The 57,671-nt window shown below is 59.9% G+C and carries 50 protein-coding genes and 1 tRNA gene (2 of these 51 only partly in view); 39 read left to right on the top strand and 12 right to left on the bottom strand.

What is annotated here, in order from left to right:
- The 16 genes from AB5I78_RS00755 to AB5I78_RS00830 all read left to right on the top strand — a co-directional run.
- Positions 1-1,911, top strand: partial view of an FUSC family protein gene (locus AB5I78_RS00755; protein ID WP_145159627.1) — the 3' portion only. The gene continues 168 nt to the left of window position 1, outside the view; the window shows 1,911 of its 2,079 coding nt (coding positions 169-2,079); its start codon lies off the left edge, out of view; its stop codon occupies positions 1,909-1,911.
- Entirely contained in the window at positions 1,908-2,117 is a 210-nt protein-coding gene (locus AB5I78_RS00760) for a DUF1656 domain-containing protein (protein WP_016969155.1), read from the top strand. Before AB5I78_RS00755 ends, AB5I78_RS00760 begins: the two co-directional genes overlap by 4 nt.
- A complete protein-coding gene (locus tag AB5I78_RS00765; RefSeq protein WP_145159629.1) occupies positions 2,114-3,022 on the top strand; it encodes an efflux RND transporter periplasmic adaptor subunit in 909 nt (302 codons plus the stop codon). The genes AB5I78_RS00760 and AB5I78_RS00765 overlap by 4 nt, the downstream gene beginning before the upstream one ends.
- Positions 3,019-4,467: an efflux transporter outer membrane subunit gene (locus AB5I78_RS00770; protein WP_169367941.1), complete on the top strand. Its 1,449-nt coding sequence runs from the start codon at positions 3,019-3,021 to the stop codon at positions 4,465-4,467. Before AB5I78_RS00765 ends, AB5I78_RS00770 begins: the two co-directional genes overlap by 4 nt.
- 81 nt (positions 4,468-4,548) lie before the next feature.
- Positions 4,549-5,181, top strand: coding sequence for an NADH:ubiquinone oxidoreductase subunit N (locus tag AB5I78_RS00775; protein ID WP_119738334.1), 633 nt, complete (start codon positions 4,549-4,551; stop codon positions 5,179-5,181).
- A 148-nt stretch (positions 5,182-5,329) separates the two neighbouring features.
- The gene (locus AB5I78_RS00780) at positions 5,330-6,826 is read left to right on the top strand and encodes a YdgA family protein (RefSeq protein ID WP_145159633.1); all 1,497 of its coding nucleotides are present in this window, start codon (positions 5,330-5,332) and stop codon (positions 6,824-6,826) included.
- A 298-nt stretch (positions 6,827-7,124) separates the two neighbouring features.
- Positions 7,125-9,605 (top strand): poly-beta-1,6 N-acetyl-D-glucosamine export porin PgaA, encoded by a 2,481-nt coding sequence (pgaA, locus tag AB5I78_RS00785; protein WP_369301840.1) that lies wholly within the window; start codon positions 7,125-7,127, stop codon positions 9,603-9,605.
- Positions 9,606-9,617: 12 nt separating this feature from the next.
- On the top strand, positions 9,618-11,615 hold the full coding sequence (gene pgaB / locus AB5I78_RS00790) for a poly-beta-1,6-N-acetyl-D-glucosamine N-deacetylase PgaB (protein WP_369301839.1): 1,998 nt from the start codon (positions 9,618-9,620) through the stop codon (positions 11,613-11,615).
- A 2-nt stretch (positions 11,616-11,617) separates the two neighbouring features.
- On the top strand, positions 11,618-12,958 hold the full coding sequence (gene pgaC, locus AB5I78_RS00795; RefSeq protein ID WP_369301838.1) for a poly-beta-1,6-N-acetyl-D-glucosamine synthase: 1,341 nt from the start codon (positions 11,618-11,620) through the stop codon (positions 12,956-12,958).
- A 2-nt stretch (positions 12,959-12,960) separates the two neighbouring features.
- The gene (gene pgaD, locus AB5I78_RS00800; RefSeq protein WP_106577326.1) at positions 12,961-13,443 is read left to right on the top strand and encodes a poly-beta-1,6-N-acetyl-D-glucosamine biosynthesis protein PgaD; all 483 of its coding nucleotides are present in this window, start codon (positions 12,961-12,963) and stop codon (positions 13,441-13,443) included.
- A gap of 514 nt (positions 13,444-13,957) precedes the next feature.
- Positions 13,958-15,682 carry a ShlB/FhaC/HecB family hemolysin secretion/activation protein gene (locus AB5I78_RS00805; RefSeq protein WP_369301837.1) on the top strand — a complete coding sequence of 575 codons (1,725 nt, stop codon included), beginning with the start codon at positions 13,958-13,960 and terminating at the stop codon, positions 15,680-15,682.
- Positions 15,683-15,713: 31 nt separating this feature from the next.
- A complete protein-coding gene (locus AB5I78_RS00810; RefSeq protein ID WP_369301836.1) occupies positions 15,714-23,696 on the top strand; it encodes a DUF637 domain-containing protein in 7,983 nt (2,660 codons plus the stop codon).
- The gene (locus AB5I78_RS00815; RefSeq protein WP_369301835.1) at positions 23,693-24,172 is read left to right on the top strand and encodes a hypothetical protein; all 480 of its coding nucleotides are present in this window, start codon (positions 23,693-23,695) and stop codon (positions 24,170-24,172) included. Before AB5I78_RS00810 ends, AB5I78_RS00815 begins: the two co-directional genes overlap by 4 nt.
- Positions 24,173-24,824: 652 nt before the next feature.
- Complete coding sequence (locus AB5I78_RS00820) at positions 24,825-25,073, top strand: hypothetical protein (RefSeq protein ID WP_370004326.1); 249 nt, start codon at positions 24,825-24,827, stop codon at positions 25,071-25,073.
- Positions 25,074-25,475 carry a hypothetical protein gene (locus tag AB5I78_RS00825; RefSeq protein ID WP_369301833.1) on the top strand — a complete coding sequence of 134 codons (402 nt, stop codon included), beginning with the start codon at positions 25,074-25,076 and terminating at the stop codon, positions 25,473-25,475. It begins immediately after the preceding gene.
- A 535-nt stretch (positions 25,476-26,010) separates the two neighbouring features.
- Positions 26,011-26,667, top strand: coding sequence for a transposase (locus AB5I78_RS00830; RefSeq protein ID WP_369301832.1), 657 nt, complete (start codon positions 26,011-26,013; stop codon positions 26,665-26,667).
- Between the two features lie 73 nt (positions 26,668-26,740).
- Here AB5I78_RS00830 and AB5I78_RS00835 read toward each other — a convergent pair whose 3' ends face one another.
- Positions 26,741-27,394 carry a hypothetical protein gene (locus AB5I78_RS00835; RefSeq protein ID WP_369301831.1) on the bottom strand — a complete coding sequence of 218 codons (654 nt, stop codon included), beginning with the start codon at positions 27,392-27,394 and terminating at the stop codon, positions 26,741-26,743.
- 196 nt (positions 27,395-27,590) lie between these two features.
- Positions 27,591-27,848, bottom strand: a complete 258-nt coding sequence (locus tag AB5I78_RS00840; RefSeq protein ID WP_369301830.1) for a hypothetical protein — start codon at positions 27,846-27,848, stop codon at positions 27,591-27,593.
- 682 nt (positions 27,849-28,530) lie between these two features.
- Here AB5I78_RS00840 and AB5I78_RS00845 point away from each other — a divergent pair.
- From AB5I78_RS00845 to AB5I78_RS00865, 5 genes are all read left to right on the top strand, one after another.
- Positions 28,531-31,101, top strand: a complete 2,571-nt coding sequence (locus tag AB5I78_RS00845; protein ID WP_369301829.1) for an autotransporter domain-containing protein — start codon at positions 28,531-28,533, stop codon at positions 31,099-31,101.
- A 69-nt stretch (positions 31,102-31,170) separates the two neighbouring features.
- Positions 31,171-31,737 (top strand): hypothetical protein, encoded by a 567-nt coding sequence (locus AB5I78_RS00850; protein WP_370004327.1) that lies wholly within the window; start codon positions 31,171-31,173, stop codon positions 31,735-31,737.
- 146 nt (positions 31,738-31,883) lie between these two features.
- A complete protein-coding gene (locus tag AB5I78_RS00855) occupies positions 31,884-32,006 on the top strand; it encodes a hypothetical protein (protein ID WP_277933770.1) in 123 nt (40 codons plus the stop codon).
- A 146-nt stretch (positions 32,007-32,152) separates the two neighbouring features.
- Positions 32,153-32,275: a hypothetical protein gene (locus tag AB5I78_RS00860; protein ID WP_370004328.1), complete on the top strand. Its 123-nt coding sequence runs from the start codon at positions 32,153-32,155 to the stop codon at positions 32,273-32,275.
- Positions 32,276-32,421: 146 nt separating this feature from the next.
- A complete protein-coding gene (locus AB5I78_RS00865; protein ID WP_370004329.1) occupies positions 32,422-32,544 on the top strand; it encodes a hypothetical protein in 123 nt (40 codons plus the stop codon).
- Positions 32,545-32,693: 149 nt separating this feature from the next.
- Here the strand turns inward: AB5I78_RS00865 and AB5I78_RS00870 are convergent, their stop codons facing one another.
- Entirely contained in the window at positions 32,694-33,281 is a 588-nt protein-coding gene (locus AB5I78_RS00870) for a hypothetical protein (RefSeq protein ID WP_369301827.1), read from the bottom strand.
- A gap of 16 nt (positions 33,282-33,297) precedes the next feature.
- On the bottom strand, positions 33,298-33,909 hold the full coding sequence (locus AB5I78_RS00875) for a hypothetical protein (protein WP_369301826.1): 612 nt from the start codon (positions 33,907-33,909) through the stop codon (positions 33,298-33,300).
- A gap of 198 nt (positions 33,910-34,107) precedes the next feature.
- Between AB5I78_RS00875 and AB5I78_RS00880 the strand changes: the two genes are divergently transcribed.
- The 7 genes from AB5I78_RS00880 to AB5I78_RS00910 all read left to right on the top strand — a co-directional run bounded on the left by AB5I78_RS00880 (position 34,108) and on the right by AB5I78_RS00910 (position 39,263).
- Positions 34,108-34,272 carry a hypothetical protein gene (locus AB5I78_RS00880; RefSeq protein WP_369301825.1) on the top strand — a complete coding sequence of 55 codons (165 nt, stop codon included), beginning with the start codon at positions 34,108-34,110 and terminating at the stop codon, positions 34,270-34,272.
- 89 nt (positions 34,273-34,361) lie between these two features.
- Positions 34,362-35,042 (top strand): CsgG/HfaB family protein, encoded by a 681-nt coding sequence (locus AB5I78_RS00885; RefSeq protein ID WP_010214228.1) that lies wholly within the window; start codon positions 34,362-34,364, stop codon positions 35,040-35,042.
- Positions 35,043-35,071: 29 nt separating this feature from the next.
- Positions 35,072-35,434 carry a DUF4810 domain-containing protein gene (locus AB5I78_RS00890; protein WP_106577341.1) on the top strand — a complete coding sequence of 121 codons (363 nt, stop codon included), beginning with the start codon at positions 35,072-35,074 and terminating at the stop codon, positions 35,432-35,434.
- Positions 35,431-36,081 carry a DUF799 domain-containing protein gene (locus tag AB5I78_RS00895; protein WP_369301824.1) on the top strand — a complete coding sequence of 217 codons (651 nt, stop codon included), beginning with the start codon at positions 35,431-35,433 and terminating at the stop codon, positions 36,079-36,081. The genes AB5I78_RS00890 and AB5I78_RS00895 overlap by 4 nt, the downstream gene beginning before the upstream one ends.
- A 220-nt stretch (positions 36,082-36,301) precedes the next feature.
- Positions 36,302-37,948 carry a von Willebrand factor type A domain-containing protein gene (locus AB5I78_RS00900; protein WP_369301823.1) on the top strand — a complete coding sequence of 549 codons (1,647 nt, stop codon included), beginning with the start codon at positions 36,302-36,304 and terminating at the stop codon, positions 37,946-37,948.
- Between the two features lie 152 nt (positions 37,949-38,100).
- Positions 38,101-38,673: an RNA polymerase sigma factor gene (locus tag AB5I78_RS00905; protein ID WP_369301822.1), complete on the top strand. Its 573-nt coding sequence runs from the start codon at positions 38,101-38,103 to the stop codon at positions 38,671-38,673.
- Positions 38,670-39,263 carry a hypothetical protein gene (locus tag AB5I78_RS00910; RefSeq protein WP_369301821.1) on the top strand — a complete coding sequence of 198 codons (594 nt, stop codon included), beginning with the start codon at positions 38,670-38,672 and terminating at the stop codon, positions 39,261-39,263. The genes AB5I78_RS00905 and AB5I78_RS00910 overlap by 4 nt, the downstream gene beginning before the upstream one ends.
- 244 nt (positions 39,264-39,507) lie before the next feature.
- Here AB5I78_RS00910 and AB5I78_RS00915 read toward each other — a convergent pair whose 3' ends face one another.
- The 4 genes from AB5I78_RS00915 to AB5I78_RS00930 form a co-directional block, all read right to left on the bottom strand.
- Positions 39,508-39,729, bottom strand: coding sequence for a hypothetical protein (locus tag AB5I78_RS00915; RefSeq protein ID WP_369301820.1), 222 nt, complete (start codon positions 39,727-39,729; stop codon positions 39,508-39,510).
- A gap of 125 nt (positions 39,730-39,854) precedes the next feature.
- The gene (locus tag AB5I78_RS00920) at positions 39,855-40,694 is read right to left on the bottom strand and encodes a DUF4062 domain-containing protein (RefSeq protein WP_369301819.1); all 840 of its coding nucleotides are present in this window, start codon (positions 40,692-40,694) and stop codon (positions 39,855-39,857) included.
- Between the two features lie 113 nt (positions 40,695-40,807).
- Positions 40,808-41,008 (bottom strand): KTSC domain-containing protein, encoded by a 201-nt coding sequence (locus AB5I78_RS00925; protein WP_370004330.1) that lies wholly within the window; start codon positions 41,006-41,008, stop codon positions 40,808-40,810.
- Positions 41,009-41,586: 578 nt separating this feature from the next.
- Positions 41,587-41,663, bottom strand: a tRNA-Arg gene (locus AB5I78_RS00930).
- A 371-nt stretch (positions 41,664-42,034) separates the two neighbouring features.
- Here AB5I78_RS00930 and gabD point away from each other — a divergent pair.
- The 3 genes from gabD to AB5I78_RS00945 all read left to right on the top strand — a co-directional run bounded on the left by gabD (position 42,035) and on the right by AB5I78_RS00945 (position 46,277).
- Positions 42,035-43,477, top strand: coding sequence for an NADP-dependent succinate-semialdehyde dehydrogenase (gene gabD / locus AB5I78_RS00935; RefSeq protein WP_369301818.1), 1,443 nt, complete (start codon positions 42,035-42,037; stop codon positions 43,475-43,477).
- A gap of 180 nt (positions 43,478-43,657) precedes the next feature.
- Complete coding sequence (gene gabT / locus AB5I78_RS00940) at positions 43,658-44,935, top strand: 4-aminobutyrate--2-oxoglutarate transaminase (protein ID WP_369301817.1); 1,278 nt, start codon at positions 43,658-43,660, stop codon at positions 44,933-44,935.
- A gap of 139 nt (positions 44,936-45,074) precedes the next feature.
- Complete coding sequence (locus tag AB5I78_RS00945) at positions 45,075-46,277, top strand: HDOD domain-containing protein (RefSeq protein ID WP_369301816.1); 1,203 nt, start codon at positions 45,075-45,077, stop codon at positions 46,275-46,277.
- 52 nt (positions 46,278-46,329) lie between these two features.
- On the opposite strand, the gene AB5I78_RS00950 is transcribed toward AB5I78_RS00945, so the two are convergent.
- Together AB5I78_RS00950 and desA are read right to left on the bottom strand one after the other, a co-directional pair.
- Complete coding sequence (locus AB5I78_RS00950; RefSeq protein ID WP_145159695.1) at positions 46,330-47,331, bottom strand: sensor domain-containing diguanylate cyclase; 1,002 nt, start codon at positions 47,329-47,331, stop codon at positions 46,330-46,332.
- A gap of 421 nt (positions 47,332-47,752) precedes the next feature.
- Positions 47,753-48,937, bottom strand: a complete 1,185-nt coding sequence (gene desA, locus AB5I78_RS00955) for a delta-9 fatty acid desaturase DesA (RefSeq protein WP_369301815.1) — start codon at positions 48,935-48,937, stop codon at positions 47,753-47,755.
- 165 nt (positions 48,938-49,102) lie between these two features.
- Between desA and dibA the strand changes: the two genes are divergently transcribed.
- From dibA to AB5I78_RS00985, 6 genes are all read left to right on the top strand, one after another.
- Entirely contained in the window at positions 49,103-51,013 is a 1,911-nt protein-coding gene (dibA, locus tag AB5I78_RS00960; RefSeq protein ID WP_369301814.1) for a phosphodiesterase DibA, read from the top strand.
- Positions 51,014-51,316: 303 nt separating this feature from the next.
- Positions 51,317-51,499, top strand: coding sequence for a sulfur starvation response protein OscA (oscA, locus tag AB5I78_RS00965; RefSeq protein ID WP_003170956.1), 183 nt, complete (start codon positions 51,317-51,319; stop codon positions 51,497-51,499).
- Positions 51,500-51,573: 74 nt separating this feature from the next.
- Positions 51,574-52,584, top strand: a complete 1,011-nt coding sequence (locus AB5I78_RS00970) for a sulfate ABC transporter substrate-binding protein (protein ID WP_106577355.1) — start codon at positions 51,574-51,576, stop codon at positions 52,582-52,584.
- A gap of 198 nt (positions 52,585-52,782) precedes the next feature.
- Entirely contained in the window at positions 52,783-53,601 is an 819-nt protein-coding gene (cysT, locus tag AB5I78_RS00975) for a sulfate ABC transporter permease subunit CysT (protein WP_003218141.1), read from the top strand.
- Positions 53,602-53,614: 13 nt separating this feature from the next.
- Positions 53,615-54,487 (top strand): sulfate ABC transporter permease subunit CysW, encoded by an 873-nt coding sequence (gene cysW / locus AB5I78_RS00980; protein WP_003218139.1) that lies wholly within the window; start codon positions 53,615-53,617, stop codon positions 54,485-54,487.
- A gap of 3 nt (positions 54,488-54,490) precedes the next feature.
- Positions 54,491-55,471, top strand: coding sequence for a sulfate/molybdate ABC transporter ATP-binding protein (locus tag AB5I78_RS00985; RefSeq protein ID WP_145159703.1), 981 nt, complete (start codon positions 54,491-54,493; stop codon positions 55,469-55,471).
- 121 nt (positions 55,472-55,592) lie between these two features.
- Here the strand turns inward: AB5I78_RS00985 and AB5I78_RS00990 are convergent, their stop codons facing one another.
- Positions 55,593-56,120 carry a DUF962 domain-containing protein gene (locus AB5I78_RS00990; RefSeq protein ID WP_369301813.1) on the bottom strand — a complete coding sequence of 176 codons (528 nt, stop codon included), beginning with the start codon at positions 56,118-56,120 and terminating at the stop codon, positions 55,593-55,595.
- 83 nt (positions 56,121-56,203) lie between these two features.
- Between AB5I78_RS00990 and AB5I78_RS00995 the strand changes: the two genes are divergently transcribed.
- Positions 56,204-56,890: a Crp/Fnr family transcriptional regulator gene (locus AB5I78_RS00995; protein ID WP_369301812.1), complete on the top strand. Its 687-nt coding sequence runs from the start codon at positions 56,204-56,206 to the stop codon at positions 56,888-56,890.
- 38 nt (positions 56,891-56,928) lie between these two features.
- Positions 56,929-57,294 carry a response regulator gene (locus tag AB5I78_RS01000; RefSeq protein ID WP_119738264.1) on the top strand — a complete coding sequence of 122 codons (366 nt, stop codon included), beginning with the start codon at positions 56,929-56,931 and terminating at the stop codon, positions 57,292-57,294.
- A 230-nt stretch (positions 57,295-57,524) separates the two neighbouring features.
- Here the strand turns inward: AB5I78_RS01000 and AB5I78_RS01005 are convergent, their stop codons facing one another.
- Positions 57,525-57,671, bottom strand: partial view of an AraC family transcriptional regulator gene (locus tag AB5I78_RS01005; RefSeq protein ID WP_369301811.1) — the 3' portion only. The gene runs 858 nt beyond the window's last position; only the last 147 of its 1,005 coding nucleotides appear in the window; its start codon lies off the right edge, out of view; its stop codon occupies positions 57,525-57,527.

Here is a 57,671-nt window from a genome sequence, read left to right on the forward strand (position 1 = left end):
ACCAGTTCCAAGGCGTTGTACCGCGCCATCGGCACCTTCATGGGTGCAGCGGCGGCGGTGGTGTTTGTGCCGATGTTTGTGCAGGCGCCGTACGTGTTGGTGGTGGTGATTGCGTTGTGGACGGGCATTTTGCTGTTCCTGTCCATGCACCTGCGCACCGCGAATAACTACGCGCTGATGCTGGCCGGCTACACCTTGCCGCTGATCGCCTTGCCGGTGGTGGATAACCCGCTGGCGGTGTGGGATGTGGCCGAGGCGCGTACCGAGGAGATCTTTCTCGGCATCGCGGTCGCGGCGGTGGTGGGCGCGATGTTCTGGCCGCGGCGCCTGATGCCGGTGTTCGATGGCTCGGTAACCAAATGGTTTGCCGATGCTCAGGTCTACAGCCTGCGTTTTCTAGCGCGTAACGTGCAGCCAGAAGAGGTCAGCACCTTGCGCGGCGGCATGGTCGCCACCTTCAACACCCTGGAATTGATGATCGGCCAGCTGCCCCACGAAGGCGCGCGGCCGCAGACCGTTCGCAACACCAAGGAACTGCGCGGGCGCATGATTCACTTGCTGCCCGTAGTGGATGCCCTCGACGACGCCCTCTACGCCGTCGAACACCGCGCGCCGGAGTTTCTCGACCGGCTTACGCCGGTGCTGGAGGCAAGCCGGCAGTGGCTGGAAAGCACCGTTGAAACCGCCCCGCTGGAAAGCTGGCGCGTGCTGCGCGATCAGGTCGATGCCCTGCAGCCCCAAGGCGAAGCGCTGGACGACCGCCACACACTATTGTTCTCCAACGCCCTGTATCGCCTCGGCGAATGGATCGATCTGTGGCAAGACTGTCGCAGCCTGCAGGCCGCCATCCAGTGCGAAAGCCAGGACACCTGGCGCGCGGTGTACCGCCACTGGCGCCTGGGCCGGCTGACGCCATTTCTCGACCGTGGCTTGATGTTCTATTCGGCGTTTTCCACCGTTACCGCGATCATCGTCGCCTCGGTGCTGTGGATTCTGCTGGGCTGGACCGACGGCGGCAGCGCGGTGATTCTGGCGGCCGTGGCCTGCAGTTTTTTTGCCTCGATGGACGACCCGGCGCCGCAGATCTACCGGTTCTTTTTCTGGACCGCGATGTCGGTGCTGTTCGCCAGCCTTTATCTGTTTCTGGTGCTGCCTAACCTGCATGATTTTCCGATGCTGGTGCTGGCGTTTGCCGTGCCGTTTATCTGCATCGGCACGCTCACCGTGCAGCCGCGTTTCTACCTCGGCATGCTGCTGACGCTGGTCAATACCTCGTCGTTCATCAGCATCCAGGGCGCCTATGACGCGGACTTCCTGAACTTCGCCAACGTTAACCTGGCCGGTCCCGTGGGCTTGTTGTTCGCCTTTGTGTGGACGTTGATTGCACGGCCGTTCGGCGCCGAACTGGCAGCCAAGCGCCTGACCCGTTTCAGTTGGCGCGACATCGTCACCCTGACCGAACCTGCGACCCTCGCCGAACACCGGCACATGGCCGCGCAAATGCTTGACCGCCTGATGCAGCACCTGCCGCGCCTGGCCCTCACCGGCCAGGACACCGGCATCGCCCTGCGCGATTTGCGTGTGGCGCTGAACCTGCTCGACCTGCTGGCCTACTCGCCGCGTATCTACGGTGTGCCACGGGTACTGCTCAACCAGGTGGTGGAAGGCGTGGGCGGTTACTTCAAGGCCTGCCTGAAGGCGGGTGAACGCTTGCCCGCGCCGAGCGGTCTGCTGATGACCCTGGACCGCACGCGCCGCGCCCTCAACGGGCAAGGCCTGCAAGACGAAGACGACACCCGCCTGCATCTGCTGCACGCACTGGCCGGCTTGCGCCTGTCGTTGCTGCCTGGCGTGGAATTTATTGGCGGCACCGAAATGGAAGCGCCGCTGCCTGATGGAGCGCCTTTATGATCGGTGATCTGGATATCAGCGGGGTGTTCCTGCCCACGCTGCTGGTGCTGATGGGCATTACGTACGTGTTGTTTCTGGTGGTGCACGGGCTGTTGACGCGCATTCACTTCTATCGCCTGGTCTGGCACCGGGCATTGTTCAATGTGGGGCTCTACGCGCTGTTGCTGGGCGCGGTGGACTCACTCAGTCGATATCTGATGACATGAAAAAACCTTTTTTGACCATCGGCCGTGTTGTCCTGACGTTATTGATAGTGACCTTCGCTGTCGTCGTTGTGTGGCGCATGGTCATGTACTACATGTTTGCGCCCTGGACCCGTGACGGGCATATCCGTGCCGACATCGTGCAGATCGCCCCGGACGTGTCCGGGCTGATCCAGCAAGTCGACGTGCGCGACAACCAGTTGGTGACCAAGGGCCAGGTGCTGTTTGCCGTGGACCAGGACCGCTTCAAGCTGGCCCTGCGCCAGGCCCAGGCCGCCGTGGCCGACCGCCAGGAAACCCTGGCCCAGGCCAATCGCGAGTACAAGCGTAATCGCGGCCTGGGCAACCTGGTGCCAAGTGAGCAGCTGGAAGAAAGCCAGTCCCGCGTGGCCCGCGCCCAATCGGCCCTGGCCGAGGCGCAGGTGACGGTGGACGCCGCCCAGCTCAACCTCGACCGCTCGGTGATCCGCAGCCCCGTGGACGGCTACGTCAACGACCGTGCGCCGCGCAATCAGGAGTTCGTCACCGCCGGGCGCCCGGTGCTGTCGGTGGTCGACAGCAACTCCTTCCACATCGACGGTTACTTTGAAGAGACCAAGCTCGACGGCATTCACGTCGGCATGGCTGTGGATATTCGTGTGATCGGCGACAACGCGCGCTTGCGTGGCCATGTGCAAAGCATCGTCGCCGGTATCGAAGACCGTGACCGCACCAGTGGCTCCAACCTGCTGCCCAACGTCAACCCGGCGTTCAGCTGGGTGCGCCTGGCCCAGCGGATTCCGGTGCGCATTGCCTTTGATGATGTGCCGGCGGACTTTCGCATGATTGCCGGGCGCACAGCCACGGTGTCGATCATCGATGACAAGACCGCCGCCAAAGAACACGCGCAGCAGGGAGAAAAACCATGAAACCGGCGGCGTTGCTGGCCACGGCTGGCTTGGGTTTGCTGCTGTCGGCCTGCCAGGTGGTAGGCCCGGATTACCAATTGCCGGACAAGGCCGCTATCAACCGTGGCGACCTGCAAGGGCAGATCGCGGGCGAGGGCCACAACGTGGTGTCGGCGCCGGTGCCGGCGGATTGGTGGAAGCTCTACAAAGACCCGCGCCTGGATGAGCTGGTGCGCCAGGCCATGGCCTCCAACACCGACCTGCGGGTGGCCGCCGCCAACCTGCAACGCGCGCGTTTCCAGACCCAGGAGGCTGAGTCGGCAGGCGGCTGGAGTGCCGGCGCCAAGGCTGAGGCCCAACGTTTGCAGGAATCAGGTGAAGCGTTTTTGCTGACCGAGAAAGTCCCGGTCGGCAACATCGGCAGCGCCAGCATCAGCACCTCTTACCAGTTCGACCTGTTTGGCACCCTGCAGCGCGGCATCGAAAGCGCCCAGGCCACCACCGACGCCGCCCAGGCCGCCGCTGACATCGCGCGCATCACGCTGGTAGCGGATGTGGTGCGTTCCTACACTCAGGTGTGCGCGGCCAACGAAGAACTGGCGATCGCCAACGAATCCCTCGACCTGCAGGCCCAGAGCACCAAACTGACCCAGCGCCTGCGTGACGCCGGGCGTGGTGATGAAACCCAGGTGACGCGTTCGCAAACCCAATACAAATCGTTGCGCGCCGACATGCCGCGCTACGAAGCATTGCGCCAGGCGGGCTTGTTCCGGTTGTCGATGCTGCTGGCCAAGCCAGTAGACCAACTGCCAGCGGGCACCGGCACTTGCGCCGAGCTGCCGCACATCGCCCAGTTGCTGCCGGTGGGCGACGGCGCGACCCTGCTCAAACGTCGCCCCGATGTGCGCCAGGCCGAGCGCCAACTGGCCGCCGCCACCGCGCGTATCGGCGTGGCCACCGGCGCGTTGTACCCGGACATCAGTATCGGCGCCACCGTGGGCACGGTGGGGCTGCTCGATGACTTGGGCACGCCGGCCACCAATCGCTGGGGCTTTGGCCCGTTGATCAGCTGGTCGGTGCCGACCAACGGCGCGCGTGCGCGCATTCATGAAGCCGAAGCCGCGACCCAGGGCGCCCTGGCGCACTTCGACGGCGTGGTGCTCAATGCCATCCGCGAAACCCAGACCGGCCTTGCGCAATACACCGCGCAGTTGCAACGCCGCGATGCGTTGGCCGATGCCGGCCAGTCCGCCAAAGAAGCGTCGGAGCAGACGCACCGCTTCTTCCAGGCCGGGCGCGCCTCGTTCCTGGCCGACCTGCAAGCCACGCGCACCTACACCGATGTGCGCGCGCAGCTGGCGGCGGCGAACACCCAGGTTGCCATGAGCCAGATCGATCTGTTCCTGGCGCTGGGCGGTGGTTGGGAAAGCGGACGAACGCAAGCGTCTCAGGCCAGCAAACCCTGAGCTAAAAGCTATGCTTTGTCAGGTGAGTCGCCGTGGCGGCTCACCTGACACTGCTCGCGTTTGCTCATGGGGATTCCAATAATGAAAAACCCTTATGCTCCCGCTTTCTGGTGCGTGTGCTTCGCACTGGTGTTGTTATCGGCTGCCTATTTCTACGGCGTCATGCTTGCCCATCAAATCGACAAGGCCATGGTGTTTCTCGACAGCGCGTGCCTGGTGATTGGCACGTTGTCCATTGGCGTGGTGGCGTGGGCGTCGTATCAAAATCAACGGGTGAAGAAAAAACTGCTCGAACAAGGCAAGACCCGCGTGGCGATCTGGGACACCAAAGTTGCCTTGCGCCGCGTCGAAACCGTGTTCGACCGCTATTTCTGGGGCAGCTACTGGCAGCCCGGGCGGACTTTCCAGGAAGTCATGGGCGAACTCACCGGCACCCCGCTGGAAAAAAGCCTCGAAGCCCTGAAAAAACAGTGCGTCCTGCTCGACCAGCAGGTAGCCGACGGTAGGCATTGGCTGAATAACGCACGGGAATTGTCCGACGTGGCCAACGCCATGGCACGCGAGCGCTACCAGCTGGACTTCTGCAACCCCAAGGCCGACACCCCGGGAAACGCCGTCATACACCGCGAATTCGAGGTGTTGGTGTACACCTGGACCGCACGTTTGAAGAGTTTTGATCATCAACTCGATGAGATTGAATTGGAGTACTCGTGAACCAACGGTTGACCTGACCCCTCTGAAAAGCTGGGCCGTTCGCGGCCGCCAGTGCTAATCTTCCCCCGTTTTCGGCGGGTTTGAGCCAATCCCTCTTGGGGTTCAAGGAAGACAGCCCACTTCTCACAGGATTTGATCAGGTCACTTCATGAATAAGCCAGCAGTCGTTCTTTTGGGTTTCGTTGTCGCCGTCGGCGTCGTCAGTGCAGGCGGCGCCTGGTACACCGGTAAGCAACTGGAGCCGGTGCTGCAGACCGCGATCCAGAACGCCAACAAGGAACTGCAGACCTCCATGGCCGGCGTCGACGGCAGCGTGAACCTGGAGCTGGTGTCCCTGGACCGTGGCCTGTTCAGCAGCACCGCTCACTACCGCCTCAAGGGTCAAGGCAGCGTATTCGGCGAAGAAAACCCGAACCCTGAGCTGCTGTTTGTCGACCACATCGAACACGGCCCGTTGCCGTTCTCGCGCCTGGTTTCGCTGAAGTGGCTGCCGGTTATGGCCACCAGTCACTATGAGCTGGAGAAGAACGCCACCACCGAAAAATGGTTCGCCGCCAGCAAAGACGTGTCGCCGCTCAGAGGCGTGGCCAATATCGGCTACAACCGTTCGGTCGATGGCAACGTCGAACTGCTGCCTCTGGAACTCAAGGACGACAAGTCCTCGGTGAGCTTCTCCGGCGCCAACCTGGACTTCGACGGCACCGCCGAAGGCCAGAAGGTCAAGGCTGAAGGCTATATGAACAGCCTCAAGGTCGCGGTGATCGATGCCAACGGCGCGCCTTTTGAAGCCGAGCTGTCCGGCCTGACCGTGGCCAGCAACCTGGAAAAAACCACGTTTGGTTTCTACACCGGGCAAAACACCGTTGAGCTGACCGACACCAAAGTGACCTACGGCCCGCAGAAAGCCGTGCTGACCCTCAAGGGCTTCGAGCAGAAAGACACCAGCGAGACCAAGGACAACAACCTGGCCGGCCGCGTCGATTACAAAATCGACGAGATCGGTTACCAGGGCAAGCCTGTCGGTTCGGCCGCCATGGCCCTGAGCATGAAAAACGTCGACATCCCGGCCATGCTGGTACTGACCAAGCTTTATCAAGACAAGATGCAGCCGGTGCAAGCCGCCGCCGCTGCTGGTCAGCCTGTGCCTGAGCTGCAACTGACCGAAGCCGAGCAGACCCTGGCCGAGGCCAACGTCAATCAGGTGCTGGCTGCCAAGCCGCAAGTGGCGGTGGAAAACCTGTCGCTGAAAACTACGCACGGCGAAAGCAAATTCAACCTGGTGGTCGACCTGACCAAGCCGGCTTCCATGGAGCTGCCGCCAGTTGAACTGGGCAAGCAGGTCATCGCGCTGCTGGATGCCAACCTGACCCTGTCCAAGCCAATGATCGGTGACGTCGCTGCACTGCAAGCACAAGTGGGCGGCGTGACCGACCCTAAAGCCATCGAGCAGCAATCGCAGATGGCGGCCGAGATGGTCAGCGGCATGGCCGTCGGCACCCAGTTGGCTACCCTGGTGGGCACGGATGTGGTCTCCAAGCTGCATTACGCCAACAATGAAGTGACCTTCAACGGCCAGAAGATGACAGTTGAGCAATTCATCGGGTTTGTGATGGCCAAAGCCGGCGCGGTCAGTGGCGCGCAGTAAGATTTCTTACATCAGTAAGAAATAAATAATGGGGGAGCAGGGTTGCCTGGGGCAGCGGTCAAACAGTCGGCATACGGGCCGGCGGTGACCGGTCAGCCCAGGCAAGTCTGCTCCCCCATTGGCTTTTCTGTTGACGGGACAATTCTGAACAATTGTTCCGAATCGGACATATTCCTACATTCATAGGGGATAGTTCCTACAGGAAAGCTAGGCCGGGTCATCAGACGCCGGCACCCTGATGCAAACCGCTCAGGACCACCTATCGTTACAGCTTTCCGCGTGTAAGGAAGCTCACGATATGTTGCGAAACCTACCCATCAGTGCTTCAGGCCGGTTGCGACTGCTCATCGGGGCTGCCTTGTGCAGTCAATTGCTGATGCCCGACCTCGCCCTGGCCGATCCGGCCTACGACGCTTTGATTATTCAGGCGCGAAACGGCAACTTCACGCCGGCCCTTACCCAACTGCGCCAATTACCTGCCGAGCGCCAGACGCCAGGCCAGATCAGCGATCACATTGTGATTGCCGGCTGGGCCGGGCAAGACGCCGAAGTGCTGAAGGTGTACGAGGCGCAAGGCAAGAATCGCAACTTGACTACACAGGCGCTGGCCACGGTCGCCCGTACCTATCGCAATCAAAAGCAGTGGCCTCAGGCCCTGGCGGTTTATCAGCAGGCGCTGCTGCGTGAACCGAATAATATCGACCTGCAACTGGGCCAGGCCCTGACCCAGGCCGACGGTGGCCAAACCAACGAAGCTGTGCAACGCACCCGCGCATTGGTGGCCGCGCAACCCAATGACCCCAACCGCCGCATGGCCCTGGGCTACGCGCTGACCCGCGCGGGCTTGAACTACGACGCCCTGTTCGAGTTCGACCAGGCTTTTATCCGCGCGGGTGACAAACCCGAAGTGGTGCGCGAATACATCGTCGCCCTGCAAAAGGCCCGGCTGCCGGAGCCGGCCCTGCGCCTGTCGGCCAAGCACCCAGGCGTGCTCGATGTTGTGACCCAGCGCCGCCTGGAAGGCGACCTCGCCGCCGAACGTGTGCGCATGGCCGAGTACGCCACGCGCACCGAGAAAGAACGTTATGTGGTCGCTGATCGCGCCCTCAGCGACTACGACACACTGCTCGCCCGCTGGACCCCTGACCAGAGCGCCCATGACGACGTGGTGCGCTGGCACATCGACCGCCTGGGCGCCCTCAAGGCACGCGCGCGCACCGCCGAGGTCATCCGCGAGTACGAAACCCTCACTGGCGAAGGCGTGCAGTTGCCGACCTACGCTTTGCGCTGGGTGGCTGCGTCCTACCTCGACCAGCGCCAGCCGGAAAAAGCCGAGCCGCTGTACCGCCAGGCGCTGACGGCACCGGATGCTGATCCGGGTGACCACGTCGAAGACAGCACCGCATTGTTTTACGCCCTGCTCGAAAGCGACAAGGTGATGCAAGCGCGCGAAGTCGCCAATAACCTGGCCACCAACCAGAAACCTCGCGTTGAACTCAAGGGCTTGCCCATCGGCAACCCCAACGACAGCTGGATGGACGCGCAGCAACTGGCGGCCCAGGCCGGCACTTACGGCGGTGACCTGCCAGGCAGCGAAACCGGGCTGGAAGCCCTGGTGGCGAAAGCCCCTGGCAATGTCGGCCTGCGCCTGGCCCAGGCCGATATGTACCGCGCGCGTGATTGGCCGCGGCGCGCCGAAGGCTCGCTCAAGGAAGTTGAAACCCAGGCTCCGCGCGATATCGGCCTGGAAGTGTCCCAGGCCTACACCGCCATGGACCTGCAGGAATGGCGGCAGATGGACGCGCTGACCGATGACGTGCTGGCGCGCAACCCCGACAGCCGCCAGGTGCAGCGCCTCAGCCGCCTGCGCGACATACACGACATGGCCGAACTGCGCGTCGAAGCCTACACCGGTAAAAGCTACGGCGGTGGCGGTAACGATGATGTGGGCGCAGTGGCGGGCAGCCGCGACTGGGGCATCGAAAGCGTGCTTTACAGCCCGCCCATCGATGAAGACTGGCGCGTCTTCGCCGGCGCCGGCTACGCCACCGCAGACTTTACCGAAGGCACCGGCCAGCATCGTTTTCAGCGCGTCGGCGTCGAGCAGCGCACCCGCGACATGACCCTGGAAGCCGAGGTGTCCAACCACTCCTACGGTTATGGCTCCAAGCAAGGCGCGAGCGTGTCGATTGCCCGCGACATCAATGACAACTGGCAGTACGGCGGCAGCCTCGGTTACCTCCTGGCGACCACACCGCTGCGCGCATTGAATGCCGATGTCACAGCCAACGGCGGCAGTGGCTTTGTCCGCTGGCGCGAGAATGAAAGCCGCGAGTGGAAGCTGTCCCTGAGCCCGTCGCATTTCAGCGACGGCAACAACCGGCTCGAAGCGCTGCTCACCGGCCGCGAGGGCATCTACAGCTCGCCGCATGTGCAAGTGGACCTGGGCCTGGAAGTCGGCGCCAGCCGCAACACGAAGGACGACGTGGTGTATTTCAACCCGAAATCGGACTTCAGCGTGTTGCCCACCATGACGGTCAATCACGTGCTTTATCACCGCTATGAGACCCAGTGGAGTCAGCAGTTCCAGGTCGGTGCGGGTACCTATAGCCAGCGCGATTATTCCACCAGTGGGGTCGGCCTGATCGGCTACGGCCAACGTTTTCGCTGGAACGACGTGCTGGAAGCCGGCGCCAACCTGAGCCTGATCAGCCGCACCTATGACGGCGATCGCGAACGCGATCTGCGCCTGCTCGTCGACCTCACTTACCGTTTCTAAAAGAGCCTGAACATGACTGTCCTCAGCCGTTGTTTATTGGTCCTGGGTGTATTGCTGGCCGGCGCGTGCGCCCAGCAACCTGCGCCCTATACCCCACCCGCCGAGCGGCCGACACCTGCGCGTGAAGCGCCGTGGCCGAAAAACCATTTCCTGGGCATTGCCTACCACGACATCGAAGATCGCGACCCCGATCAGGCGGTGGTGGCGGTGCGCACTGAACGGTTGGTCGACCAACTGGCCTGGCTGCGCGAGAACGGCTACCGGCCGGTCAGTGTCGATCAGATCCTGGCAGCGCGCAGCGGTGGGCCGCAGTTGCCGCCCAAAGCCATCCTGCTCAGCTTCGACGACGGCTACTCCAGCTTCTATACCCGCGTGCTACCGATTTTGCGTGCCTATAACTGGCCGGCAATTCTGGCCCCGGTGGGCTATTGGATCGACACGCCGCTGAATAAACCGGTGGATTTTGCCGGCACACCGCGCGCGCGTTCCGACTTCCTGACATGGGAGCAGGTGCGCGAGATCTCCAAATCGGGCCTGGTCGAAATCGCCGCCCACACTGACGCCAGCCACACCGGCATCCTGGCCAACCCACAAGGTAACCAGGAGCCGGCCGCCGCAACGCGACGTTATGACGCCGCCACTGGCACCTATGAAACCGAGGCGCAGTTCCAGGCGCGGATGCGCGCCGACGTCACGGCCATTACCCACAAACTGCGCGCCGTCACCGGCAAGGCGCCGCGTGTATGGGTGTGGCCTTACGGCGCCGCCGACGGCACCTCGTTGGCGGTCGTCGGCGAACAGGGCTACCAGATGGCCCTGACCCTGGACGACGGCCTCGACGACCTCGCCAACCTCAAAAGCAGCCCACGCTTCCTGGTGGCCTCCGACCCGGACGGCGAGCACTACGCCAACGCGATTGTCGGTACTCAGGCGCGGACCTCGATGCGCGTGCTGCACGTGGACCTGGATAATGTCTACGACCCGGACCCGGCCCAAGAGGCACGCAACCTCGACCAGCTGGTGCAGCGCGTGGTCGACATGGGCGCCAGCACCGTGTTCCTGCAAGCCTTCGCCGACCCCAAGGGTGACGGCCTGGTGCATTCGCTGTACTTCCCCAACCGCCATCTGCCGGTGCGCCGCGACTTGTTCAACCGAGTCACCTGGCAACTGCGTACCCGTGGCCACGTGGCGATCTACGCGTGGATGCCAGTGCTGAGCTTTGCGCTCGACCCTTCGTTGCCGCGTGTCACGCGAATGGACCCGAAAACCGGCCAGGTCGGCCTCGACCCGGACCAGTACAAGCGCCTGTCGCCGTTTGATCCGGCCGTGCGCCAGCAGATCGGTGAGATCTATGAAGACCTGGCACGCAACACGGCCATCGACGGCGTGCTGTTCCACGACGACGCGGTCCTCTCTGATTTCGAAGACGCCAGCCCCGCAGCGCTCAAGGCTTACGCCGCCAACGGCCTGCCGGGCAGCATTGCCGCGCTGCGTGCCGACCCGGCCGTGATGCAGCGCTGGACGCGTTTCAAGAGCCGCTACCTGATCGACTTTACCCAGGAACTGGCCGCAAAAGTGCGCGCCATCCGCGGGCCGCAGGTGCAGACGGCGCGCAATATCTTCGCCGAGCCGATGCTCAACCCGGCGAGCGAAGCGTGGTTCGCGCAGAACCTCGATGACTTCCTCCAGACCTACGACTGGACCGCGCCGATGGCCATGCCGCTGATGGAGGGCGAGACGCTGAAGAACTCCAACGCCTGGCTGGAAAAACTCGTGGCCACCGTCAAGGCCCGTCCCGATGCCTTGCAGCGCACCGTGTTTGAACTGCAAGCCAAAGACTGGCGCACCAAAGACGCGCCCGATATCGACGGCGCGCAGATGGCTGAATGGATGGGTGTGCTCAAACGCCAGGGGGTCAGGAGTTTTGGCTACTACCCGGACAACTTCCTGGAAAATTCGCCGGACCTGAAGACGGTACGTCCGGCCCTGTCCAACCAATGGAACCCTTGACCATGTTCGACAGAATCCTGGCTTTATTCGTGTTGGCGCTGGTGTTGGGTGTGCCCCTTGGCCTGATCTTTCTGGTCACCGGGCAGTTCCTGATGGACTTCGTGTTTTTCTACCCGCTGTTCATGTCGGCCTTGTGGATCGCCGGCGGGCTGTACTTCTGGCTGCACTGGGAGCGTCACTGGCCGTGGAAGGAAGACACGCCGGCGCCGACCCTGGCCGGCAACCCGCTGATCTCGATCATCATTCCTTGCTACAACGAGGGTGATAACGCCGCCGACACCATTCATGCGGCGCTGGACCAGCTGTACCCGAACATCGAAGTGATCGCCGTCAACGATGGCTCCAAAGACAACACCGCCGCGGTGCTTGATGCACTGGCGCTGGAACACCCACGTCTGCGCGTGCTGCACCTGGCGCAGAACCAGGGCAAGGCTGTGGCCCTGCGCATGGGCGCGGTGGCTGCGCGCAGTGAGTACCTGGTGTGCATCGACGGCGATGCCTTGCTCGACAAAAATGCGGCGGCCTACATGGTCGCGCCGATGCTGGATAATCCGCGCCTCGGTGCCGTGACTGGCAACCCACGCATTCGTACGCGTTCGACCTTGATCGGCCGGGTGCAGGTGGGCGAGTTCTCTTCGATCATTGGCTTGATCAAGCGCACCCAGCGGGTGTTCGGCCGCATCTTCACGGTGTCGGGTGTGGTGGTGGCGTTTCGCAAGAAAGCGCTGGACCGCATCGACTACTGGAGCACCGACATGATCACCGAGGACATCGATGTCAGTTGGAAGCTGCAACTCGATCACTGGGCCATCTTCTACGAGCCGCGTGCCCTGTGCTGGATCCTGATGCCCGAAACCGTCGGTGGCCTGTGGAAACAACGCCTGCGCTGGGCCCAGGGCGGCGCCGAAGTGCTGTTCAAAAACATCCGTGGCATCTGGCAATGGCGCCATCGCTACCTGTGGCCGCTGTTGTTCGAGTACTGCTTGTCCACCGGTTGGGCCTTCACTTTCCTGCTCTCGGTGATCTTCTGGGGCCTGGGCAAATTCATGGTGCTGCCCCAGGCGATTGCCGTGGATTCGCTGGTGCCGCCGGCGTTTACCGGGCTGGTACTGGCGATGGTGTGCCTGCTGCAATTTGCGGTGAGCATCCTGATTGATCGGCGTTACGAAAAGGACCTGTGGCAAACCCTGTTCTGGACCGTGTGGTACCCGATGGTGTTCTGGCTGGTCAGTTTGCTGACCACATTGGTCAGCTTTCCCAAGGTGCTCTTCAACCAGCACCAGAAGCGCGCGCGCTGGGTCAGCCCGGACCGCGGTATTAAACCTAGCGAAGAGGAGGCGTGACGATGAAACTGGTCAGAACTCGCCAGAACACAGTGATGTGGATCATCGACGTGCTGCTCACCCTGCTGGCTTGGGCCGGGCTGGTCTGGCTGCTGGCACGCGGGATCGGCGCAATGCTGGAAACCCATGGCGGCCCGCGCATTGAGGCGCCGATTTTTGCGGCGCTCAACACCTTGCAGATCTACCTGTGGATCGCCTTGTTCAATGCGGTGATCCTGATCAGTTGGGCACGCTATCAACAGCGCCGCGGGCGCAAGTTTGCCCAGCGTCGCGCCGAAGCCAACGCGCTCAGCGATAAAAGCCTGAGTGAAAGTTTTAACTTGGGCGACGGCCACCTCGAGCAGTTTCGCAAGTCGGGCGTGCTGGTGATTCACAACGATGACGAGGGCGGCGTAGAAGATGTGAAGGCCCATGTTTCGCGCGACGTTGAGCGGCCAGGACTGACCTTGGTGCCAGGGCAGGAAAAAGACAAAGGCGCAGGCTAATTGCCCCGTGCTCTTTACCCCGAGCTCTGTGGCGAGCGGTCTGTGTGGCGAGCGGGCTTGCCCCGCGTTGGGCTGCGAAGCAGCCCCACACCTGACGCCACGATCTTGCTGACGTAACGCGGCGACACTGACCAGGGGACGCTTCGCGCCCCAACGCAGGGCAAGCCCGCTCGCCACAAGAGGCGCCATCCCAGACTCATCCGATAAATGGGATCCAATTCACAAAACATCCGCGAACTTTTCTGTATTCCCCTGTACTAACCTAACTCGGTATTTAGTTGATGGCTAAGTAATGGCATCTGCTGGGTTGTTTGCCGAAGGGTTATCAAAAACAGTGGCCGCTTGTCGGAATAAAAGTTTCAACAACAAGCGCTATCACCGTTTCATGATTATTTGTTGTTATTAATCAATAGGTTGCGGTTGTAATAAGTGCGAATGTCCGACAAGTCCAGCTTCTTGGGCTAGCGCGAGTTCGATGTTAGTTTGCCGCCCCTTGATTTTCGATGGATCGAACATGTCTTTGTTATTGCCACGGACTCGGTATTTGCTGTGCACTTTCCTGCTCGCCTGTCTGGGCCTGAACAGCGCCACAGCCGCTCCCACGCCAGGGGATCAAGACTTGATCCGCGACCGGCAAAATCGCCTGCTCGAAGAGCAGGGCCGGCGCCTGCAAGAACTCCAGGACCTGCCCGGTAAAGAGGCCAAGCCCCAAGCCCCGGCGACGCCCGCTGACACCCGCTGTTTCCCGATCAAAGACATCGAGCTCAAGGGCGCCGACAGCCTGTCCGCTGCCGACCGCACGCTGTTGCTCAAACCCTATATGGGCCAATGCCTGGGCGTCTCGCAGCTCAATGAGCTGCTTAAAGTCATCACCGACTATTACATCGCCAAAGGCCGCGTCACCAGCCGTGCCTACCTGCCGCAACAGGACCTGTCCAGCGGCCACCTGCAAGTGCTGGTGGTCGAGGGCAAGCTCGAAGCCTTGAGAAGCGCCGAAGGCAGCAACGTGACCGACCGCGAGCTGGCCATGGCCTTTCCCGGCAAGGTCGGCGAGGCGCTGAACCTGCGCGAGGTCGAGCAACTGGTCGACCAGCTCAACCGCCTGCCGTCCAAACAGGCACAAATGGAACTGACTCCCGGCAAAGACGTGGGCGGCAGCGACGTGGTGGTCAAGAACACCGCGCAAAAGCCGTGGCGCGCCAGCCTGTCGCGCAATAACGACGGGCAAAGAAGCACCGGCGAGCAGCAATGGGGCGCGGGCCTGGAGTGGGACAGCCCGCTGGGGCTGGCCGACCAACTGGTGCTGCGCGGTGGTCATGACGCGATCAGCGACCACCAGAAAACGTCGAAAAACACCATGCTTTACTACAACGTGCCGTGGGGCTGGTGGAACTTCAGCTACACCTACAGCGAGAGCGATTACCGCGCGCTGGGTTACACCGACACCTTCAAGTTCAAGCAGTCGGGCGATAACGAAAACCACCAACTGCGCGCAGAGCGCGTGATTCACCGCGATGACGTGAGCAAGACCTCAGTCAACGTCGGTCTGGCTCACCTGCGCACCAACAACTACATCGACGACGCCCACCTCGAAACCAGCAGTAACCGCCTCAGCGAACTGCAATTTGGCATCAACCACGGCCGGCGCATCGGCAATGCCTTCGTCAACGTTGACCTGGGCGTGCAGAACGGCATCGGTGCATTTGACGCCCAGCGCGACGACCAGCGTCGCGATCAGTACGGGCACCTAACGGCCACTCCCGATTACCGCAAATACACCGCCACCGTCAGTTACCTGCAGCCGTTCAGCCTGTGGGGCGAGTCGTTCAGCTTTACCAGCTTGGCCACCGGGCAACGCAGCGAAGACGTGCTGTTCTCGCCGCAACGCATCAGCCTCGGCGGCTCTTCTTCGGTACGCGGTTTCAAGGATCAGCAACTGTCCGGCGACAGCGGTGGCTACTGGCGCAATGAAGTGCGCTGGGCCCGCCCGGTCACGTTGGAATGGCTGCGCCCGGCCTTCGCCGAATACGGCACCAGCCTGGGTTACGACCAAGGTGTGATCCGCAACGACCGTTACAACGACGACTACCACGGCCGCGTTTCAAGCAACTCCGTGGAGCTGTTCGCCCGGGGCAAATACGTCAGCACCAGCGTGACGTTTGCTCACTCGTTAGAAAGGCCTGGGGTCGTGACGGAGCGCGAAGCACCGATCTACTTCCGCATGGATTTCTTCCTGTAATTCAACGCCCTGCTGCAACGAGAATCTGAAAATGGATGTTCGCCACTTTGCCTTTCTGGCCCGCCAACCTTCTGCTGCCCTGAAGCGCCGGGACGCGTTCCTTGGCCTGCCCAAGCGCGGCCTGGTGCTGATTCTGGCCAACGCGCTGTTCTGGCAGCCGTTGCTCGCCCAGGCCGAAGGCATTGTGGTCAGCAACCCGGCTACCAGCGTCGGCCAGGCCGGCAATGGCGTGCCGGTGGTGAACATCGCTGCGCCCAATGCCAGTGGCTTGTCCCATAACCAGTTCAAGGACTACAACGTCGGCCCCAACGGCGTGATCCTCAACAACGCCACCGGCGCGGTGCAGAACACTCAGCTCGGCGGCTACATCGTCGGCAACCCGAACCTCAAGGGCGGCGCCGCCAACGTCATTCTCAACGAAGTCAACGGCGGCAGCCCCAGCCAGCTGCGCGGCTACACCGAAGTGGCGGGCCAGTCGGCCAAGGTTATCGTCGCCAACCCGTACGGCATCACGTGCAGTGGCTGCGGTTTTATCAACACGCCCAACGTGACCCTGACCACCGGCAAACCGGTGATGGACAACGTCGGCCGTTTGGACCACTACCAGGTTGACGGCGGCGCCGTGACCATCGACGGCGAGGGCCTGAACGCCAGCAACGTCGACCGCTTCGAAATCATCACCCGCTCGGCCAAGATCAACGCCCAGATCAACGCACGCGAGCTGGCCGTAATCGCCGGGCGCAACGACGTCGATGCCCAAAGCCTGAAAACCACCGCACGCGCCGACGACGGCAGCGCCAAACCCGAGCTGGCCATCGACTCCAGCGCGCTGGGCGGCATGTACGCCGGCGCGATCAAACTGGTGGGCACCGAAGCCGGCGTGGGCGTGAAGCTGGACGGGACGTTGGCGGCCAGTGGTGGGGATATTCAGCTTGATGCCAATGGGCATTTGAGCATGGCGCAGACGGCGGCCACGGGTAACGTCAATGTCACGGCGCAAAGCGTTAACCTGACCGACAAGGTCTATGCCACCGGCAACGTTCAAGTGACCAGCGCACAAGCGCTGGTCAACCAAAAGAGTGTGGCTGCCGGCCAACGCATCGAACTCAACGCGGCCAGCGTGAGCAACGCCGGCATCATCGAAGCCGGTGTCGCGCCGGACAACAGCCGCAATGCCACCGGCGATATGGTGGTGAACGCGCAAACCGTCAACACCACCGGCAACCTGTTGGCCAGCCGCGCGTTGGCGATCACCGCCGCGCAGGCACTGACCAACCAGGGCGGCATTATCCAGGCCAAAACCGCCAGCGTCAGCACGGCAAAACTGACTAACCAAGGCGCGACTGCGCGGTTGTACGGCGAGCAAAGCCTGGTGATCAGCTCACCGGCCATCGTCAACCTCGGCGGTTTGATTCGCTTCGGTGAAGGGCAGGCCGCCACGCTCAACAGCGCGTCGCTGGACAACCGCCAGGGCCGCATCGAAATGGCTGGCGGCAACCTGGTGCTGGTCAGTACCGACCTGAACAACGCGGGCGGTCAAGTCGTCGCCAACGACCTGACGGTCTACGCGAGCAACCTGAATAACCAGAACGGCGTATTGGTTGCCGGTGCCCTGACGGTGAATACCAGCGACCTCGACAACAGCCAAAAAGGCCTGATCCAGGCGGACAACGGCGTGCTGAACCTCACCGTCGCCAATGCCTTCAATAACAACCAGGGTTTCGCCCAGGCCAGCAGCGACCTTAACCTCAACGCCGGCAGCCTCATCAGCAACGCCAACGGCGTGCTGAGCGCCAACACCGGCAAGTTGACCCTCGCCACTGCGCAACAGCTCAATAACGCTCAGGGTCGCTTACAGGCCGGGCAAGGCGATGTCGAACTGCATGCCGCAAACCTGGATAACCAAAGCGGCGTGATTGTCGGCAAGCAATTGCTGCTCGACGTGAGCGGCGGCGACATCGACAACCGCGCCGGGCGTGTGGTGGGTGATCAACTCGATTTGCGCGCTTCCGGTCTCGACAACCGCAACGCGGGCCTGCTGGCTGGCGGTGCGCCGGGTGTGAGCCTGCTGCTCAAAGGCCCGGGCCAGTTGCTCAATGCCCAAGGCCGTATCCAAAGCGAAGGTCTGTTGCAGCTGCAAGGCGAGCGCCTGGACAACAGCGCCGGCATCCTGCTCGGCACCTCGGTTGATGTCACTGCGCAAAGCCTCAACAACAGCAATAAAGGCTCGCTGGTCAGCAATGGCGGCGACGTGACGCTCAACGTCAGCGACCTGCTCACCAACGCCGGCGGTGTGATCGACGCAGGCGAACGCAGCGTGCTGGTCAAAGCCCTCACCACCTTCAACAACAGCGACGGCACCTTGCGTGGCAGGCGCGTGGAAATCGCGGCGCAGCGCCTGAACAACGACGCTGGCCAACTGCTGGCCGGCAACCAAGGCCTGAGCTACAGCGGCCAGGACGTGAGCAACCGCAAAGGCTTGATCCTCAGCGGCGGCGCACAGACTCAACTGAATACCCGCAGCCTGGATAACCTTGGCGGCACTGTTCAAGGCGACACCCTGAGTGTCACGGCCAACACGCTGGATAACAGCGGCGGCGGCATGATGGCCAGCCTGCTTGGCAACCTGCAGTTGACCGTCGAAGCCTTGGCCAACCGTGGCGGCAAACTGTTCGGTAAAGAGCAGGTGGCGATCACCGGCGCAACCCTCGACAACAGCGCGGGCGGGCAGATCAGCGGCAACCAGATCAACCTCATCTCGCGCGACACGCTCACCAACCGAGGCGGCCTGATCGAAGCCAACCAGGGCTTGACCCTTAATGGCGGCAACCTCGACAACAGCGCAGGCGGGCAACTGCGCGCGCTGGGCGGCGCCAACAGCAGCCTCAACCTCAGTGGCAGCCTCGACAACCAGAACGGCACGTTGGAATTTGGCAGCGCCGCGTTCAGCCTCGACGCCACACAGCTGAACAACCAGGGCGGCCAGTTGCAGCACGCCGGCAACGGCCTGTTCCGTATCAACACCGCCAGCCTCAGCGGCAGCCAGGGCACCATCAATGGCCTGGGCACGGCTGACTGGGCCTTCGGCAACGTCGATGGCCTGGGCCGCGTGCAACTCAACGAAGCCCTCACTTACCGAAGCGCCCAAGGCCTGACCCTCAAAGCCGGCGACCGCATGGCCAGCAGCAAGGGCTTGACCCTCGACGTGGCCAGCCTGAACAACGGCGGCGAACTGCTCAGCGACGGCAACGTGAGCATCACCCTGAGCGGCGACCTGAACAATAGCGGCCGCATTGCCACCCAGCAAAACCTCAGCGTGACGGCCAACAACCTCAGCCAGAACGGCGGACGCCTGGCGGGCAACACCACCCAGCTCAACCTCAGCGGCACCCTCGACAACCTCGGCTTCCTCACTGCGCGTCAGCAGCTGGACATCGCGGCGGCCCAAATCGGCAACCGTGGCACGATGGGCGCTCAAGGCGCGGTGAACCTCATCGCCGTCAACGGCATCACCAATGGAGCCGATTCGCTGTTGTTCAGCGGCGGCGACATGACGTTGCGCGGTAATGGTTTCAGCAACCTGTATGGCGACGTCTACAGCAAGGGCAACTTGAGTTTTGCGGCGGTGGATGGCGGCAAGGCGGTGCTGTTCAGCAACCGCTCCGGCATCGTAGAAAGCGAAGGCTCCATCGGCATCAACGCCGGCTTTATCGAGAACGCCAAAGACGCATTTGAACTGGGCCAAACCCTCACCACCGGCAGCCTGGCCTGGGTGTGTATGCAGCACTGCGGTGAGGACGACAATTGGCGGCGCGGTGAAATCACCATCAACGAAACCTACCTTGAAACGGCAACCAAGGACTCGGTCTCGGCGCGGCTCGTCGCAGGCAAGGACATGGTGCTGCAAGGCGACAACGTGCAGAACCGCTACAGCCTGCTGGCCGCCAATGGCGACCTGAGCATCACCGCTGGCGACTTGCTCAACCAGGGTGCCGGCACGCGCACCGGGCAACGCAAACTCGTGATCAACACCCCAGGGCATGTGAACGATCACGTGTGGGAGGGCATGGAATACATCGACGTGCCTGCGTTCAACGCCGCCACCGCCGCCGGCAACTTCGACAAGGCGCGTTTTGAAGAACTCAAAAACCGATCGCCAAACGTGCGCCCCTTCTCCTACACAAGCGACGTCACCACCTGGACCGACAACGGCGGCCCAGGCTACGCCGCCACGATGCAAGCCGGTGGCACAGTTAACCTAAACGTCGCGCGCACCCTGCAAAACGGCACGCTGCATAACAACACCCTGGCTCAGTTGACTGGCACTCTTGGCGACGACCAGACCGGCATCCCTGTCGGCGGCATCAACATCAACCTGAGCAAACACGCCAACGATCCGAGCGCCCAAGCCGCCGGCAGCGTATTGCCGGTTGCCACCGTCGCCCCCGGCGGCGGCTTCGTCCCCGTGGACTACACAGGCACGCCGTTCGCCCCGGTCGACCCCACTACCGCCCCGAACTTCCAGCTGCCCAAGGGCGAGTACGGCCTGTTCGTCAAAAACCCCGACCCGACCAGCCACTACCTGATCGAGACCAATCCGGAATTTGCCACCACCTCGGGCTTCTTCAGTTCCGACTACATGCTCGGCAAACTCGGCTTCACCGATGACAACGCCTGGCGCCGTCTGGGTGATGGCCAATACGAGAGCCGCCTGATCCGTGACGCCGTGCTCGCGCAAACCGGCCAACGCTTCCTTGCCGGCGGCCTCTACAGCGACGCCGACCAATTCCGCTACCTGATGGACAACGCCCTTGCCAGCAAAGACGCCCTGCGCCTGAGCGTCGGCGTGACGCTCACCAGCCAGCAAGTCGGCGCCCTGACCCACGACATCGTGTGGATGGAAAACCGCGTGGTCGATGGCCAAACCGTCCTGGTGCCGGTGCTCTACCTGGCCCAGGCCGAATCGCGCAACGTGCGCGGCAACAGCCTGATCCAGGGCCGTGACCTCAACCTCGTCACCGGTGGCGACCTGGTTAACGTCGGCACCCTGCGCGCCAGCAACAACCTCTCCGCCGTCAGCAGCGGCAGCATTTACAACGGCGGCCTGATGGAAGCCGGCAACAACCTGAGCCTGCTGGCCCAGGACAGCATCCGCAACGCCATGGGCGGTGAAATTCGTGGCAGCCAAGTCAGCCTTGCCAGCATCAAAGGCGACATCACCAACGACAACACTGCCATCCAAGTGCGTGAAGGCGTGGGCATGCGCACCCTCACCGACGCCAGCGCGAGCACTATCACTGCGCGTGGCAACCTGGCCATTGAAGCCGGACGCGACCTCAACAACCACGGCGCACTGGTCGCCGGCAACGACGCCACCCTCACCGCCGGGCGCGACCTCAACCTGGTCGCCACCAGCGACACCAGCGTGATACACAAAACCATCGACGGCGGCGAAAAATCCACCATCACCACCGACGTCAAAAACCTCGCTGCCACCGTCACGGCAGGCGGCAACCTCAACATGCAGGCCGGGCAAGACGTCAACATCATCGGCAGCAACGCCACCGCCGGCAAAGACCTGAACATCCAGGCCGGACGCGACCTCAACGTCGCTTCCGTCAGCGACATGCACAACGTCGAAGGCAAAGAAAAAGACGGCAAAAAACGCGTCAAGACGGCGGACGAGCAAACCACGCAGCTGGCCAGTGTGCTGACGGCGGGCGCGGACTTTAAGAGCCAAGCCGGGCGCGACACCACACTGGTGGCGAGCAAGATCAGTGCGGGGAACGAGGCGTATCTGTACAGCGGGGATAAGTTGAACCTGCTGGCGGCGCAGAACAGTACGCATACGTTGTATGACATGAAGGAGAAGGGAAGCTGGGGTGCGAAAAAAGCGCAGACAGATGAAGTCACCCGCACGACTCAGATGGGCACCGAGATCAAGACGGGTGGCAATCTGACGCTTAAAAGTGAAGGCGACCAGCTGTACCAAGTTGCCAAGCTCAATAGCGGTAAGGACATCATCCTCGATAGCGGTGGTGCGGTTGTCTTTGAAGGGGTCAAAGACCTGCACGATGAGAGCCACACCAAAAGCAAAAGTGACCTCTCGTGGTTCAGTGCCAAAGGTAAAGGCAATACGGATGAAACCCTGCGCCAAAGTGAACTGGTTGCTCAAGGCCAGCTCGTCATCAAGGCCGCCGAGGGGATTCGCATCGATGTCAAACAGGTCGATCAGCAGACCGTAAGTCAGACAGTTGATGCGATGGTCAAGGCTGATCCCAATCTTGCGTGGCTCAAGCAAGCTGAGGCACGTGGCGACATTGATTGGCGCCAGGTCAAAGAGATTCACGAGAGCTTCAAGTACGACAATTCCGGGCTGGGTGCCGGTGCCAAAATTGCCATTGCGATCATGATGGCGGCAATTATGGGGCCGGTAGGTTTTGGATTGCAGGGGGCCACCCTTGCTGTAAGTACCAGCCTGAGTACCACGGCGGTTACCAGCACCATAAACAACAAAGGCAACCTCGGCAGAGCCTTCAAGGAAACCGTTAGCACCGACAGCCTTAAAAGCGCGGCTGTAGCTGGGTTTACGGCGGGGGCTCTGGAATACGCCGACACTAATTGGTTTGCGGGTACCGATAGCGCAGGTGCAGGTACTAGCACCGTTCAGGGTGTTAGTCCGAGTGCGGGCTCAAACTTGGCGGTCACTAACTCTTCCAAAGATATTTTCACTTGGACTTCAGCGGGTGATATTGCCCTGCGTACTGGTGGCCGCGCCGTAATTTCTAGCGGTATATCGACGGCAGTCCAAGGGGGTAGCTTCGGGGACAATTTTAATGCGGCGTTGCTGGGAGAGGCTGGCAACGTGGCAATGGCTACCGGTTTTAATTGGGTGGGTGACTATGTCACTTTCCCGAATGGTAGCCCCCAAAAGATAATTGCTCATGCATTGATGGGTGGATTGCTGGCTGAGGCGACGGGTAGCGACTTTAAAACGGGCGCGGCAGCTGCTGGTTTGAACGAAGCATTCATCAATCAACTCGCTTGGGCTGCGCAAGGAAATAAAGATATTACCTTGATGCTCTCACAATTAACCGGATTGTTGGCTGCGGCTGCAGTAGATGGTGATTTGGAAAAGGGGGCTCAGTTAGCACAAAAGGCGACTACATTCAATTACCTGACTCATCAAAAATTTGATGAGGTTAATGATTGTATGTCAGGTAGGACCTGCAAAACGGAGGATCAAAAGAACGCCGCAAAAGCGGAAGCAGAGCGACTGAGTAAGCTCCTAGATGATGATATGAACAGCGTATGCTCCAAAGATCCGGGTAGCGATAGCTGCCGGAATGCCGTGAACTCTGCTATAAAATATACTGCAATTCAAGATGCATGGAATGTTATGCACGGTGATGTTGAACGTTCTACGAAAAACACATTTGATTACTTATATAAGACTGAAGAAGGAAAAAGTTCTTTTGTATCTTATTTCAATACTATTGATAATCGAGCAGACTTCTTTAATGCTAGTGATACCTATGAACATCAATTAGGTATCGGTGCAAAATGGTTTGGAGGTGCCAATACCGTCTCGCGTGCACCTTTTACTGGTTTAGGGGCGGACGGCAATGCGTCATACATAACATTTGGTGCTGGATGGGCTTTAGCACCTGTCTATGATTGGCGTAAAGCAGCAGGAGATGCGCTTATGGCGGGTGGGTATGATAATTTTAAGAATCTTTATAATAAGAACACGGTTGATCCAGTGGCTTGGGATATTAGTCAGTTGAAGAATGAACAGATGATTTTACAGCCTATTCATGAAGAGTACTTGAGCGGTCATGACGTATTTTTGGGGGTGTCTAAATATATGACAGACTCGGACAAAGGTGCAGGGGCGTTGCCAGGCGATGTGCCTGGGGTCAGCGGTGGCGTAAATATCTTGGACTACAGCTCTAGGGTTGAGTTTGGTTGTAAACTGCTAGGTTATGACGCTAGCCAAGGTTGTGCGCCATGACGTTAGATAACTATCCTCGGAAAAAAGTGTTTTTTGCATTTTTGCTATGTCCGTTTTTTTCGGGCTTGGCGGCTGTTCCTATAATGTTAATTACGGTGCTGATAACAGTATTTAAAAAGCCATCATTGATTGGAGAGGTGAGAAGCGGTGAGCTGTTTTCACTTTTTATTACCGTTCCCATCATGGCGCAATTGATTTTTCTTTTCCCCGCTGTGGTGCTGGCGATAGTAGTAACTTTTTTTAAGCTTGAAGGCAGGGCTGGCAGTTATTTAGTTATTTCAATTGTAAGCGCTGTTGTTTCATCCGCTTGGATGTTTAGTATTGTTTTTTTCTTTATAAGTGAAGTTGAAAATTATCAATTGATGAGAAATATATTTCCTGTGGTTTTGAGTTTTTTGTTGGGAGGTATTTCAACGGGGGTAGCTGCCTATTGGTTCCTGCCCAGGCAAAGGGGACAGATTTATTTAAGTAAATAGCTGTTAAATAAATCTGTCCCCTTTTCATACAAGGCCAGGGGTTCGAAAAAGGTCTACCTGATGGTCTCGCTGGCGGGTGCCACGGTCGCGGCGGCGTGGGCCGGTTTTATAGTGTTGAGCCTTACCAGCGATTGGGAGGCGCATTGGATGATGAGTGGCCTGATGCCCGCGCTCGTGTGTTTCCTGTATGGCGGGGTCTCATTGGGGGGCACAGCGTATTGGGTTTTGCCCAAGACTACGGTTGAGTCTGTTGAGTAGGCCTGGGCTTGAAGGGTGGCGGTGCCGGTCGCCAGAAAAAATGGGGCTGCTGCGCAGCCCAACGGGAGCAAGCTCCCTCGCCACAAGTACAGCGTTGGCTGCCTGCTTTTTTTATTATTTTCCCTCGCGCTCGTTTAAGAGGGCGCCTTGCTTAATCAAGGAAAACGGAAATAGGGGTCAGACCACGTTTTTCGTTTTTTAGAGTTCAGCAGAGTTGCTCTTTAAAAACATGATTTATTTTTTGTGACTTTTCTGTTTTTGTCGTCCTCGGAAGAATAGTGGTCTGACCCCTATTTTTCTCAACGAGGCGGACCCGAAAATACCTTCGTTGATCACGGATAGGATTGCAGATAAAGCCGCTGCGAATCCTGGCAAACTTTATCCAAACGGAAATATGAAAGATGCCCACGCTGAAATCGGTGTGATCCAGCAAGCATATAGCTCTGGTAAAAATGCCGGAGCGGACATGTCTATGACAGTCGCAGGGAAAGATGTATGCGGATTCTGCAAAGGTGACATAGCCGCTGCCGCAGAAAAGGCTGAGTTGAAATCTTTAACCGTAAGAGCTATAGATGATAAAACAGGACTTCCGAAAAACTATTACTGGGAGTCAGGTATGAAGTCTATTAAGGAGAAAAAATAGATGATCATCGGAGGGTATACCCTTAGTCCTGAGCATGGCAAATCGCAAATCCCTCTCATTGATCAACCGACCATGGAAGATGTAAGGTCCATTATATGTGAATATAGGAAAGTCGACGGCGTCGCTTCGTTGTCGATTTCCCCGGCACCTGAAGCCGGACCTTACGAAATCAATCTTTATGCTGATTCTGGAAATTATATTCTGATGCTGAACCAATACCTTGATGATGGTGAGCATGTTGTGCGTACTCTTAATAATACGTCGACTGGAGCAAAATTGGTTGATGTTCTGGGCGATTACTATCCGGAGAGTTTTGTCACAAGAAATATAGATATCGTTATTTCTTGTTTTCAAGAATTTTTGAGGTCCGGTGATGTAAGCTTTACAGTGTTGAATGCTTAAAGTAAAAAGGAAAAAGGAAAAATATAGGGCAGACCCTGAGGGATCCCCACAAATTTACTCCAAGCTCTGCGCCTGATGAAGGACCTCATCACGCAGAGCATGCTCCAATATCTCCAGTTGTTCTCGGCCACCAAAATGAAAAAGGAGACGGATTTATTTAATTTTCCGAGTTCTTTCTTACTTTAATAAATCTGTCCCCTTTTCGCCGTCGGCATTGTTGCGAATACGACGGCCAGCGATACGTTCTTCATGAAAGTCTAGCTTATTCGGACTGGACTGCTGAATGCTTTGATTTTAGCTTTTTGATCCCTGCTCGCGAGCGGTACTGGATAGTGGCGGGCAATGACTATTGGAAACTTCGGTTTATATAAAGCGAGGGAAAATAGAGGAAAATAGGGGTCAGACCACGGTTTTGTTTTTTAGAGTTAAGCAGAGTTGCTCTTTAAAAATGTGATTTATTTTTTGTAATTATTCCAATCTGTTGGCCTGTTGAAGGGCGGCTTAGCTGTAAGCTCTTATCCAGTTAGGGGTTTATATGGCTCGCCGTCCTAGGGTTTTCCTGCCGGATATCCCGTTGCACATTATTCAGATGAAGACTATATTTTTTTACATTGATACATTAGCCGTGCTTGCTGAATTGTATGGCTGTAAAGTTCACGCATTGTGCTTGATGACAAATCATGTTCATTTGTTGTTTACTCCCAGTTGCTGCGCAGGGGCCGGCTTGCTTATGAAGGGACTGGGGCAGCGCTACGTTCAATATGTCAATCGAACATATCAACGAACGGGCACGTTGTGGGAAGGCCGTTTCCGCTCCTGTTTGGTTCAACAAGACAACTATGTTTTAGCTTGCTATCGATATATCGAAATGAACCCGGTCAGAGCCGGTATGGTTGCTCATCCGGGCGACTATCGCTGGACCAGCTATAGGGCAAACGCACAGGGCGAGCTATCAGGCTTTATAAGCGCGCATGCGGTTTATAACGAATTAGGTAGCGGCGCCGCGCAACGAGCCGAAGCTTACCGGTCTATATTCAATGCTCGACTTTCACCTGGGCTGATAGAACAAATTCGATCTTCTACAAACGGTAATTACGTTTTGGGCGATCAGAAGTTTGCGTCCGAGATAGCGCAGGCGTTAGGTAAAAGAGTTTCGCAGGGCGTGTCAGGACGCCCGAAAAGTGTCAGTTAAAAGAATAGAGGAATAGTGGTCTGACCCCTATTCCCCCTATTCCCCTCAGGGTCTGTCCCCTATTTCCCTCAGCTCAAGGCGCGACGGTGGAGTAGTGCCCGTCGCGATCAGGGCGGCAGATGTTGGTTGAAACGGGCTGGGTTTCCTGGAAGGAGCCGGCGCCGCTGAGTGTTACCAGCTCGATAGAACACTTGGCGGAGTAGAAATTCTGCTTGTGGAATTCGATGCTTGCTTCGTAATCCTTTCCGGCCTCTGGGACGAACTGGATGGTAGGTGGGTAGCAATAACCGTTTTCGGATTTATACCCGATGTCGACCAGAACTGGCTGGTGGGCGGGGATGACGAATTCGTCGTAGCCCAGCCGGTCGGTTTTCACTGCTTCGGTGTGCGCGGTGGCGGGCATGCCGATCACGCGGTTTTGGTAGTCCTCGGCCTTCATGCCAAGTAGGTCGGCGGTGCGCCAGAGGATGTAGCTTTGTTTGGGATCATGGGCGCGAGTAGCAATGCTTCCCTGTAAGCGACCATTTTCTGGATGGTTGTAGTAGGCCTCACAGGTTTTGCCGGGGACATAGATGGCGTACTTTTCCGGTGCAGAATAGATGCGGATGCGCGCGCTGGTAGTCGGATCGTACTTGGCCGCTTCAGCTTCGTTACGCAGGTTCGTCTTATCGTAGCTGGTGCACCCTATTAGAAGCAGTACGCTTGCGGTGAGTGTGAGTAATTTCATCGTGTAACAACCCTCCTTGTCGTTTCTGTAATCAGCATCTATTTGATGCGAAAGACCTCGATCTTACATGTGCGAGTCTTCCGGCCCAATCTCTCAAGAAGGAAAAAGCCGCAGATTTATTTAATCTCGTTGGAGTGATTTTCTTCTCTACCACCCACATACAAAACGGGCGACGTCTAAGCCGCCCGGCTTTCACTCAAGATGGATCGGCATTGAGTCTACGACTGATGACATCCAGCAAATCACACCCATCACGCAGCGGAATAGCCAGCAATTGGGCGAAGTCTTGAAGCACCACGGCATCGCTGCTGAGCTGTTCGCGGAAGGCCAGGTTTTCCAACAGTTGCGTGACGGCTCGAATCCGGTACACGGCGGCGTCGTGGAGCACGTCGAGGGGCGCACTGGTGTCGATAAGCAGAGCGGGGACGGTGCAGTCGTGGCCCGTTAGGGGCATGTATTGGTTCATTTTCAGTACTCTGTTGGTGGATTAAGCCACCACGCATTCGTCGCCAAACGAATGGGTGGCAGCTGTACGCAGGTTGGCGAACCGGAACAGAGTAACCGGCAGACCCGAAGGTCTCCCGCGCACAGCCGCCATAACATGCACAGCTTTGCGGGTGCAAAAACACCTGCATGGAAGCGGGTTGCTTTTGCACTCTGTTGTCAGGTCGCCAAACCTGATCGCCATATGGGCGACGGCCCGGACTATAAGCCCCGCACCTAAACCCACGCAAGGCATCAACGCCCTGACTCAAACCCCTGCGTCCTATCCCCAACCCCCACCGACGCCAACGCTTCCCGCCGTCTGCTCACGGGTATTACGCAAATCCCCAGTCGTTTCGGGAAGCGTCCTACCGCAAAAGGAACCATTTCCCTCAAACCCGGGTCTTTACCCCGCCCACCCGCAACCGGTAGGGCTGCATGGACTGCAGCGTTTTCAAAATACATTAAGGACTAATGTGAACCTCGCCTCCCTATTCCCTCTCCTGCCACCACTGGCTGCGGTGCGTTTGCTCGCGCCTGCGTTTCAGAAAGGCGCCTTGGGGGCATGCACTCGGATCAAGTGATCCTTCGCTCAGCACACCTACAGCCGCCGGGCTTATTGGCGGCTTTGACTGTAGTTCATGGAGTTTGAAATGAAGCGTAAGCCGTTCCAGAAAACCCTGTTGGCCTTGATGGTCAGCGCAGGCGCCGCGCACGTTGCTGCGGTGGAATTTGACGTCAGCAGCGGCCAGAACACGTGGAAAGGCCAGGTGTTCAACGAGCCTGTGACCTTGGTCGGTTCGCGCAATGTGGTGGCCACCCAGCGTTATGTCGATGGGGCGAGTGTTGCCGAGACCGATATTCAGGGCTCGCTGATCAACCGTGCCGACTACACCATCGATGGTAGTGGCCTCAACATTCGCGGGTTCGTGGTGGATGGTGCGATTGACTCAGATCTCAGAGCCCGTGGCGGCATTATCACCGGCGATGTGGTTCAGTCCGGTGTGATCAGGCTGACCAACCAGACCTGGGCCGAAGGGTTTGAGGTAGGCGCCGCCACCGTCGGCGGCAACGTGATCAACACTGGCACCATCATCACCGTCGACGTGCCGGGTTCCGGCCCCGAGAGCGACGGCGAGGGGATCTACCTCAACGGCACCACCGTAGGCGGCGATGTCGTCAACTCCGGCCTGGTGGACGTGACGTCCTACTACGGCTTCGGCCTGATCCTGGACACCCACAACAATTTGCCGGTGACCGTCGGCGGCAAGATTCTCAACTCCGGCACTATTCGCGTCACCGGTGAAGAGGCGCTGGGCATTGAGGTTGAAACCGACACCAGTGACCTGCGCATTGAAAACAGCGGGTTGGTGACGGTCAATGGCGGCCTTGCCAGAGCGGTGCGGTTCGACTCCGGTACTTACGACTATCTGCTCAACACCGGCACCCTCGAAGCCAATGGCGCCAACGCGGTCGCTGTCAGCCTGCGGGGCGCGACCTTTACCTTGAACCCACAGACGGGCGCGCGCGGCATCGTCAACCGTGGCCTGATCAAGGCCGACAGCACGGCGATCCTGGTGGATGCGCGGTACCAAACCTCGCCTTTCGAAATCAACCAGCAAGCCGGCGAGATCCGCAGTAACGCCGGCACCGCCATCGACGCCGCCAACCTCGCCACGCTGAACTGGACGGGCGGCAAAATCACCGGCGACCTGCTCAACTTGAGCGCGGTGAATGTCGCGGGCCAGGCTGATTTCGTCGGCCAACGCATCATCGCGCCGGTCTCGGTCAACGCCGGTTCGTTGAACCTCTCTGCGCCGGGCACCACGATCACCGGCGACCTCAACGTCGCCAGCGGCGCGGGCATTGATATGCACTTGGCCGACAGCGTGGTGCCGACCACGCCGTACCTGACGGTCAACGGCACGGCCAATTTTGCCCAGGCCTCAAAGCTGACCGTGAGCGCCAACCCTGGCGATTTCACCCGCACCAACAACGGCACCCAGTACACACTGCTGCAAGCCAGCAGCGTGCAAAACAACGGGCTGTCTGTTGCCAGTTCTTCATCGCTGCTCAACGTGCTCAGCTACTCGGCGGATGCCCAAACGGTCAAGGCTGTCGTCGCGGTTAAAGACAACCAGCAAGTGCAGCAGGAACTTGCCGGTGCAGGTGCCACCGCCGCAGCGGCGACGGCGGTCAATACCTTCAAGAACGAGGTGCTCGGCGGGCTGAACCAGAACGACCCCGTGTTCCAGTCCCTCGCCAACGCCGGTACTGCGCAACAGCTTGCTCAGGTGAGCGAGCAGCTCAAGCCAGACGTCAACCGTGGCGCGCTGGACGTGGCGTTGTCGGGTCAAACCGTGATCAACGGCGCGATCTTCAACCGCCTCACTGATCAGCGCGAAGGCCATCAAACCGGCGGCGTGTGGGTGCAGGGCCTGAGCAGCAACATGGACCAGGACGGCCGTGGCGGCAACAACGGCTACTCGGCCAACAGCAGCGGCATGGCGGTGGGTGTGGACGGTCGCTTGAACGACACCACCCGCTTGGGCCTGGCCTACAGCTACCTCAACTCCAACATCCATTCCGACCTGGGCAACAAGACTGACGTCGAGGGCCACGCGCTGTCGCTGTATGGCAACTGGGCGCTGCAAAACTGGTTTGTCGACGGCAGCCTCAGCTACGGCCACAACGACAACGACAGCAAACGCCATGTGGCGGGCACCACGGCCAAGGGCAGCTACGACAGTAATGTGTTGGCGGCCAGCGTGATCGGCGGTTACAGCTTCAAGCCGTCGCAGGCGGTGGTGATCGAGCCGCGCGTGGCGGCGCGTTATGCCAACGTGCGCATGGATGGCTACGACGAGAAGGGCTCTTCGGCAGCGCTGAGCACCCGCTCGCAACGCTATGAAGTGGGTGAGCTGGGCGCCGGCCTGCGGTTGGCGGGCAACCTGCCGATGGGTGCTGGCAAGCTGCAACCGGAAGCAACCGTGATGGCCTATCACGACCTGATAGGCGATCGCGTCGCGCAAACCTCCAGCTTCGTGGCAGGTGGCTCGCCATTCACCGTCACCGGCGCTTCGGTGGCGCGTGACAGTTATGAAGCCAGCGTGGGCGTGAACTACCAGGTGTCGGACTTTACCGTGGGCGCCAGCTACACCCGCCAGGCGCGCAGCGGGTTTGACGCCGATGGCGTAATGCTCAAGGCGCGGTATGCCTTTTAAGCGCTGACGGCGTTGCTCGGTCCGGGGCGTGCTGGCCCCGGACCACGATTATTCAAACTCGAGGTTCTTATGAAAGCATCCATCGCAATCCCCGTCGCGCTGGCCTTTGCCGTGCTGATGGCGGGGTGCAGCAGCCATCGGCTTGCCGAGCAAAATTTCTCGAAGGCGGTGGTTCCGTTGGCCACCAATGACCATCAGGCCAGCCTGACATTTCGCACCAAGGGCGGCGCAGGCGACAACCCCGTGACCTATTCCCTGGCGTACGCGGAGTCGAGTTATGGCTTGGCCGAGGCTGGCGAGCGGGTCTACGACGGGTATTACTTCAGCCGCGTGCCGGGCTACCTGAAAAAAATCGGCGGTGGCACTGACTCTATCGACAAAGTGATCGAGGCCAACAAACCGCTGCGCATACACGCGAACGTCAAGCAGCAGATCGCGACGCTCAACGGCATTCCGATGCATTCCATGTTTGGCTATGCCATTACGGCGCAACCGGCGACTCAGGTGTTTACGCCGCAGCCGAAGAAGCATTACCTGATTGAGACGGTCATCAGTGATGCGTTTGTGATGAGCATTTATGAAGTAACGACGACGGGTGAGCGCAAACCGGTGGAGGTGACAGTGGGCGCGGACTGAGCCGGCGACGCACTTGCCAAGGCGAGCACTGCGACCGTGGCGAGCGGGCTTGCCCCGCGTTGGGTTGCGAAGCGACCCCCAAAAATGGGCCTGCTACGCAGTCCAACGCGGGGCAAGCCCGCTCGCCACAGGGTGCGATCGTCACCGTGCAGCCGAAGAAGCATTACCTGATTGAGACGGTCATCAGTGATGCGTTTGTGATGAGCATTTATGAAGTGACGGCGACGGGTGAGCGCAAACCGGTGGAGGTGACAGTGGCCGCGGACTGAGCCGGCGACGCAATTGCCAAGGCGAGCACGGTGACCGTGGCGAGCGGGCTTGCCCCGCGTTGAGTTGCGAAGCGCCCCCCAAAAATGGGCCTGCTACGCAGTCCAACGCGGGGCAAGCCCGCTCGCCACAGGGTGCGATCGTCACCGTGCAGCCGAAGCAGCATTACCTGATTGAGACGGTCATCAGTGATGCGTTTGTGATGAGCATTTATGAAGTGACGGCGACGGGTGAGCGCAAACCGGTGGAGGTGACAGTGGCCGCGGACTGAGCCGGCGACGCAAATGCCAAGGCGAGCACTGCGACCGTGGCGAGCGGGCTTGCCCCGCGTTGAGTTGCGAAGCGCCCCCCAAAAATGGGCCTGCTACGCAGTCCAACGCGGGGCAAGCCCGCTCGCGACAGGGTGCGATCGCCACCGTGCAGCTGAAGAAGCATTACCTGATTGAGACGGTTATCAGTGATGCGTTTGTGATGAGCATTTATGAAGTGACGGCGACGGGTGAGCGCAAACCGGTGGAGGTGACAGTGGCCGCGGACTGAGCCGGCGACGCAATTGCCAAGGCGAGCACGGTGACCGTGGCGAGCGGGCTTGCCCCGCGTTGGGTTGCGAAGCGACCCCCAAAAATGGGCCTGCTACGCAGTCCAACGCGGGGCAAGCCCGCTCGCCACAGGGTGCGATCGCTACCGAATCAGAACAACTTGCGCTGCACCGCCTCGTCCAGCGTGCTGCGCGTCAACGCTTCAACCACTTCACCCGTGTTCGCCTGGAACGGGATGCCCAGGATCAGCACCAGGTGCATCCAGGTGCGCACGGATTCGCTTTTGCTCACCCGGCCCAATTCTTTGCCGTCCTTGTCCTTGAACACCGTTTCCATCGTGAAGGTGTTTTTCGCCGTGGACGGAATAATGAAGAAGGTGGCACCGGTAATGATCGCCGAGGCCATGCTGAACTGTTCGTTGTTATACAGCTTGGCGTCGGCGTAAATGTCCGAGTCCACTTTGTCAGTGCTTACCCGCGCGAAGCGGTTGGACTGGCGGAAGGCATCCGCCACAGCTTTTTCCCATAGCGCTGCCGGGGCGCCGGCGGCGGCGTTGGCGGGGCCACCGTTGACTTGGTTCAGCGCTGTGGTGCGCACGAATGCGGTGGGTTTCTGCGCTGGCGCGTTGGCGGTCGGCGGCCAAGTCTGCACCGGTGGCAGTTCGTGTTGCGAGTAGGACACGCAACCGCTCAGCAAGATCGCGGCGAGGACCAGGCTGTGCTTGATCAATCCTTTCATGTGTTGCTCCTTGAATTCAGGGTTTGGCCAGTTTGGCGGTAGCGGTGTCGAGCAGTTGCGCGACCAGTTTGTTCAGCTGCTGGGCGCCCATCGACGGTGCCCAGTATTCGCCGCCATACAGACCGACGTTGTGTTCGAACTTGAGCGCTTGCTCGGCCGTGGCCAGTTCTTTGCCGTTGCGGTCGACGATCACCAGGTTGCCGGCCACGTCGAAGCTGTCGACGTAGATCGGCCCGTTGACCCAGATCCAGATCGTCAGCGTCAGCAGCGCGCCGGGTACGTAGGCCGGGTGCGGTGCGCGATGGCCTTTGAGTGAGGTCATGTTGAATTTGAGCACCACGTCGTTTTCTTCCAGGCGCGTGGGGTACTCGGTGACCTGCTTGAAGTAACCCGCCGCGCGCACGTACTGGTTGAGCTGGGCCGTGAGCGAGCGGCTGATCGCAGTTTTGTTGGCCTCGTTGACGTCGGCGGCGTTCACCGTCACGTCAGCGATTTGTGCACTGCGCGGGCTGCTGGCAGCAGCCGGGTGGAGCGGGGCACCGATGGGGCCGGTGACGGTGTAGGAGACGCAGCCGGTCATCGACAGCGTCGCGATCAGGGCCGCAGCCCTCAGGAGGGTGTTCAACACGCAATATCCCTATTTAATGAGCAAGCCAAGCCAGTGTCTCGACCGGTGGCTGTGAAACTTGAGGTGGGCGCGCAGCTTAGCAGGCCGCCGTTGGGCGGCGAACTTCACGGTGGCGGCAAAACCGCTTGAGTACATCGGGCAACCCCGTAAAATGCCGCGGCATTGGCTACATCGCATTTTTCAAGGACGAATCAAGCAATGCGCACTTCTGCTTTTCTCCCCGTCACCTGCCTGATTGCGGGCTGCACTTTCCAGCCGGGCCGCTGCGCGCCGGTCATCCTTGCCAAAACACCTGCCTGCTGGCCCGACACCTTTGATGTTGAGGTACTGGGCAAGATCGCGCGTTTTTTCAGCAAGGTCTGATCGCCGCGACAGCGTAGTTGACGTACACAACAGTCCCTCCCGCGGGTTCACCCGCTGCAACCGCGGACCTCTCACCTTAGGAGCACCCTGTGAAAACACTGTCCAAAATCCTGCTGTCTGGCCTCACCGCCGCAGCGCTGCTGACCGTGGCCGGTTGCGCCACGGAGAGCAACCGCGCGATGCCGGTGGAACAAGTCGCCAGCGCCAACGTCGCCTATTCCGGCGTGCGCGTGCCGATTGCCGTGGGCAAATTCGATAACCGCTCCAGCTACATGCGCGGCATCTTCTCCGACGGCGTCGACCGCCTCGGTGGCCAAGCCAAGACCATCCTGATCACCCACCTGCAGCAGACCAACCGCTTCAGCGTGCTGGACCGCGACAACATGGGCGAAATCTCCCAGGAAGCCGCGATCAAAGGCACCGTACAGAAGCTTAAAGGCGCGGACTACGTAGTGACCGGCGACGTCACCGAGTTCGGCCGCAAAGAGACCGGCGACCGCCAGCTGTTCGGCATTCTTGGCCGTGGCAAAACCCAAGTGGCTTACGCCAAAGTCGCGCTGAACATCGTCAACATCAGCACCTCCGAAGTGGTGTATTCCACCCAGGGCGCCGGTGAATACGCCCTGTCCAACCGTGAAGTCATCGGTTTTGGCGGCACCGCCAGCTACGACTCCACCCTCAATGGCAAGGTCCTGGACCTGGCCATGCGCGAAGCCATCAACCGCCTCGTCGACGGCATCAACGCCGGCGCCTGGAACCCGCGCAACTGATCAGCAGCACCTCAAGGAGCAGTACACGGATGAGCAAGGCAGTGAAGTTGGCGCTGATGCTGACAACAATCGCGACGGTCGCCGGGTGCCAAACGGCGCCCCAACCCCTGTATCAGTGGGAAAGCTACCAGCCGCAGGTTTACGAGTACTTCAAGGGCGAGCCCAAGGAAGCGCAGGTTGAGGCGCTGGAGCGCGATCTGCAAAAGATCAATGCCAGTGGCCGCAAAGCGCCGCCGGGTTACCACGCCCACCTGGGCATGCTGTACATGACCATGGGCAAGGATGACCAGATGGTGCAGGAGTTTCGCACCGAGAAGGCCCTGTTCCCCGAGTCTGCTTCCTACATGGACTTTCTGCTGAAAAACGCCAAGACCGGAGTCGCCACCAAATGAGCCTGTTAAAACTCACGGGCGCCTTGCTGGCCCTGGCCTTGCTCGGCGGTTGCGCAGCGCCCAAGACCATCGATTACACCGCATACAAACAGGCGCGGCCGAAGTCGATCCTGGTACTGCCGCCGATCAATGAGTCGCCGGAAGTGCAAGCGTCCTACAGCCTGGTGTCGCAGGTGACTTACCCGCTGGCCGAAGCGGGCTACTACGTGTTGCCGATTGCCCTGGTGGACGAAACCTTCCGCCAGAACGGCCTGACCACCGCCAACGACATCCAGGGCGTGGCACCGACCAAGCTGCATGACATCTTTGGCGCGGATGCGGCGCTGTACATCACCGTCAGCGAGTACGGCACCAAGTACATGCTGATCTCCAGCGACACCTCGGTGACGGCGTCGGCCAAACTGGTCGACCTGCGCACCGGCACCACGCTGTGGACCGGTTCGGCGCGGGCGTCGAGCGAGGAAGGCAACAACAATGGCGGCGGCCTGGTGGGCATGCTGATCACGGCGGCGGTCAAGCAGGTGATCAACAGCTCCACCGATGCCGCGCACCCGATTGCCGGCATCACCAGTGCGCGCCTGCTGTCGGCGGGGCAACGCACTGGGATTCTGTACGGTCCGCGTAATCCGAAGTACGGCACCGACTGATCCGGGTAGGGAAAACACTGCAGATCCAATGTGGGAGCTGGCTTGCCTGCGATAGCATCACCTCGGTTTAACTGAAAACCGAGGCGTTTGCATCGCAGGCAAGCCAGCGTCTACACACTTGCACAGTGATCGAGGTGTTATCCGACTCCGGTTTAACCCGAACCCCCCACACCTTGCGTCTGACCTTGTGAACGGATCATTCATTCACGAGGTTCAGCCCATGTCCCGTCCGCTACTTTTCCTGCGCCCTGCTGCCCACGGCTTTACCGTTACGTTGCTGGTCGCGTTGGCCGGTTGTGGGTTGTCTTCTTCCCGTGATGCCGCCAAGCCTGAGCAGGCTGCACCTGTCGCCGAGCTGCAACGCGCGCCGGTACAGGGGGCGCTGAGCAAGCGCATGCCGATGCCGATGCCGGCGCCAATGGCCATGCGCATGGTCAGTCAGGATTCAGCGGCGATGGCCTACCGCAGCGAGCCTCGTGAGCACTACGCAAACCTGCCGGACAACCCGGTGCACCGCGTGGCCGAAACGCCCGTCTCGACCTTCAGTGTCGATGTCGACACCGGCAGCTATGCCAACGTAAGACGCTTCCTCAACCAAGGCCGTCTACCGCCTGAAGGTGCTGTGCGATTGGAGGAAATGGTCAATTACTTCCCCTACGACTACGCACGCCCCACCGACGGCTCGCCGTTTGGCGTGACCACAGAGATCGCCGCCACACCGTGGAACCCGCACACTCGGCTGCTGCGCATCGGCATCAAGGCGTCCGACCGCACCGTCGCGGAGCTGGCGCCGGCCAACCTGGTTTTTTTGGTGGATGTGTCCGGTTCCATGGACCGCCGCGAAGGCTTGCCACTTGTGAAAAGCACCCTGAAATTGTTGGTGGACCAGCTCCGCGACCAAGACCGTGTGTCGCTGGTGGTGTATGCCGGTGAGTCCCGCGTAGTGCTCGAACCCACCTCCGGCCGCGACAAAACCAAGATCCGCAATGCCATCGACCAACTCACTGCGGGCGGCTCCACAGCCGGCGCATCCGGCATCGAGCTGGCCTACCAGATGGCCCGCGCAGGGTTTATCGACAAGGGCATCAACCGCATCCTGCTGGCCACTGACGGTGACTTCAACGTGGGCATCAGCGACTTCGACAGCCTCAAGCAGATGGCGGCCGAGCAGCGTAAAAGCGGCGTGTCGCTGACCACCCTGGGCTTTGGTGTGGATAACTACAACGAACACCTGATGGAGCAATTGGCCGACGCGGGCGATGGTAACTACGCCTACATCGACAACCTGCGCGAAGCGCGAAAAGTACTCGTCGACCAGCTCAGTTCAACCCTGGCCGTCGTGGCGCAGGATGTGAAATTGCAGGTGGAATTCAACCCGGCCCAGGTCAGCGAGTACCGACTGCTGGGCTATGAAAACCGCGCCTTGAAACGTGAGGATTTCAACAACGACAAGGTGGATGCCGGCGAGATCGGCGCAGGGCATACCGTGACGGCGTTGTACGAAATTGTCCCGGCGGGCCAGAAAGGCTGGCTGGAGCCGTTGCGCTACGCCGCTGCGCCGGCGGCTGAACACGCATCCACAGAGTTGGCGATGCTGCGCGTGCGCTATAAAACGGCGGCGGGCGGCGACAGCCAATTGATTGAGCGGCCCATCAGCAACCAGGCGACCAAGGCCAGCGACGACCTGCGCTTCTCGGCAGCTGTGGCAGCCTTCGCCCAACAGCTCAAGGGCGATGGCCGCTACACTGGCAGCATGAGTTTGCAGGACACCGCCGCACTGGCCCGCTCGGCCCGAGGCGATGACCCGTTCGGGCTGCGCAACGAGTTCGTGCAACTGGTGGAGTTGGCGCAGAGTCTTAAGCACTGATTTTGCCTGCAGCGCCGATCCAATGTGGGAGCTGGCTTGCCTGCGATAGCATCACTGCGGTGTGACTGAAACACCGAAGCGTCTGCATCGCGGGCAAGCCCGGCTCCCACAGGTAATCTGCATTGATCCATCGAAAGGAGTTCGCCACCTACATGGCCGTACCCGATGATTCACCCAGCGACGAAGCGCTGCTGACCCGCTACCGAGCCGGTGACGGCGCCGCGTTCGAGGTTTTGTACGCGCGCCATCGCCAAGGCTTGTACCGGTTCCTGGTGTCCCTGAGCAACAAGGTCGAACTGGCCGAAGAGGTGTACCAGGAAACCTGGCTCAGCCTGATCCGCAGCACCACTCAGCCACAAGGTCGGGCGAGCTTTCGTACGTGGTTGTTCCAGATTGCCCGCAACCGCCTGATCGATCACTGGCGCAAGCACGGTATCCACAACCCGCTGCACGACAGCTACGATGAGCAACTGCACGCCCAGCCCGACGACAGCGCCGGCCCCGAGCAGCAACTGAGCCTGAGCCGCGACCAGGCGCGCCTCGACGCTGCGTTGCAAGACTTGCCCGAAGACCAGCGCGAAGTCTTCCTGCTGCGCCTGCACGGCGACCTCGAAGTGCCGCAAATCGCCGCCCTCACCGGTGCCCCGCTGGAGACCGTCAAAAGCCGCCTGCGCTACGCCCAGCAGAAACTGCGCCGCCTGCTGGCCGAGGAGATACCCGCATGACCGACCCCCGACACACCCAGGACCCCGACGACGTGTTGCTCCAACACTTTCGTCAACACAGCACAGGCGAGCCGCCCGCGTCCCTCGACGCCTTCATCCTCAACACCGCCCGCCGCGAAGCCCCGGCACCGCCGCCGAGCCTATGGCAACGCTGGCTGAACGCCTGCCGCCAGCCGCGCTGGCAGATGGCTTTCGCCACCGTCGCCGGCGTGGCGCTGATGATCGGCGTGGTGATGCGCTCACCCGTGCCGCAGCCGGAGATATCCACCGCGACCTTCTCCGCGCCCCACCCGGAACTCGCCCGCCCAGTGGTCCAAGCGTATTCAGCGCCAGCACCGGCGCCCATGGCCCGCATGGCTGCCGCACCCCCGGTTCAGGCTGAGGTCGCCGGCGCAATGGCGGATGAGCCGGCCGCGAAACTCAGCAAGCGTGCGGTGGCGTTGCCATCATTGGAGGAGGGGTTGCAGCAGATCGTGGAGCTGCGCCGGGCTGGAGAAACCAGAGCGGCCGATGAACAGCTGCTGGCGCTGCATAAGCGCTTTCCCAGGGAAGACTTGCCGGGGCGGTTGGAGGCGTTGCAGAAGCGTTAATCGACACCCACAAAAAAGCCCCAGGTCTTTCGACCTGGGGCTTTTTTCGTCTGTATCTGGTGCCCAGGTGTCGTTTGAACTGGTAGGTCAAAAGCCAGTATTTACTGGGTTTCGTTGATTGGGTTTCGGTTAGGCATGCACGTGGGCATACACGCCGAATGTTTCTGGGGGATATTTTCTTTGTATCCCGCTTGGAAAAGCACTCACCACATGGTTAGCAGTGAACTCGGATCAAGGGCGGTATTCATTTTTTTGTTTGACCTTCTGCCGCCAGTGAGGCGAGTGCAAGGGTAATGAATCCTGAATTCTCATCCAGGATCTCCAGTGCCCCTCGAATGTTCTGTGCCACCTCTGTAGATCCTCGTTGCTCAACCCAGTTAGACAACTCCTCAATAGCAGCACCCAATGTCAGCTGGTTCTCATTCATGCGCTTAAGCAATGATGCAAGCAGCGAGACATCTTCCATGAGCTTTCGCCAAAGGGAGGACGTTGAACCAGGCCATCAAATGTCTGTATTGCTGGTTTGCTTGATCTGTCTATTTCAGGGGATGGCCAAGGATATACGAGTCATCTTGCTGTCTATGTGCCGGCTTATAGCTCAATCATGTCGGCGATTTGATAGCCAAGATTTGTGACTTCGTAAATTTCACCTTTGTGCCCACGCGCGACGATGAGACGCTGACCTTCCAGCTCATTTATCGCTTGTTCCCATTTTGCCGTTTCGCGTCTGTCATCCTGGGTAATCAGGTTTTTGCCATTTGTTTGGATATCAGTCCCGCCCAAATAGCGGATATGCATGATCGTGCCATGAGGATCTAAGCTCGACTCCTTGAGAAGAACTCGGGCTTCGTTGGACAAATTTGGAATTGAGGTCTTGGACTCGACGGGTTCAGCTGTCGCAAGGCCTTCAGCTTTGTTAAACAAAGGATGATCGTTGACCTTAAGCTGAAGGTGGCGATACAGCTTTGTTCTGAAGTCGGCCAGGCTGTCGTAGCTTTCATAAAGCCCTCGACGTTGGCATTCGGACCTGAATTTTTTAACACTTGCCACCTGGTCCAAGTCGGCCGTGTCCATTGCCACAGGCTGAGATGAGAAATAGAGCATTGTCGGTTTTCCGGACTCAATGTGCCTCTCCAGTTCCTCTACAGTTCCACTCGCATAATCGTCTGTTGGAGTACCAATTCTTGTCCAAAAAACACCTACCATCAGATCGCATTTTCCAAGAATTTGATCGTTGATAATGGCTTGTGGTTTGGAGCCCATTTCTGGAGATGAGTGCGACTCCCAGCCAACAGGAAGTAATACAATTTTGCGAGCGCTCGAGTTTACCGCGTTCCATTCGTAGATCACGTCACGAACGATTGACCGTTCGGAGGCAACGTCGCCGGGAGACGCGATCATGACGTTGAAGGTTTCAGCGCTGTAGCTCATTGCACATCCTCTGTGTTGGAAGGAGGAAGTCGGTAGGTACTAGCTCATGGAAGGTAGTCGCGTATTCCCTGCCGTCAAATGGATCACCTACGTTATCTCCTTCACACGCGGCCTCAGCATTGATATCGATCACGTATATATCGGTTGTAGTAAGAACCTTTGGACGCTGCAGACATCAGCCCTTCATGAATTGATGGGGGGACATTGCAGAAGTCGTAGGCGTGCCCCTGTTGAAAGCGGATTCTCATTCTTTTCGATCCGGCATCGTAGCCAACGGCAGTCATCGCTTCTGAATGTACAGCAACCATTTCCATATCATTCTCCTTAATCGAGGCGACCCGACGGGACGCTGATGTCTCCGGCTGATACTAGTTCAGGCTTGCGTAATTGGTTCCAGTGGCTTGAAAAGGCGCCAGGGCCCTGACGCATTAGTAACGACACGGGGCATGAAACCCGCGGGATCGAGTTAGTGGGAGGTGCCGGAAGTTACTGAAATTTCAATCGTTGAAATTGAAAGGATCTTGAAGAAAAAGGGCTATCGTTACAGCTTCGGTAAAGGTGGCTGTATCTGTTGCTGATAGTGAACACCTGCCTGGCGTCAACCATGGTGATGGGTGTCAACCACGTCAACCAACTTAAAAAATCCATCAGAGAAAGGGTAGAGAAAGGGGACAGATTTATTTATGTCCAAACCGAAGCCCTATTCATCGCATGACTACCACCCCTCACAGGAGTGGGCACAATTGCTGACTGGTAAGTGAGCCACCCGCTCCAAGAGCCCCAGCAAAAGCCCACCCTCCGAAGATTCCGGATAACTGCACCCCAAGACTTACGAAACGCCGCCCACAAAAAAGCCCCAGCTCTTTCGACCTGGGGCTTTTTCATCTGTATCTGGTGCACCCGGCGGGATTCGAACCCACGACCCCTGCCTTCGGAGGGCAGTACTCTATCCAGCTGAGCTACGGATGCTTGTGCGGGCGACATCATACCCATGTCGTCCTTGGGCGTCCATGCCGGTCTTTGGCCGTTTGTGGGTAGGAATTGGCTGCGCAGAGGCCCTGCACCGGGCGCCGGTGGTCGATGCGGTGGAACGCGGCCGAATCGCGCTGATCAGAAAGATTCGGCAAATGCGCCGTTTTCGTTCTTTTTTTCGAACAGACTATTGCCCTGTACCCCCATTGATCCTAGGATTCGTTTGAGATTTCAAACGCTCTGTCTCCCGTGCGCTCTTTCACTCTTGCCGCGCGCTGGGGCTGATTTCCCTGACGGCAGCCCACAAGGCGCCTTTCAACAACTCTAATTCGCTCCGCGTGCGCGCGGTGCTGTTAAGGAAAGCCGACATGCAGCTCAAAGATACCCAGTTGTTCCGCCAACAAGCCTTTATCGATGGCGCTTGGGTCGATGCGGACAACGGTCAAACCATCAAGGTCAACAACCCGGCCACGGGCGAGATTCTCGGCACTGTGCCGAAGATGGGCGCCGCCGAAACCCGCCGCGCCATCGAAGCCGCTGACAAGGCGCTGCCTGCCTGGCGTGCGCTGACCGCCAAGGAGCGCGCCAACAAGCTGCGCCGTTGGTTCGAGCTGCTGATTGAAAACCAGGACGACCTCGGTCGCCTGATGACCCTGGAACAAGGCAAGCCGCTGGCCGAAGCCAAGGGCGAAATCGTCTACGCCGCTTCCTTTATCGAGTGGTTCGCCGAAGAAGCCAAGCGCATCTACGGTGATGTGATTCCCGGCCACCAGCCCGACAAGCGCCTGATCGTGATCAAGCAGCCCATCGGCGTGACCGCTGCAATCACCCCGTGGAACTTCCCGGCCGCGATGATCACCCGTAAAGCCGGCCCGGCCCTGGCCGCCGGTTGCACCATGGTGATCAAGCCGGCTTCGCAAACGCCGTTCTCGGCCCTGGCCCTGGTTGAGCTGGCGCACCGCGCCGGTATCCCTAAAGGCGTGCTCAGCGTGGTCACCGGCAGTGCCGGCGACATCGGCGGTGAGCTGACCAGCAACCCGATCGTGCGTAAGTTGTCCTTCACCGGCTCCACCGAAATCGGTCGCCAGCTGATGGCCGAATGCGCCAAGGACATCAAGAAGGTCTCGCTGGAACTGGGCGGCAATGCGCCGTTTATTGTGTTCGACGACGCGGACCTGGATAAGGCCGTCGAAGGCGCGATCATTTCCAAATACCGCAATAACGGCCAGACCTGCGTCTGCGCCAACCGCCTGTACATCCAGGATTCGGTGTACGACGCGTTCGCCGAGAAACTCAAAGTGGCCGTGGCCAAACTCAAGATCGGCAACGGTCTGGATGACGGCACCACGACTGGCCCGCTGATCGACGAAAAAGCCGTGGCCAAGGTTCAGGAGCACATCGCTGATGCCCTGAGCAAAGGCGCCAAGCTGCTGGCCGGTGGCAAGGTGATGGAAGGCAACTTCTTCGAGCCGACCATTCTGGTCGACGTGCCGAAAAATGCCGCCGTGGCGAAGGAAGAAACCTTCGGCCCGCTGGCGCCATTGTTCCGCTTCAAAGACGAAGCCGAAGTGATCGCGATGTCCAACGACACCGAGTTCGGCCTGGCTTCCTATTTCTACGCCCGCGACCTGGGCCGTGTGTTCCGTGTGGCTGAAGCCCTGGAATACGGCATGGTCGGCGTCAACACCGGGTTGATCTCCAACGAAGTGGCGCCGTTCGGCGGCATCAAGGCGTCGGGCCTGGGCCGTGAAGGCTCCAAGTATGGGATCGAGGATTACCTGGAAATCAAATACCTCTGCCTGGGCATCTGACCGGCAAGAGCTTGCAGCAAACGCAGAGGGCACGAGAGCGCTGACCCTTTGCGTGTTTCACACCGTTATTCGTAGTGGCCGGGAAAGCTGTGGCAGTCGATCATCGCATGCTGCCGTAGTTGCCTCCCCGCCACGTATTCCTTGGACCACGCCACCCGATGAGTGGCGAATGAGGACTTTATGAGCAAGACCAACGCATCCCTGATGAAACGCCGCGAAGCCGCTGTACCGCGCGGTGTTGGCCAGATTCACCCGATCTTCGCTGAATCCGCGAAGAACGCCACCGTGACCGACGTTGAAGGTCGCGAGTTCATCGACTTCGCCGGCGGTATCGCTGTGCTGAATACCGGCCACGTGCACCCCAAAATCATCGCCGCCGTGACCGAGCAACTGAACAAGCTGACCCACACCTGCTTCCAGGTTCTGGCCTACGAGCCTTACGTGGAACTGTGCGAAAAAATCAACGCAAAGGTGCCAGGCGATTTCGCCAAGAAAACCCTGCTGGTCACCACCGGTTCCGAAGCGGTTGAAAACGCCGTAAAGATCGCACGTGCCGCTACTGGCCGTGCCGGCGTGATCGCCTTCACCGGCGCCTACCACGGCCGCACCATGATGACCCTGGGCCTGACCGGCAAAGTCGTGCCGTACTCGGCCGGCATGGGCCTGATGCCAGGCGGCGTGTTCCGCGCGCTGTTCCCGAACGAACTGCACGGTGTGAGCGATGACGACGCCATCGCCAGCATCGAACGCATCTTCAAAAACGATGCCGAGCCGCGTGATATCGCAGCCATCATCATCGAGCCGGTGCAGGGCGAAGGCGGTTTCTACGTCGCGCCTAAATCCTTCATGAAGCGCCTGCGCGAACTGTGCGACAAGCACGGCATCCTGCTGATCGCCGACGAAGTGCAAACCGGTGCCGGCCGTACCGGTACCTTCTTCGCCATGGAGCAGATGGGCGTCGCCGCCGACCTGACCACCTTCGCCAAATCCATCGCCGGCGGCTTCCCGTTGGCCGGTGTGTGCGGCAAGGCTGAATACATGGACGCCATCGCCCCAGGCGGCCTGGGCGGCACCTACGCCGGTAGCCCGATCGCGTGCGCCGCTGCATTGGCGGTGATGGAAGTGTTTGAAGAAGAGCACCTGCTGGACCGCTGCAAGGCTGTCGGCGAGCGCTTGGTGACTGGCCTCAAAGCCATTCAAGCCAAGTACCCGGTAATCGGCGAAGTGCGTGCGCTGGGCGCGATGATTGCGGTCGAGCTGTTCGAAGGTGGCGACGGCCACAAGCCGAACGCTGCTGCCGTCGCCTCCGTGGTGGCCAAGGCGCGTGACAAGGGCCTGATCCTGCTGTCTTGCGGCACCTACGGCAACGTGTTGCGCGTACTGGTCCCGCTGACCTCGCCGGACGAGCAGTTGGACAAAGGCCTGGCGATCATCGAAGAGTGTTTCTCCGAGCTGTAAGCGGAACCTGATTTGATCGACAGAAAAAACCCGCTTCGGCGGGTTTTTTTGTGCCCGATGCAGCACATTCAGGCCGTGTTCATTGTACCTAGGCAGCGTGATTGTCTAAGGTTGCAGCATTGCCGATGGAGCGTGCTGGATGACTGCTGTTGATTTACCGGCTGTACCCCGAGTGTTGATTGCCGAGGCGGACCCTTGGTCGCGGGATCTGCTCAAGCAAGTGCTGTTGAATGTGCGCTGCGACGCACGGCTGGATGTGTGTGCTGATGGGCAGCAAGCAGCCACGCTGTTGCGAGAAAAAACCTACGACCTGATTCTCGCGGATTGGGAGTTGCCGGGCGTCGATGGCCTGAGCCTGCTGCGCAGCGTGCGCCAGAAGCGCCGTTCGCTGCCCTTTATTCTGTTGAGCAGTCGTAATGACAGCGCCAGCGTGCGCGAAGCCTTGCCCCTGGCGCCGACGGCGTACCTGACAAAACCACTGAACATGGAAGGCCTGACCCAGCGCCTGCAAGACCTGCTGCTCAACGAAGGCGAAAGCGTGTACTGCGAAATTGCGCCGCTGGCGCCGGGCTTGACGCTGCCGGTGTTCCTGGAGCGCCGCCGCGAAGCCTCTGACGGCGCGCCGTTGCGGGTGGATGTAAAAGACGCCGTAGAGCACAGCCTCACGCCGGATGGCCTGGACCTCGGATGCCTGGAAGACCAGGTGCGCATGGACCCGCAAATAACGGCCGTATTGATCGCCGCCGCCAACAGCGCCGGCCATCACGGCACGCCGGTGCAAACCCTGTCCGCCGCGCTGCACACACTGGCGGCCGGGCAGAGCATGAACCTGATTCTGGGCCTGGCCCTCAAGCACAACGTGGTGCTGGGCGACCCGGCGCTGGTGGCCTATGCCGAGCGCCACTGGCAACTGTCCCAAGACACTGCCGACTATGCTCGCCGCCTGGCGCGCATGCTGGAGCTGGACCACGAGCGCTGCTACAGCGCCGGCATCCTGCATCGGTTGGGCGACTTGGCGTTGTTGCGTTGCCTGGAAGACTGGCGCCAGGGCGGCGGGGCGTTGGATGACGAAGCAATTGGCGAGTCTCTGGCTACCTACGGTGCGGCCTATGGTTCGGCATTGCGCGCGCGTTGGCGTTTGCCGTTGGAGCTACGCCAGTTGATTGCGTCGATCTATTCACTCGAAGGCGGGGTGTATTCGCGAGAATCGCTGGTGATGAACCTGGCGGCGCAGATGGCGCGGCTGACCGAGCGTGAAGGGTTGGAAGAGCTGGCCGGCAGCAAAACGGCGCGCTTGCTGAAGGTCGGATTGTCGGAGTTGACTCGGGTACGCAAGGCCTAGCCAGCAACGAGGTCACGTGTGGGAGCCGGCCCGCTCCCATCGTCGAGTGGCGTTAACTTGCTATGACGCGGTTCTTGCCTTGGCGTTTGGCCTCGTACATCGCCGCATCAGCGCGCGCAAACAGGCTGTCCAGAGACGCATCTTCTTCGCGCAGCGTAGCCAGGCCCTGGCTGACGGTGACGGTAAATTGCCGCCCTTCGTAGCTGAAACTCAGCGCCTGGATTTCCTTGCCCAACCGCTCGGCCACTTGCAATGCCATGTGCGGCGCACAACCGGGCAGCACGGCGGCGAATTCTTCGCCACCGATGCGCCCGAACAGGTCGCCACGGCGCAGTACGCTGCGACCGCTCTCGGCGATACGCCGCAACACCTGATCGCCCTCCAGGTGGCCGTAACTGTCGTTGACCTCTTTGAAGTTATCAATGTCCAGCAACAGGAACGCCAGCGTTGTGCCTTGGGCGCAGGCGCTGTCGAAGGCCAGGTTGGCGCATTCGAAAAAGTGCCTGCGATTGCTGCTCTGGGTCAGTACGTCGGTGGTGGCGAGTCGGTGCAGTTCCAACTCCATCTGTTTCTTTTCGGTGATGTCTTCGGCCATGCCGACCACGATCACCGGCCTGCCGGGCTCGACCTGCTGGTTGATATAGCATTTGTCACTCAGCCAGCGAATCTGCCCGTCGGCGGTAATGATGCGGTATTCGCGGTCCTCCACGGCGCCTTGCTCCAGCACGCGGGCGAGGCTGTATTCAGCGTAATCGAGGTCTTCGGGGTGAACGCTGTTGCGCCATTCGCGGTGGTCGGCCAATAGCAGACCGGCCGGACGGCCAAACACTCGCTCGTAGGCCGGGCTCACGTACAGCACTTGGCGCGTTTCCCAGTCGATGGCCCACAGCACGGCATTCACGCTGACCAGCAGTGAGCTGAGCAGTTGCTCGCGCTCACTCAGCCGCTCGACTTCACCCTGGGCGTGCATGAGCGCCAGCAAGGTTGCCGCCGCAGCCGGGCGGGCAGGCTCAGCTGTGGGGGCATCGGGCAAGTAAGGCTTTTCGTGAACCATCGGTACAACTCTCTCTGGGCGCGCCGCAGGATGGAGCAGCGGTCACTACAAGGGGTCACCATGATGGCGAAGTGTTCTTTGAGAGAGGGGAATTGCGGTGAAGTTCCGTGAACAGGCTGACTAAGAAATGACGTCAGAAACCGGTTGTAGGCCGATTTTCGCGGTGAATAGGCTGGTTTTGGTGATTAGTTTTACGGTGGTGAGGGTGCTTGCTGTGGCAGGCGGGCTTGTCCCGCGTTGGGCTGCGAAGCGGCCCTGAAACCTGGCACTGCGGTTTGTCGGGAGAAATGCGGTGGCTTTTATTGGGGCTGCTTCGCAGCCCAACGCGGGGCAAGCCCGCTCGCCACAGGGAGCCCGCCTGCCAAGGCCAACCCGCCTATCACGGCAAGCCCGCTCACGCGAGCGGGCTGTGAATGCTCGATCAGGCCGTTGCAGGACGCAGCGAATAAGTCTTCAGCTGGTGGGCAAAATCGCGCAGGGACTGAATGCCGCTGGCCTCGGCCTCGTGCACCCATTCCTTGATCGCAGCCAGCATGTCGTGGCCATTGGAGCTGGTTTTCAGCCAGATCTGTTGCAGCGCCAGGCGCTTCTCGTAGATCACGGTGAGCGCATGGCTGTGTTCCAGCAGGCTCTGGATACGCACGTGGTGGCGGTCATCCAGCAAGCTGGTTTCACGCGACAGCAGGCGTTTGGCACGGTGGAACTGATGGCGCACCGAGTGATCGACCTTCTCCAGCTCCTGCTTGACCAGCGGGCCGATCACCAACTTGCGGTACTGGGCCATGATCTGGAAGCGGTTGTTGAGGATCGCCATGGCGGTGTCCATGTCCAGATGGCCTTTGCCTTCGACACGGTGGGCGATGGGGGCAACGCGCTGCACCTTGGCCAGGCGCAGGAAACTGAAGACTTTGATCCACGCCCAACCCAGGTCGAACTCCCACTTCTTCACCGACAGCTTGGCTGAATTGGGGTAGGTGTGGTGATTGTTGTGCAGCTCTTCGCCGCCGACGATGATGCCCCACGGCACCAGGTTGGTCGCCGCGTCACGGCATTCGAAGTTGCGATAGCCCACGGCGTGCCCCAGGCCGTTGATCACGCCGGCAGCCCAGAACGGGATCCACATCATCTGGATCGCCCAGATGGTGATGCCGATGGTGCCGAACAGCATCAGGTCGATGACGCCCATGATCGCCACGCCCAGCAGCGGGTAAGGCGTATAGATCTTGCGCTCGATCCAGTCGTCCGGGCAGTTCTTGCCGTAGATGCGCAAGGTCTCTGGGTTTTCGGCTTCGGCGCGGTACAGCTCGGCGCCTTTGCGCAATACGGTGGACAGGCCTTTGACGACCGGGCTGTGCGGGTCGTCGACGGTTTCGCATTTGGCGTGGTGTTTGCGGTGGATGGCGGTCCACTCGCGGGTGTTCTGCGCCGTGGTCAGCCACAGCCAGAAGCGGAAGAAGTGTTTCAGGCCGGCATTGAGCTCCAGGGAGCGATGGGCTGAATAGCGGTGCAGATAAACCGTGACCCCAACGATGGTCACGTGGGTCATCAACAGAGTGACTGCCACCAGTTGCCAGGCTGACAAGTCAAGAAAACCGTTGTACCACATAGGCTGTATGGCCCTCAGATAAAGAAAAAAGCAGCTCACGCATTATCACTAAGCCTACAGAGAAAACCAGCCGCCCTTTCAGATAGAAGTGACTGGATGTTTCTTATTCTATAATCCGCAGCCTTTGTAGGGCGATTTTGTTTTTTGGTAAGGATTACTGACCATATGCTGTTTTCATACCGAGGTGCCCTGCGTGTGGGGCTGGTATACCTGCTGGTTTCCATTGCGTGGCTCCAGCTCAGCCATCATCTATTGATCGACTTTCTCGATGACCCTCGAGAATTGGAACGCTGGCTGCAGGTGCGTGGCTATGTCTGGGTGGGGCTCAGCGCGTTGACCCTGTCTCTGATTTGCGCCCGTTTTGCCCGTGCTCACCAGCTGCAGCAGCCGCTGAAAGAAAACCGCGAGCGCCTGCGCCAGGCGGCTGCCGTGTTCGATTGCACCCGCGAAGGCGTGCTGGTCACCGACGCCCAAGGGTTGATCGTGCACGTCAATCGGGCGTTTATCGAGATCACCGGCTATCGCCGCGAAGACGTCATGGGCGAGCGACCAAGCTTGTTCAAGTCCGGGCGCCATTCGTCGAATTTTTATCAACAGATGTTCCAGACCCTGGAACGCACCGGCGAATGGAGCGGCGAAATCTGGAATCGGCGCAAAAGCGGTGAAATTTATCCACAGTGGCAAACCATCCGCGTCATCCAGGATGACCAAGGCAAGGTCAGTCATTACGTCGCGGTGTTTTCCGATATCAGTGCGATCAAGGATTCCGAGCACGAACTGGCGCACCTCGCCCATCACGACCCGCTCACCGACCTGCCCAATCGCCTGCTGTTCACCGACCGCGCCGAGCAGGCGCTGGCCTCGGCGCAAGTGCACAAACGCGGCTGTGCCTTGCTGTTGCTGGACCTGGATCACTTCAAGATCATCAACGACAGCCTCGGCCATAACGTCGGCGACCAGTTGCTCAAAGCGGTCGGCGAGCGGCTCAAGGGGCTGTTCGGCCCCGGCGTGACCCTGGCGCGCCTGGGCGGCGACGAGTTCGCCGTGCTCGCCGAAAGTTGTCCACAGGTGGTGCAGGCCGCCGCCCTGGCCCAGCGCATGCTCGACGCGATGAAGCAGCCGTTCATCTTTGACGGCCACCAACTGTTTATCAGCGCCAGTATCGGTATCAGCCTGTTCCCCAGCGATGCCCTGAGCGCCCAGCAGTTGCTGCGCAATGCCGATTCCGCGCTGTTCAAGGCCAAGAGTGCCGGGCGCGAAAGCTACGCGCTGTACACCGAAGAGCTGACCGCCCATGCGCAGAACCGCGTGGAAATCGCCAGCGAACTGCGCCGCGCCCTCGACCAGCAGGAGCTGCGCGTGTATTACCAGCCGGTGCACAACCTGCAGGGCAGCCGCCTGATCGGCGTCGAAGCGCTGGTGCGCTGGCAACACCCGGAGCGCGGTCTGGTGCCACCGGGCGATTTCATCCCCATCGCCGAACGTACCGGGCTGATTGCCGACATCGACGCCTGGGTCATGGACCAGGCCTGCCGCCAGATGTGCCAATGGCTGGCCGATGGCGCGCCGCTGAGTTTTATCGCGGTGAATGTCTCCAGCCGGCTGTTTGCCCGGCGCGAGCTGTACGAGCAAGTCGCTCAGGTGCTGCACGCCACCGGCCTCGATCCGGCGTTTCTTGAGTTAGAGGTCACCGAAAGCGCGGTGATGGATGATCCGGAAGTGGCCCTTGAGCAGCTGCACCGCCTGCGTGAACTGGGCTTGCGCCTGGCCATCGACGACTTTGGCACCGGCTATTCGTCACTGCTGCGCCTCAAGCGCCTGCCGGTGCAGAAGCTCAAGATCGACCAGGGCTTTGTCGCCGGGCTGCCATGGGATGAGGACGATGCGGCGATTGTGCGCGTGGTAATCGCCCTGGCGAAAAGCATGGGCATGCAGGTGCACGCCGAAGGCATCGAGCAAGTGGAACAGGCGCGGTTCTTGTTGGAGCAGGAATGCGATATGGGGCAGGGGTATTGGTTCGGGCGGCCGATGCCGGCACAGGAGATTGATTGGCATCGGGCACCTGCTATCCGATAGGCAAAACTCGGTCAATGTGGGAGCCGGGCTTGCCCGCGATGAGGGCCTTTCAGGCGAAATATTTCGTGCCTGACACACCGCCATCGCGGGCAAGCCCGGCTCCCACAGGCTTCAGCCGCGCCTGGGTATCAGTATTTTCAGTACCAAAACCTTCGCAACCCCACGTCCTGCCAGAAAATTCTTTCTGGTTATATAAACATTCTTAAATAGTATTTTTAAGAATATCCGCGCTTATCTACTATCGCCCTCACGCCGCAAGCAGTGCCGCCACTGCCAGGCACTATTCATTTCAGGAGCGAGACCATGAGCGCATCTCTACGTAGCGTCGACGGCCAGGACGAAGCAGCCATTTTGCGTGAGATCCAGAGCGCCTTGCGCGACCTGCGGTTTGGCGCGGTGGAAATCACTGTGCATAACGCCCAAGTGGTACAGATCGAACGCAAGGAAAAATTCCGTTTGCAGAACCCGGGTAACAAACCGAGCTGAGCAACAACGGCGATTCGCATGCTAGACCCGCAACTATAAGAAAAAGCCAACACCCAGAATTTCAGGAGCCTTCTATGTCGTCGATTCGCCGTTACGCCCTGGCCGCACTGGCCAGTGCCGTGTTTGCCGGTTCCGCTGTTGCCAAGGACTACGAGCTGCTCAACGTCTCGTATGACCCGACCCGTGAGCTGTACCAGGACTACAACGCTGAGTTCACCACCTTCTGGAAACAGTCCCACCCCGGCGACAACGTCAAGATCCAGCAATCCCACGGCGGCTCGGGCAAGCAAGGCCGTGCGGTGATCGACGGCCTGCGCGCCGACGTGGTGACCCTGGCCCTGGCCGGTGACATCGACGAAATCGCCAAACTGGGCAAAACCCTGCCGGAAAACTGGCAAACCCGCCTGCCGGACGCCAGCACGCCCTACACCTCGACCATCGTGTTCCTGGTGCGCAAGGGCAACCCTAAAGGCATCAAGGATTGGGGCGACCTGATCAAGAAAGACGTGTCCGTGATCACCCCGAACCCGAAAACCTCCGGCGGCGCCCGCTGGAACTTCCTCGCCGCCTGGGCCTATGGCCTGAAAGCCGGTGGCAGTGAAGCCAAGGCCCAGGAATACGTGAAAGAGCTGTTCAAGCACGTGCCGATCCTCGACACCGGCGCGCGCGGTTCGACCATCACCTTCGTCAACAACGGTCAGGGTGACGTGTTGCTGGCCTGGGAAAACGAAGCGTTCCTGGCGCTGAAAGAAGACGGCGGCGCTGACAAGTTCGACATCGTTGTACCTTCGCTGTCGATCCTCGCCGAGCCGCCAGTGGCCGTGGTCGACAAGAACGCCGAGAAAAAGGGCAACACCGAAATCGCCACCGAATACCTCAAGCACCTGTACAGCCCGGCTGGCCAGGAGATTGCGGCGAAGAACTTCTACCGCCCACGCGATGAGAAAGTCGCCGCCAAATACGCCCAGCAGTTCCCGAAACTGGACCTGGTGACTATCGACAAAGACTTCGGCGGCTGGAAAACTGCCCAACCGAAATTCTTCAATGACGGTGGCGTGTTCGACCAGATCTACTCGGCGCAGTAAGCCAAATTAAACTGTAGGAGCCAGCTTTCTGTGGGAGCCGGGCTTGTGTGGGAGCTGGCTTGCCTGCGATAGCATCACCCCGGTGTGACTGACACACCGAGGTGCCTGCATCGCGGGCAAGCCCGGCTCCCACAGAAGAGCCAGCTCCCACACAAGCTCGCTCCTATAGTGGTATCTACCCGCTAACCAAGGACTCTTATGTCGCGTCGTATTTCCCCCGTCATACCCGGCTTCGGGCTGACGCTGGGCTACACCGTGGTGTACCTCAGCCTGATCGTACTCATCCCCCTGGCGGCGATGTTTGTACACGCCGCTCAACTCACTTGGGATCAGTTCTGGAACATCATCTCTGCACCGCGTGTGCTGGCGGCGTTGAAACTGAGCTTCGGCACGGCACTGTATGCCGCCATCATCAACGGCGTGATCGGTACGCTGCTGGCCTGGGTGCTGGTGCGCTACACCTTTCCCGGCCGCAAGATCATCGATGCGATGATCGACCTGCCCTTCGCACTGCCCACCGCCGTTGCCGGCATCGCACTGACTGCGCTCTACACCCCCACCGGCCTGGTCGGCCAGTTCGCCGCTGACCTGGGCTTCAAGATCGCCTACACCCCGCTGGGCATCACCCTGGCGCTGACCTTCGTCACGCTGCCATTCGTGGTGCGCACGGTGCAGCCGGTGTTGGCCGATATCCCTCGGGAAATCGAAGAAGCCGCCGCGTGTCTCGGCGCCAAGCCCTTGCAGGTGTTCCGCTACATCCTCGTGCCTGCGTTGCTGCCCGCCTGGCTGACCGGCTTCGCGCTGGCCTTCGCCCGTGGCGTTGGTGAGTACGGTTCGGTGATTTTCATCGCGGGCAACATGCCGATGAAAACCGAGATCCTGCCGCTGCTGATCATGGTCAAGCTCGACCAGTACGACTACCACGGCGCCACCTCCATCGGTGTGCTGATGCTGGTGGTTTCCTTTGTTTTGCTGCTGCTGATCAACTTGCTGCAGCGGCGCATCGAACACCCATAAGGAGGCGCGGAACATGTCCCAATCGTCTATTTCCGCCGCTTCTTCGGCCAACGCCGCCCGTCGTGGCAGCGCGGTGTCGCGACGCATCCTGATCAGCCTCGGCTGGCTGGTGTTCTTCCTGTTCCTGCTGCTGCCGCTGTTTATCGTGGTGTCCCAAGGCCTGAAGAATGGCCTGGGGGCGTTCTTCACCGCGATTCTCGAGCCGGACGCGCTGTCGGCGCTGAAACTCACGGTGATCGCCGTGGTGATCTCGGTGCCGCTCAACGTGGTGTTCGGCGTCAGCGCCGCCTGGTGCGTGAGCAAATACTCATTCCGTGGCAAGAGCATCCTGGTCACGCTGATCGACCTGCCGTTCTCGGTGTCGCCGGTGATCGCCGGTCTGGTCTACGTGCTGATGTTCGGCGCCCAGGGCTTCTTCGGCCCCTGGCTGCAAGACCACGACATCCAGATCGTCTTCGCCTTGCCGGGCATTGTGCTGGCGACCATCTTCGTGACGGTGCCGTTCGTGGCCCGTGAACTGATCCCGCTGATGCAGGAGCAGGGCACTCAGGAAGAAGAGGCCGCGCGCCTGCTCGGTGCCAATGGCTGGCAGATGTTCTGGCATGTGACCGTGCCGAACATCAAGTGGGGCCTGATCTACGGCGTGGTGCTGTGTACCGCACGGGCGATGGGTGAGTTCGGCGCGGTATCGGTGGTGTCCGGCCACATTCGCGGCGTGACCAACACCCTGCCGCTGCACGTCGAGATCCTCTACAACGAATACAACCACGTTGCCGCGTTTGCCGTCGCGAGCCTGTTGCTGATCCTGGCGCTCTTCATCCTGCTGCTCAAGCAGTGGAGCGAGAACCGTATCAACCGCCTGCGCAAAAGCGCCGGTGAGGAATAAGTCATGTCGATTGAAGTCCGTAATGTCAGCAAGAATTTCAACGCCTTCAAGGCCCTGAACAGCATCAATCTGGACATCCAGAGTGGCGAGCTGGTGGCGTTGCTGGGCCCGTCCGGCTGCGGCAAGACCACCTTGCTGCGCATCATTGCCGGCCTGGAAACCCCGGATGCCGGCAGCATCGTGTTCCACGGTGAAGACGTGTCCGGCCACGACGTGCGTGATCGCAACGTCGGTTTTGTGTTCCAGCACTACGCGCTGTTCCGTCACATGACCGTGTTCGACAACGTCGCGTTCGGCCTGCGCATGAAACCGAAAAACCAGCGCCCGAACGAAAGCCAGATCGCGGTCAAGGTTCACGAGTTGCTGAACATGGTGCAGCTGGATTGGCTGTCGGATCGCTACCCGGAACAACTCTCCGGTGGCCAGCGCCAGCGTATCGCCCTGGCCCGCGCCCTGGCGGTCGAGCCTAAAGTGTTGCTGCTGGATGAGCCGTTCGGCGCCCTCGACGCCAAGGTGCGTAAAGAGCTGCGCCGCTGGCTGGCGCGTCTGCACGAAGACATCAACCTGACCTCGGTGTTCGTGACCCACGACCAGGAAGAGGCCATGGAAGTCGCCGACCGCATTGTGGTGATGAACAAGGGCGTGATCGAACAGATTGGTTCACCGGGCGAAGTCTACGAGAACCCGGCCAGCGATTTTGTGTACCACTTCCTGGGGGATTCCAACCGCCTGCATTTGGGTGAGGACCAGCACGTGCTGTTCCGCCCGCATGAAGTGTCGTTGTCGCGCCATGAACTGGAAGACCACCACGCGGCTGAAGTGCGGGATATTCGGCCGTTGGGCGCCACTACACGGGTGACGCTGAAGGTCGAAGGCCAAAGCGAGTTGATCGAGGCCGAAGTGGTCAAAGACCACGACAGCCTGACCGGTCTGGCGCGTGGCGAGACCTTGTTCTTCAAACCCAAGGTTTGGCAGAAAGCTTAAAAACACCGCAAGACCCCTGTGGGAGCGGGCTTGTGTGGGAGCTGGCTTGCCTGCGATAGCATCACTGCGGTGTGACTGATACACCGAAGTGCCTGCATCGCAGGCAAGCCCGCTCCCACATTCAGACCTTGCTCGGCTTTAGATCGCGGCGTTCTACCGGGCCGGACCGCGCCTCAATCTGCTCCTTGAGGTCATGCCGCAACCCCAGCACAAACGCCAACTCCGCCACCACAAACAACGGCCCCACAATCAATCCCGACACATCATCCACAAACGCCGGCTTCCTGCCTTCGTAATAGTGCCCGACAAACTGAATCGCCCAACCCACCACAAACATCCCGATCCCGCTGCCCAGCCACACCGCTGTGCTCTGCGCCGCCAGCACATGCCCGGCCCACACCGCCAAGCCCATCAACACCGTCATCAGCACGCCCAGCGCCAGTTCCAGGCGCAGGTAAAACCATGCCGAGAACAGCGCGAGTAGCACTGCCGGAGATATCCACAGGCTACCGACGGCCCATTCGGGGCGCGACAACAGCACCGCCACGGCGACCACGATCAGCGGGATGCCGACAAAGTGGCTGGCGATATTGCGCGGGTCGCGGTGGTAGGCGGCGTATTGACTGAGGTGCTCGACGAGGCTTTTCATTGTTGTTCCTCCTGTAGGATGCTTGATCATGCCCTGCCAGCCTGTGACTGACTGTCAGCTGGGCGACAATCTTCGGAGTTCGCATGGACACAGAGAAATGGCGCTCGCAGCTGGCCAGCGGTCATTGGTTCAGCCACTTGCCTGCCTCTTTTCAGCATAGCCTGCTGGCCAGTGCCCGGCAGCGCCAGCTGGCGGCGGGGCAATACCTGTTCAAGCGCGGCGACCCGCCCTGTGGCCTGTATGCGGTGCTCGACGGCACGCTGCGCATCAGCGCGGTGAACGAGCACGGTAAGGAAGCGCTATTGAGCCTGGTAGAGCGGCCGTATTGGTTCGGCGAAATCTGCCTGTTCGACAGCTTGCCGCGCACCCACGACGCCTGCGCCGTGGGGCCGTGCACGCTGTTGCAGGTGCCGCAGCAGGCGTTGCTGAGCATCCTTGATCAGTCCCCGCAGTACTGGCGCGACCTGGCCTTGCTGATGAGCCAGAAACTGCGCCTGAGCTTTATCAATATCGAGCACCTGAGCCTGATGCCGGCCTCGGTGCGGCTGGCGCACCGTTTACTGATGATCGTTGAAGGTTACGGCGATACCGAGCACTCGAAACGTGTGCTGCAACTGCCCCAGGAAGATTTGGCGGCGATGTTGAGCCTGTCACGCCAGACCACCAACGCCTTGCTCAAGGACCTGCAAGCCCAGGGCGTCGTGCGCCTGGGCTATGGGGAAATTGAAATCCTCGATGCTCATCGCTTGCGTGAGGCGGCGCAGACCTGAGGGTGATAGCCTGCAAACCTGATCAATCGAGGTGTGTTATGCGCGTGCTGTTAGTGGAACATGAAACCGAAGAGGCACAGCGGATGGCCCGGGGTTTGAACGAGGCCGGCTACACCGTGGAGGTCGCAGCCAATGGCATGGCCGCGTTGCGCTTCGTGGAGAGTACCGAGTACGAGCTGGTGATTCTGGATGTGATGTTGCCGGGCTTGAACGCCTGGAAGTTGCAGCAGGCTATTCGGTTGAAGGGCGAGACGCCGGTGTTGTTCCTAACCACGCCGGGCGGGATTGAAGACCGGCTTCGCGGGTTGGAATTGCATGAAGATGATTATTTGCTCAAGCCCTTTGATGCCAAGGCGTTGGCGGCGCGGGCAAGAAAGTTACTGCGCCGCGATCGTGGGCGCTGATTGATTCAGGATGTGCATGGTCTGATCCACCGTCTTCGCGAGCAAGCCCGCTCCCACCTTTTGATTTGTTAACGCAGTCAAATGTGGGAGGGGGCTTGCCCCCGAAGGCGCTGATTGATTCAGGATTTGCAGGGTCTGATCCACCGCCTTCGCGAGCAAGCCCGCTCCCACCTTTTGATTTGTTAACGCACTCAAATGTGGGAGGGGGCTTGCCCCCGAAGAGGTCCTACCTAGCGCAACCCATCCCGAAACTGCCCCGGCGTCATCCCCGTCCAGCGCTTGAACGCGCGATTAAAACTGCTGGTATCGGCAAACCCAAGCAAGTGGCTGATCTCGGCCAATGAGCACTGCGGATCCCGCAAGTGCAGCAGCGCGAG

The organism is Pseudomonas sp. N2-3-1-14 (assembly GCF_041228395.1).
Taxonomy (GTDB): domain Bacteria; phylum Pseudomonadota; class Gammaproteobacteria; order Pseudomonadales; family Pseudomonadaceae; genus Aquipseudomonas.

What these genes read in the sequence shown, in the direction of transcription:
- AB5I78_RS00900 (WP_369301823.1), top strand. Translation starts at nt 36,302, where the DNA reads ATGTCCCGTCCGCTACTTTTCCTGCGCCCTGCTGCCCACGGCTTTACC.
- AB5I78_RS00765 (WP_145159629.1), top strand. Translation starts at nt 2,114, where the DNA reads ATGAAAAAACCTTTTTTGACCATCGGCCGTGTTGTCCTGACGTTATTG.
- AB5I78_RS00910 (WP_369301821.1), top strand. Translation starts at nt 38,670, where the DNA reads ATGACCGACCCCCGACACACCCAGGACCCCGACGACGTGTTGCTCCAA.
- desA (WP_369301815.1), bottom strand. Translation starts at nt 48,937, where the DNA reads ATGTGGTACAACGGTTTTCTTGACTTGTCAGCCTGGCAACTGGTGGCA.
- AB5I78_RS00805 (WP_369301837.1), top strand. Translation starts at nt 13,958, where the DNA reads ATGTCTTTGTTATTGCCACGGACTCGGTATTTGCTGTGCACTTTCCTG.
- pgaB (WP_369301839.1), top strand. Translation starts at nt 9,618, where the DNA reads ATGACTGTCCTCAGCCGTTGTTTATTGGTCCTGGGTGTATTGCTGGCC.
- AB5I78_RS00835 (WP_369301831.1), bottom strand. Translation starts at nt 27,394, where the DNA reads ATGAAATTACTCACACTCACCGCAAGCGTACTGCTTCTAATAGGGTGC.
- AB5I78_RS01000 (WP_119738264.1), top strand. Translation starts at nt 56,929, where the DNA reads ATGCGCGTGCTGTTAGTGGAACATGAAACCGAAGAGGCACAGCGGATG.
- AB5I78_RS00945 (WP_369301816.1), top strand. Translation starts at nt 45,075, where the DNA reads ATGACTGCTGTTGATTTACCGGCTGTACCCCGAGTGTTGATTGCCGAG.
- AB5I78_RS00990 (WP_369301813.1), bottom strand. Translation starts at nt 56,120, where the DNA reads ATGAAAAGCCTCGTCGAGCACCTCAGTCAATACGCCGCCTACCACCGC.
- gabD (WP_369301818.1), top strand. Translation starts at nt 42,035, where the DNA reads ATGCAGCTCAAAGATACCCAGTTGTTCCGCCAACAAGCCTTTATCGAT.
- AB5I78_RS00840 (WP_369301830.1), bottom strand. Translation starts at nt 27,848, where the DNA reads ATGCCCCTAACGGGCCACGACTGCACCGTCCCCGCTCTGCTTATCGAC.
- oscA (WP_003170956.1), top strand. Translation starts at nt 51,317, where the DNA reads ATGAGCGCATCTCTACGTAGCGTCGACGGCCAGGACGAAGCAGCCATT.
- AB5I78_RS00985 (WP_145159703.1), top strand. Translation starts at nt 54,491, where the DNA reads ATGTCGATTGAAGTCCGTAATGTCAGCAAGAATTTCAACGCCTTCAAG.
- AB5I78_RS00820 (WP_370004326.1), top strand. Translation starts at nt 24,825, where the DNA reads ATGAAAGATGCCCACGCTGAAATCGGTGTGATCCAGCAAGCATATAGC.
- AB5I78_RS00995 (WP_369301812.1), top strand. Translation starts at nt 56,204, where the DNA reads ATGGACACAGAGAAATGGCGCTCGCAGCTGGCCAGCGGTCATTGGTTC.
- AB5I78_RS00870 (WP_369301827.1), bottom strand. Translation starts at nt 33,281, where the DNA reads ATGAAAGGATTGATCAAGCACAGCCTGGTCCTCGCCGCGATCTTGCTG.
- AB5I78_RS00760 (WP_016969155.1), top strand. Translation starts at nt 1,908, where the DNA reads ATGATCGGTGATCTGGATATCAGCGGGGTGTTCCTGCCCACGCTGCTG.
- AB5I78_RS00810 (WP_369301836.1), top strand. Translation starts at nt 15,714, where the DNA reads ATGGATGTTCGCCACTTTGCCTTTCTGGCCCGCCAACCTTCTGCTGCC.
- AB5I78_RS00850 (WP_370004327.1), top strand. Translation starts at nt 31,171, where the DNA reads ATGAAAGCATCCATCGCAATCCCCGTCGCGCTGGCCTTTGCCGTGCTG.
- AB5I78_RS00780 (WP_145159633.1), top strand. Translation starts at nt 5,330, where the DNA reads ATGAATAAGCCAGCAGTCGTTCTTTTGGGTTTCGTTGTCGCCGTCGGC.
- AB5I78_RS00895 (WP_369301824.1), top strand. Translation starts at nt 35,431, where the DNA reads ATGAGCCTGTTAAAACTCACGGGCGCCTTGCTGGCCCTGGCCTTGCTC.
- cysT (WP_003218141.1), top strand. Translation starts at nt 52,783, where the DNA reads ATGTCGCGTCGTATTTCCCCCGTCATACCCGGCTTCGGGCTGACGCTG.
- dibA (WP_369301814.1), top strand. Translation starts at nt 49,103, where the DNA reads ATGCTGTTTTCATACCGAGGTGCCCTGCGTGTGGGGCTGGTATACCTG.
- pgaC (WP_369301838.1), top strand. Translation starts at nt 11,618, where the DNA reads ATGTTCGACAGAATCCTGGCTTTATTCGTGTTGGCGCTGGTGTTGGGT.
- AB5I78_RS00845 (WP_369301829.1), top strand. Translation starts at nt 28,531, where the DNA reads ATGAAGCGTAAGCCGTTCCAGAAAACCCTGTTGGCCTTGATGGTCAGC.
- AB5I78_RS00950 (WP_145159695.1), bottom strand. Translation starts at nt 47,331, where the DNA reads ATGGTTCACGAAAAGCCTTACTTGCCCGATGCCCCCACAGCTGAGCCT.
- pgaD (WP_106577326.1), top strand. Translation starts at nt 12,961, where the DNA reads ATGAAACTGGTCAGAACTCGCCAGAACACAGTGATGTGGATCATCGAC.
- AB5I78_RS00775 (WP_119738334.1), top strand. Translation starts at nt 4,549, where the DNA reads ATGAAAAACCCTTATGCTCCCGCTTTCTGGTGCGTGTGCTTCGCACTG.
- AB5I78_RS00770 (WP_169367941.1), top strand. Translation starts at nt 3,019, where the DNA reads ATGAAACCGGCGGCGTTGCTGGCCACGGCTGGCTTGGGTTTGCTGCTG.
- AB5I78_RS00825 (WP_369301833.1), top strand. Translation starts at nt 25,074, where the DNA reads ATGATCATCGGAGGGTATACCCTTAGTCCTGAGCATGGCAAATCGCAA.
- AB5I78_RS00830 (WP_369301832.1), top strand. Translation starts at nt 26,011, where the DNA reads ATGGCTCGCCGTCCTAGGGTTTTCCTGCCGGATATCCCGTTGCACATT.
- AB5I78_RS00970 (WP_106577355.1), top strand. Translation starts at nt 51,574, where the DNA reads ATGTCGTCGATTCGCCGTTACGCCCTGGCCGCACTGGCCAGTGCCGTG.
- AB5I78_RS00920 (WP_369301819.1), bottom strand. Translation starts at nt 40,694, where the DNA reads ATGAGCTACAGCGCTGAAACCTTCAACGTCATGATCGCGTCTCCCGGC.
- AB5I78_RS00915 (WP_369301820.1), bottom strand. Translation starts at nt 39,729, where the DNA reads ATGGAAGATGTCTCGCTGCTTGCATCATTGCTTAAGCGCATGAATGAG.
- AB5I78_RS00925 (WP_370004330.1), bottom strand. Translation starts at nt 41,008, where the DNA reads ATGGAAATGGTTGCTGTACATTCAGAAGCGATGACTGCCGTTGGCTAC.
- AB5I78_RS00905 (WP_369301822.1), top strand. Translation starts at nt 38,101, where the DNA reads ATGGCCGTACCCGATGATTCACCCAGCGACGAAGCGCTGCTGACCCGC.
- cysW (WP_003218139.1), top strand. Translation starts at nt 53,615, where the DNA reads ATGTCCCAATCGTCTATTTCCGCCGCTTCTTCGGCCAACGCCGCCCGT.
- gabT (WP_369301817.1), top strand. Translation starts at nt 43,658, where the DNA reads ATGAGCAAGACCAACGCATCCCTGATGAAACGCCGCGAAGCCGCTGTA.
- AB5I78_RS00890 (WP_106577341.1), top strand. Translation starts at nt 35,072, where the DNA reads ATGAGCAAGGCAGTGAAGTTGGCGCTGATGCTGACAACAATCGCGACG.
- AB5I78_RS00815 (WP_369301835.1), top strand. Translation starts at nt 23,693, where the DNA reads ATGACGTTAGATAACTATCCTCGGAAAAAAGTGTTTTTTGCATTTTTG.
- AB5I78_RS00880 (WP_369301825.1), top strand. Translation starts at nt 34,108, where the DNA reads ATGCGCACTTCTGCTTTTCTCCCCGTCACCTGCCTGATTGCGGGCTGC.
- pgaA (WP_369301840.1), top strand. Translation starts at nt 7,125, where the DNA reads ATGTTGCGAAACCTACCCATCAGTGCTTCAGGCCGGTTGCGACTGCTC.